At 42.8% G+C, this 57671-nt stretch carries 44 protein-coding genes and 2 tRNA genes (1 of these 46 running past the window's edge); 9 read left to right on the top strand and 37 right to left on the bottom strand.

Features of this window, described 5'->3' with window-relative positions; all coding sequences use genetic code 11:
• Positions 1–6478 carry the 5' portion of an Ig-like domain-containing protein gene (locus CTN07_RS10450; RefSeq protein ID WP_005301102.1) on the bottom strand. 2819 nt of this gene lie to the left of the window's left edge, so 6478 of the gene's 9297 nt are visible here — the first part of the coding sequence; it begins with the start codon at positions 6476–6478; its stop codon lies off the left edge, out of view.
• Between the two features lie 356 nt (positions 6479–6834).
• On the opposite strand from CTN07_RS10450, the gene prfC reads away from it, so the two are divergent.
• On the top strand, positions 6835–8421 hold the full coding sequence (gene prfC / locus CTN07_RS10445) for a peptide chain release factor 3 (protein ID WP_036764385.1): 1587 nt from the start codon (positions 6835–6837) through the stop codon (positions 8419–8421).
• A gap of 106 nt (positions 8422–8527) precedes the next feature.
• On the opposite strand, the gene rimI is transcribed toward prfC, so the two are convergent.
• From rimI to ubiT, 5 genes are all read right to left on the bottom strand, one after another.
• Positions 8528–8974 (bottom strand): ribosomal protein S18-alanine N-acetyltransferase, encoded by a 447-nt coding sequence (rimI, locus tag CTN07_RS10440; protein ID WP_005301109.1) that lies wholly within the window; start codon positions 8972–8974, stop codon positions 8528–8530.
• Complete coding sequence (locus CTN07_RS10435) at positions 8964–9365, bottom strand: DNA polymerase III subunit psi (RefSeq protein ID WP_036764387.1); 402 nt, start codon at positions 9363–9365, stop codon at positions 8964–8966. Before CTN07_RS10435 ends, rimI begins: the two co-directional genes overlap by 11 nt.
• A 124-nt stretch (positions 9366–9489) precedes the next feature.
• Positions 9490–10587 carry a glycerol dehydrogenase gene (locus CTN07_RS10430; RefSeq protein ID WP_005301112.1) on the bottom strand — a complete coding sequence of 366 codons (1098 nt, stop codon included), beginning with the start codon at positions 10585–10587 and terminating at the stop codon, positions 9490–9492.
• Between the two features lie 183 nt (positions 10588–10770).
• Entirely contained in the window at positions 10771–11277 is a 507-nt protein-coding gene (locus CTN07_RS10425) for a GNAT family N-acetyltransferase (protein WP_036764389.1), read from the bottom strand.
• Entirely contained in the window at positions 11267–11788 is a 522-nt protein-coding gene (gene ubiT, locus CTN07_RS10420) for a ubiquinone anaerobic biosynthesis accessory factor UbiT (protein ID WP_036764391.1), read from the bottom strand. Before ubiT ends, CTN07_RS10425 begins: the two co-directional genes overlap by 11 nt.
• A gap of 195 nt (positions 11789–11983) precedes the next feature.
• On the opposite strand from ubiT, the gene CTN07_RS10415 reads away from it, so the two are divergent.
• The 3 genes from CTN07_RS10415 (at position 11984) to CTN07_RS10405 (ending at position 16070) form a co-directional block, all read left to right on the top strand.
• On the top strand, positions 11984–14008 hold the full coding sequence (locus CTN07_RS10415; RefSeq protein WP_005301118.1) for a sensor domain-containing protein: 2025 nt from the start codon (positions 11984–11986) through the stop codon (positions 14006–14008).
• Between the two features lie 162 nt (positions 14009–14170).
• Positions 14171–15178, top strand: a complete 1008-nt coding sequence (gene ubiU, locus CTN07_RS10410; RefSeq protein ID WP_005301121.1) for a ubiquinone anaerobic biosynthesis protein UbiU — start codon at positions 14171–14173, stop codon at positions 15176–15178.
• A gap of 13 nt (positions 15179–15191) precedes the next feature.
• Positions 15192–16070: a U32 family peptidase gene (locus tag CTN07_RS10405; RefSeq protein ID WP_005301124.1), complete on the top strand. Its 879-nt coding sequence runs from the start codon at positions 15192–15194 to the stop codon at positions 16068–16070.
• A 110-nt stretch (positions 16071–16180) separates the two neighbouring features.
• Here the strand turns inward: CTN07_RS10405 and nlpI are convergent, their stop codons facing one another.
• The 15 genes from nlpI to rlmE form a co-directional block, all read right to left on the bottom strand.
• Positions 16181–17092 carry a lipoprotein NlpI gene (gene nlpI, locus CTN07_RS10400; RefSeq protein ID WP_036764394.1) on the bottom strand — a complete coding sequence of 304 codons (912 nt, stop codon included), beginning with the start codon at positions 17090–17092 and terminating at the stop codon, positions 16181–16183.
• A gap of 119 nt (positions 17093–17211) precedes the next feature.
• Positions 17212–19332, bottom strand: a complete 2121-nt coding sequence (pnp, locus tag CTN07_RS10395) for a polyribonucleotide nucleotidyltransferase (protein WP_005301130.1) — start codon at positions 19330–19332, stop codon at positions 17212–17214.
• A 350-nt stretch (positions 19333–19682) separates the two neighbouring features.
• The gene (rpsO, locus tag CTN07_RS10390) at positions 19683–19952 is read right to left on the bottom strand and encodes a 30S ribosomal protein S15 (protein WP_005301136.1); all 270 of its coding nucleotides are present in this window, start codon (positions 19950–19952) and stop codon (positions 19683–19685) included.
• A gap of 125 nt (positions 19953–20077) precedes the next feature.
• Positions 20078–21025: a tRNA pseudouridine(55) synthase TruB gene (gene truB / locus CTN07_RS10385; RefSeq protein ID WP_005301139.1), complete on the bottom strand. Its 948-nt coding sequence runs from the start codon at positions 21023–21025 to the stop codon at positions 20078–20080.
• 2 nt (positions 21026–21027) lie between these two features.
• Positions 21028–21429 (bottom strand): 30S ribosome-binding factor RbfA, encoded by a 402-nt coding sequence (gene rbfA, locus CTN07_RS10380; protein WP_005301142.1) that lies wholly within the window; start codon positions 21427–21429, stop codon positions 21028–21030.
• Between the two features lie 101 nt (positions 21430–21530).
• Positions 21531–24335 (bottom strand): translation initiation factor IF-2, encoded by a 2805-nt coding sequence (gene infB, locus CTN07_RS10375; RefSeq protein ID WP_005301145.1) that lies wholly within the window; start codon positions 24333–24335, stop codon positions 21531–21533.
• A 29-nt stretch (positions 24336–24364) separates the two neighbouring features.
• Positions 24365–25849, bottom strand: coding sequence for a transcription termination factor NusA (nusA, locus tag CTN07_RS10370; RefSeq protein WP_005301147.1), 1485 nt, complete (start codon positions 25847–25849; stop codon positions 24365–24367).
• A 22-nt stretch (positions 25850–25871) separates the two neighbouring features.
• Complete coding sequence (rimP, locus tag CTN07_RS10365) at positions 25872–26327, bottom strand: ribosome maturation factor RimP (RefSeq protein WP_005301149.1); 456 nt, start codon at positions 26325–26327, stop codon at positions 25872–25874.
• Between the two features lie 180 nt (positions 26328–26507).
• A tRNA-Met gene (locus tag CTN07_RS10360) sits at positions 26508–26584 on the bottom strand.
• 60 nt (positions 26585–26644) lie between these two features.
• Positions 26645–26729 (bottom strand) — tRNA-Leu (locus tag CTN07_RS10355).
• A gap of 12 nt (positions 26730–26741) precedes the next feature.
• Entirely contained in the window at positions 26742–27086 is a 345-nt protein-coding gene (gene secG / locus CTN07_RS10350; protein WP_036764396.1) for a preprotein translocase subunit SecG, read from the bottom strand.
• A gap of 323 nt (positions 27087–27409) precedes the next feature.
• Entirely contained in the window at positions 27410–28747 is a 1338-nt protein-coding gene (glmM, locus tag CTN07_RS10345; protein WP_005301152.1) for a phosphoglucosamine mutase, read from the bottom strand.
• 48 nt (positions 28748–28795) lie between these two features.
• Positions 28796–29632 (bottom strand): dihydropteroate synthase, encoded by an 837-nt coding sequence (gene folP, locus CTN07_RS10340; RefSeq protein ID WP_005301155.1) that lies wholly within the window; start codon positions 29630–29632, stop codon positions 28796–28798.
• A 68-nt stretch (positions 29633–29700) separates the two neighbouring features.
• On the bottom strand, positions 29701–31650 hold the full coding sequence (gene ftsH / locus CTN07_RS10335) for an ATP-dependent zinc metalloprotease FtsH (protein WP_005301158.1): 1950 nt from the start codon (positions 31648–31650) through the stop codon (positions 29701–29703).
• A 49-nt stretch (positions 31651–31699) separates the two neighbouring features.
• Complete coding sequence (gene rlmE / locus CTN07_RS10330; RefSeq protein WP_005301162.1) at positions 31700–32329, bottom strand: 23S rRNA (uridine(2552)-2'-O)-methyltransferase RlmE; 630 nt, start codon at positions 32327–32329, stop codon at positions 31700–31702.
• A 213-nt stretch (positions 32330–32542) separates the two neighbouring features.
• On the opposite strand from rlmE, the gene yhbY reads away from it, so the two are divergent.
• Positions 32543–32839 carry a ribosome assembly RNA-binding protein YhbY gene (yhbY, locus tag CTN07_RS10325; RefSeq protein ID WP_005301165.1) on the top strand — a complete coding sequence of 99 codons (297 nt, stop codon included), beginning with the start codon at positions 32543–32545 and terminating at the stop codon, positions 32837–32839.
• 132 nt (positions 32840–32971) lie between these two features.
• On the opposite strand, the gene greA is transcribed toward yhbY, so the two are convergent.
• Positions 32972–33445, bottom strand: coding sequence for a transcription elongation factor GreA (greA, locus tag CTN07_RS10320; protein ID WP_005301167.1), 474 nt, complete (start codon positions 33443–33445; stop codon positions 32972–32974).
• A 640-nt stretch (positions 33446–34085) separates the two neighbouring features.
• Here greA and CTN07_RS10310 point away from each other — a divergent pair.
• Entirely contained in the window at positions 34086–35102 is a 1017-nt protein-coding gene (locus CTN07_RS10310) for a porin (RefSeq protein ID WP_005301170.1), read from the top strand.
• 139 nt (positions 35103–35241) lie between these two features.
• Positions 35242–36606: a serine-type D-Ala-D-Ala carboxypeptidase gene (dacB, locus tag CTN07_RS10305; RefSeq protein WP_232282464.1), complete on the top strand. Its 1365-nt coding sequence runs from the start codon at positions 35242–35244 to the stop codon at positions 36604–36606.
• Positions 36607–36709: 103 nt separating this feature from the next.
• Here the strand turns inward: dacB and CTN07_RS10300 are convergent, their stop codons facing one another.
• From CTN07_RS10300 to murJ, 10 genes are all read right to left on the bottom strand, one after another.
• Positions 36710–37549, bottom strand: coding sequence for a magnesium transporter (locus CTN07_RS10300; protein WP_005301175.1), 840 nt, complete (start codon positions 37547–37549; stop codon positions 36710–36712).
• 566 nt (positions 37550–38115) lie between these two features.
• On the bottom strand, positions 38116–41340 hold the full coding sequence (carB, locus tag CTN07_RS10295) for a carbamoyl-phosphate synthase large subunit (RefSeq protein WP_005301178.1): 3225 nt from the start codon (positions 41338–41340) through the stop codon (positions 38116–38118).
• A gap of 16 nt (positions 41341–41356) precedes the next feature.
• Positions 41357–42496, bottom strand: a complete 1140-nt coding sequence (gene carA / locus CTN07_RS10290; RefSeq protein ID WP_005301180.1) for a glutamine-hydrolyzing carbamoyl-phosphate synthase small subunit — start codon at positions 42494–42496, stop codon at positions 41357–41359.
• A gap of 544 nt (positions 42497–43040) precedes the next feature.
• A complete protein-coding gene (gene dapB / locus CTN07_RS10285) occupies positions 43041–43847 on the bottom strand; it encodes a 4-hydroxy-tetrahydrodipicolinate reductase (protein ID WP_005301183.1) in 807 nt (268 codons plus the stop codon).
• A gap of 75 nt (positions 43848–43922) precedes the next feature.
• Positions 43923–44870, bottom strand: a complete 948-nt coding sequence (ispH, locus tag CTN07_RS10280) for a 4-hydroxy-3-methylbut-2-enyl diphosphate reductase (RefSeq protein ID WP_005301187.1) — start codon at positions 44868–44870, stop codon at positions 43923–43925.
• A gap of 13 nt (positions 44871–44883) precedes the next feature.
• Positions 44884–45318 (bottom strand): FKBP-type peptidyl-prolyl cis-trans isomerase, encoded by a 435-nt coding sequence (fkpB, locus tag CTN07_RS10275; RefSeq protein WP_036764400.1) that lies wholly within the window; start codon positions 45316–45318, stop codon positions 44884–44886.
• Between the two features lie 108 nt (positions 45319–45426).
• Positions 45427–45921, bottom strand: a complete 495-nt coding sequence (gene lspA / locus CTN07_RS10270; protein ID WP_370466073.1) for a signal peptidase II — start codon at positions 45919–45921, stop codon at positions 45427–45429.
• Between the two features lie 5 nt (positions 45922–45926).
• On the bottom strand, positions 45927–48767 hold the full coding sequence (gene ileS / locus CTN07_RS10265; RefSeq protein WP_036764404.1) for an isoleucine--tRNA ligase: 2841 nt from the start codon (positions 48765–48767) through the stop codon (positions 45927–45929).
• Between the two features lie 5 nt (positions 48768–48772).
• On the bottom strand, positions 48773–49735 hold the full coding sequence (ribF, locus tag CTN07_RS10260) for a bifunctional riboflavin kinase/FAD synthetase (RefSeq protein WP_005301192.1): 963 nt from the start codon (positions 49733–49735) through the stop codon (positions 48773–48775).
• Positions 49736–49816: 81 nt separating this feature from the next.
• The gene (gene murJ, locus CTN07_RS10255) at positions 49817–51376 is read right to left on the bottom strand and encodes a murein biosynthesis integral membrane protein MurJ (protein WP_005301195.1); all 1560 of its coding nucleotides are present in this window, start codon (positions 51374–51376) and stop codon (positions 49817–49819) included.
• Between the two features lie 210 nt (positions 51377–51586).
• Here murJ and rpsT point away from each other — a divergent pair, with 210 nt between their 5' ends.
• Positions 51587–51847, top strand: a complete 261-nt coding sequence (gene rpsT / locus CTN07_RS10250; protein ID WP_005301197.1) for a 30S ribosomal protein S20 — start codon at positions 51587–51589, stop codon at positions 51845–51847.
• 90 nt (positions 51848–51937) lie between these two features.
• On the opposite strand, the gene CTN07_RS10245 is transcribed toward rpsT, so the two are convergent.
• From CTN07_RS10245 to nhaA, 4 genes are all read right to left on the bottom strand, one after another.
• Positions 51938–52240, bottom strand: coding sequence for an ArsR/SmtB family transcription factor (locus CTN07_RS10245; protein ID WP_036764406.1), 303 nt, complete (start codon positions 52238–52240; stop codon positions 51938–51940).
• Positions 52241–52337: 97 nt separating this feature from the next.
• Positions 52338–53225 carry a transcriptional activator NhaR gene (gene nhaR, locus CTN07_RS10240; RefSeq protein WP_005301200.1) on the bottom strand — a complete coding sequence of 296 codons (888 nt, stop codon included), beginning with the start codon at positions 53223–53225 and terminating at the stop codon, positions 52338–52340.
• Between the two features lie 100 nt (positions 53226–53325).
• Entirely contained in the window at positions 53326–53571 is a 246-nt protein-coding gene (locus CTN07_RS10235) for a hypothetical protein (RefSeq protein WP_036764408.1), read from the bottom strand.
• A 4-nt stretch (positions 53572–53575) separates the two neighbouring features.
• Positions 53576–54748 carry a Na+/H+ antiporter NhaA gene (gene nhaA, locus CTN07_RS10230; protein WP_005301203.1) on the bottom strand — a complete coding sequence of 391 codons (1173 nt, stop codon included), beginning with the start codon at positions 54746–54748 and terminating at the stop codon, positions 53576–53578.
• A gap of 487 nt (positions 54749–55235) precedes the next feature.
• Between nhaA and CTN07_RS10225 the strand changes: the two genes are divergently transcribed.
• Positions 55236–56381, top strand: a complete 1146-nt coding sequence (locus CTN07_RS10225; RefSeq protein WP_005301205.1) for a Na/Pi symporter — start codon at positions 55236–55238, stop codon at positions 56379–56381.
• A 165-nt stretch (positions 56382–56546) separates the two neighbouring features.
• Here the strand turns inward: CTN07_RS10225 and CTN07_RS10220 are convergent, their stop codons facing one another.
• Positions 56547–57398, bottom strand: a complete 852-nt coding sequence (locus tag CTN07_RS10220; protein WP_005301209.1) for a thymidylate synthase — start codon at positions 57396–57398, stop codon at positions 56547–56549.
• Positions 57399–57671: the final 273 nt, after the last annotated feature.

Genomic DNA, 57671 nt, shown 5'->3' with positions numbered 1-57671 from the left:
CAGTGCCACCATTGCCGTCATCGACCACAACCGTGAAGCTGTCTTCACCATTAAAGTCGGTATTGGGTACATACTCCCATGAACCATCTGGGTTCACAGTTACGCTACCGTTTTCTGGATTGGCGCCCGGCTTGAAGGTGAGATTATCGCCATCAACATCGGTCGCTGTTAGCTGACCGGTTACTGCAGTCTCTTCTTGAGTTTCCGCACTAACATCCTCACCCACGGGTGCATCGTTAACAGGGGTCACATTAACGGTTACCGTAATGGTATCAGTGCCGCCGTTGCCATCATCAACCACGACCGTGAAGCTGTCTTCACCATTAAAATCGGGATTGGGTACATACTCCCATGAACCATCTGGGTTCACGGTAACTTGACCATTGGTAGGATCTGAACCCGGCTTAAAGGTCAAGTTATCACCGTCAACATCAGTCGCCGTTAGCTGACCGGTTACTGCAGTCTCTTCTTGAGTTTCCGCACTAACATCCTCACCCACTGGCGCATCGTTAACAGGGGCCACATTAACGGTTACCGTAATGGTATCAGTGCCGCCGTTACCGTCATCGACCACAACCGTGAAGCTATCTTCACCATTAAAGTCGGGATTTGGCACGTACTCCCATGAGCCATCAGCATTAATAGTTACACTGCCGTTTTCTGGATTGGTGCCCGGCTTAAAGGTTAAGTTATCGCCATCAGCATCAGTCGCCGTTAGCTGACCAGTGACTGCGGTATCTTCTTGAGTTTCAGCAGTGACATTTTCACCCACTGGCGCATCGTTAGCAGGAGTGACATTAACGGTTACCGTAATGGTATCAGTGCCGCCGTTACCGTCATCGACCACAACCGTGAAGCTATCTTCACCATTAAAGTCGGGATTTGGTACGTACTCCCATGAACCATCTGGGTTCACGGTAACTTGACCATTGGTAGGATCTGAACCTTGCTTGAAGGTGAGATTGTCACCATCAACATCGGTCGCTGTTAGCTGACCGGTTACTGCTGTCTCTTCTTGAGTTTCAACACTAATATCCTCCCCCTCTGGCGCATCGTTCACAGGAGTGACATTAACGGTTACCGTAATAGTATCGGTGCCGCCGTTACCGTCATCGACCACGACAGTAAAGCTGTCTTCACCATTAAAATCGGGATTTGGTACGTACTCCCATGAGCCATCTGGGTTCACGGTAACTTGACCATTGGTAGGATCTGAACCCGGCTTAAAGGTCAGGTTATCACCATCAACATCGGTCGCCGTTAGCTGCCCAGTAACTGCGGTATCTTCTTGAGTTTCAGTAGTGACATTCTCACCCACTGGCGCATCATTCACAGGGGTCACATTAACGGTTACCGTAATGGTATCAGTGCCGCCGTTACCATCATCAACCACGACAGTGAAGCTATCTTCACCATTAAAATCGGGATTAGGTACATACTCCCATGAACCATCTGGGTTCACGGTTACACTACCATTGGTAGGATCTGAACCCGGCTTAAAGGTCAGGTTATCACCATCAATATCAGTTGCCGTTAGCTGACCGGTTACTGCAGTCTCTTCTTGAGTTTCCGCACTAACATCCTCACCCACGGGTGCATCATTCACAGGAGTGACATTAACGGTTACCGTAATAGTATCAGTGCCACCATTACCATCATCGACCACAACCGTGAAGCTGTCTTCACCATTAAAATCAGTATTGGGTACGTACTCCCATGAACCGTCAGCATTAACTGTTACTTGGCCATTTTCTGGATTGGTACCCGGCTTAAAGGTTAAGTTATCACCGTCAACATCGGTCGCTGTTAGCTGCCCAGTTACCGCAGTCTCTTCTTGAGTTTCAGTAGTGACATTCTCACCCACTGGCGCATCATTCACAGGGATCACATTAACGGTTACCGTAATGGTATCGGTGCCACCGTTGCCGTCATCGACCACAACCGTGAAGCTGTCTTCACCATTAAAGTTGGGATTTGGCACATACTCCCATGAACCATCTGGGTTCACGGTTACGCTACCATTGGTAGGATCTGAACCCGGCTTAAAGGTCAGGTTATCACCATCAACATCGGTCGCCGTTAGCTGTCCGGTTACTGCAGTCTCCTCTTGAGTTTCCGCACTAACATCTTCACCCACGGGTGCATCGTTAACAGGAGTGACATTAACAGTCACCGTAATAGTATCAGTCCCACCATTACCATCATCAACCACGACAGTGAAGCTATCTTCACCATTAAAATCGGGATTAGGTACATACTCCCATGAACCATCTGGGTTCACGGTTACACTACCATTGGTAGGATCTGAACCCGGCTTAAAGGTCAGGTTATCACCATCAACATCAGTCGCGGTTAGCTGACCAGTTACAGCAGTCTCTTCTTGAGTTTCAGCAGTGACATCTTCACCCACTGGCGCATCGTTAGCAGGAGTGACATTAACCGTTACCGTAATGGTATCAGTGCCGCCGTTGCCATCATCGACCACAACCGTGAAGCTGTCTTCACCATTAAAGTCGGGATTTGGTACGTACTCCCATGAACCATCTGGGTTCACGGTTACGCTACCATTGGTAGGATCTGAACCTTGCTTGAAGGTGAGATTATCACCATCAACATCGGTCGCGGTTAGCTGACCGGTTACTGCAGTCTCTTCTTGAGTTTCAGCACTAACATCCTCACCCACGGGTGCATCGTTAATAGGGGTCACATTAACCGTTACTGTAATAGTATCAGTGCCACCATTGCCATCATCGACCACGACCGTGAAGCTATCTTCACCATTAAAGTCAGTATTAGGTACATACTCCCATGAACCATCTGGGTTCACAGTTACACTACCGTTTTCTGGATTGGTGCCCGGCTTAAAGATGAGATTATCACCGTCAACATCGGTCGCCGTTAGCTGACCGGTTACTGCAGTCTCTTCTTGAGTTTCCGCACTAACATTCTCACCCACGGGTGCATCGTTAACAGGGGTCACATTAACGGTTACCGTAATGGTATCAGTGCCTCCATTGCCATCATCGACCACAACCGTGAAGCTGTCTTCACCATTAAAGTCGGGATTAGGTACATACTCCCACGAGCCGTCAGCATTAATAGTTACACTACCGTTTTCTGGATTGGTGCCTGGCTTAAAGGTCAGGTTATCACCATCAACATCGGTCGCGGTTAGCTGACCGGTTACTGCAGTCTCTTCTTGAGTTTCCGCACTAACATCCTCACCCACTGGCGCATCGTTAACAGGAGTCACATTAACAGTCACCGTAATGGTATCGCTGCCACCATTGCCATCATCGACCACGACCGTGAAGCTGTCTTCACCATTAAAATCAGGATTTGGCACGTACTCCCATGAGCCATCAGAGTTCACGGTTACGCTACCATTGGTAGGATCTGAACCTGGCTTAAAGGTGAGATTATCGCCATCAACATCGGTCGCTGTTAGCTGACCGGTTACTGCAGTCTCTTCTTGAGTTTCAGTAGTGACATTCTCACCCACTGGCGCATCGTTAACAGGAGTGACATTAACGGTTACCGTAATGGTATCGGTGCCACCGTTACCGTCATCGACCACAACCGTGAAGCTATCTTCACCATTAAAGTCGGGATTTGGTACGTACTCCCATGAGCCATCAACATTAATAGTTACACTGCCGTTTTCTGGATTGGTTCCCGGCTTGAAGGTTAAGTTGTCGCCATCAGCATCGGTCGCGGTTAGCTGACCGGTTACTGCAGTCTCTTCTTGAGTTTCAGTGCTAACATCATCACCTATCGGTGCATCATTGGTTGGAGTGACATTAACAGTCACCGTAATGGTATCGCTGCCGCCGTTACCATCATCGACCACGACAGTGAAGCTGTCTTCACCATTAAAGTCGGGATTTGGTACGTACTCCCATGAACCATCTGGGTTCACGGTTACACTACCATTGGTAGGACCTGAACCCGGCTTAAAGGTTAAGTTATCGCCATCAGCATCAGTCGCCGTTAGCTGACCAGTGACTGCGGTATCTTCTTGAGTTTCAGCAGTGACATTTTCACCCACTGGCGCATCGTTAGCAGGAGTGACATTAACGGTTACCGTAATGGTATCAGTGCCGCCGTTACCGTCATCGACCACAACCGTGAAGCTATCTTCACCATTAAAGTCGGGATTTGGTACGTACTCCCATGAACCATCTGGGTTCACGGTAACTTGACCATTGGTAGGATCTGAACCTTGCTTGAAGGTGAGATTGTCACTATCAACATCGGTCGCTGTTAGCTGACCGGTTACTGCAGTCTCTTCTTGAGTTTCAGCAGTAACATCTTCACCCACTGGCGCATCGTTAATAGGGGTCACATTAACCGTTACCGTAATGGTATCAGTGCCGCCATTACCATCATCGACCACAACCGTGAAGCTATCTTCACCATTAAAGTCGGGATTTGGCACGTACTCCCATGAACCATCAGCATTAATAGTTACACTGCCGTTTTCTGGATTGGAGCCTGGCTTAAAGGTTAAGTTATCGCCATCAGCATCAGTCGCCGTTAGCTGGCCGGTTACTGCAGTCTCTTCTTGAGTTTCAGCAGTGACATCTTCACCCACTGGCGCATCGTTAGCAGGAGTGACATTAACCGTTACCGTAATGGTATCAGTGCCGCCGTTACCATCATCGACCACAACCGTGAAGCTATCTTCACCATTAAAGTCGGGATTTGGCACATACTCCCATGAACCATCTGGGTTCACGGTTACGCTACCATTGGTAGGATCTGAACCCGGCTTAAAGGTCAGGTTATCACCGTCAACATCAGTCGCGGTTAGCTGACCAGTGACTGCGGTATCTTCTTGAGTTTCCGCACTAACATCATCACCTATTGGCGCATCGTTAACAGGAGTGACATTAACCGTTACCGTAATGGTATCAGTGCCTCCATTGCCATCATCGACCATAACCGTGAAGCTGTCTTCACCATTAAAATCAGGATTTGGTACATACTCCCACGAGCCGTCAGCATTAATAGTTACACTACCGTTTTCAGGATTGGTGCCCGGCTTAAAGGTGAGATTATCGCCATCAACATCGGTCGCGGTTAGCTGACCAGTGACTGCGGTATCTTCTTGAGTTTCCGCACTAACATTCTCACCAACAGGCACATCGTTAACAGGGGTCACATTAACAGTTACCGTAATGGTATCAGTGCCTCCATTGCCATCATCGACCACGACAGTGAAGCTGTCTTCACCATGAAAATCGGTATTTGGCACGTACTCCCATGAGCCATCTGGGTTCACAGTTACGCTACCGTTTTCTGGATTGGTGCCCGACTTGAAGGTGAGATTATCGCCATCAACATCGGTCGCGGTTAGCTGACCGGTTACCGCTGTCTCTTCTTGAGTTTCCGCACTAACATCATCACCCTCAGGGGCATCGTTAACAGGGGTAACATTGACAGTTACCGTAATGGTATCAGTGCCTCCATTGCCATCATCGACCACAACCGTGAAGCTATCTTCACCATAAAAATCGGTATTAGGTACGTATTCCCATGAACCATCAGCATTAATAGTTACACTGCCGTTTTCTGGATTGGTTCCCGGCTTGAAGGTTAAGTTGTCGCCATCAGCATCAGTCGCGGTTAGCTGACCGGTTACTGCAGTCTCTTCTTGAGTTTCAACACTAACATCCTCACCTATCGGTGCATCGTTAACAGGGGTCACATTAACAGTTACCGTAATAGTATCGGTGCCGCCGTTACCGTCATCAACCACGACCGTGAAGCTGTCTTCACCATTAAAGTCAGGATTTGGCACATACTCCCATGAACCATCTGGGTTCACAGTAACTTGACCATTAGTAGGTTCGGAGCCATCTACAAGCTCAAACGTTAAATCATCACCATCAGCATCTGTCGCGGTTAATTGGCCATTAATTGAGGAATCTTCAGCAACCTCTACATTTAGGTCATCGCCAATAGGTTGACCATTAATATCGACAATAACAGGAGGCTTATTATCAGGAGGGGTTGGAGCACTAGGCTCAGTAGCTATAGGTGTTGATTCAAAGGAAGGAAAGACATCAAACGTATTACTTTGAGAAAGTTCTGTATCATAATGAGTTTGAGCTAAAGATTCTCGACCTTGACGCACAACCTCAACAAAACCAAACCCACCACCATTTACTATATTTCCAGCAGCAGGGGCTTCTGTAACAGTAGAAGGATCTTCACCAGAGAGAATGGCTTGATGAATACTTGCTATTTCACTATGAACGTCTGTTGTTTGTTGTTCTAAAGACTCAGAACTATTCCAGTATTCGCCATCTGGTGATACAAGCGTAATACTATTTGGAGCAGAAACAAAAACTTGAGATCCCGCAGGCAGCTCTTGGCCAGTAACTAAGACTACCCTTTGATCACCAACCGTTGCTTCAACGTGACCTTTAACGTTTTGAACTTTACCTGTCGTTGTTACAACAAACGATTTCATAGCAATACTCATCCTTGAACACTCAATCTGTCACATCATTGAAGCAATCCGATTGCAACTCGATGCATTTAATTGCAAATAATATCTTCTAATTTAATTAAGCGTCAAATTTTTAACGCAGCAAAATCACTTATAATCCAATTAGTTATAAAGCAAGATGAAATATTTGAACTCACTCGCATTAGTAGTAACTTTTACTCTCTAAAAATAGGAATCATGAAATATTCCTACTCTAGATTGAGTCTCACTTCAAAATCAGCGACAATAGACAGTAACTTTACTCTTTACTTTGCTGCGGTTTCGAAGCTTTCATGCAACGGCAGCAATTCGTACTTTTTGCAGAAAAGATCACGCTAATGTCGAACAGTTATCAAAGCGAAGTGGCTAAGCGCCGTACCTTTGCGATCATCTCTCACCCGGATGCGGGTAAAACCACCATTACCGAAAAAGTTCTATTATTCGGAAACGCGATCCAAAAAGCCGGTACGGTTAAAGGTCGTGGCTCTAACCAGCATGCAAAATCAGACTGGATGGAGATGGAAAAAGAACGTGGTATCTCAGTAACAACCTCTGTGATGCAGTTCCCTTACAATGACTGCCTAGTAAACCTACTTGATACTCCGGGACACGAAGACTTCTCAGAAGATACTTACCGTACGCTTACTGCTGTTGACTCCTGTTTAATGGTTATCGATGCCGCAAAAGGTGTTGAGGATCGTACTCGTAAGCTAATGGAAGTTACTCGTCTGCGCGATACGCCAATTGTTACTTTCATGAACAAATTGGACCGTGACATTCGTGATCCAATGGAACTGCTTGATGAAGTAGAAAATGAGCTAAATATCTCTTGTGCTCCAATTACTTGGCCAATTGGCTGTGGTAAAGAGTTCAAAGGTGTTTACCACATCCACCGCAATGAAACGATTCTGTACAGCACAGGTCAAGGCCACACTATCCAAGAACTTCGTACCATCAAAGGTTTAGATAACCCTGAGCTTGATGAACAAGTTGGTAACGATCTTGCAGAACAACTTCGTGAAGAACTTGAGCTTGTCATTGGTGCATGTCCAGAGTTCGATCAAGAGCTATTCCTTGCTGGTGAACTAACGCCGGTTTACTTTGGTACTGCACTGGGTAACTTTGGTGTTGACCATATGCTTGATGGTTTAACTGCATGGGCTCCACAACCACGCCCTCGTCAAGCAAATGAGCGCGAAGTGACCGCAGAAGAAGAAAAATTCTCGGGTTTTGTATTTAAGATTCAGGCAAACATGGATCCTAAACACCGCGACCGTATTGCTTTTGTTCGTATCGTATCGGGTACTTATACCCAAGGTATGAAAATGAACCACGTTCGTACGGGTAAAACAGTCAGTATTTCTGATGCTGTAACCTTTATGGCAGGTGACCGTGCTCGTGCCGAACAAGCTTTTGCCGGTGACATCATTGGTCTTCACAACCACGGTACGATTCAAATCGGTGATACATTCACTCAAGGCGAAGCACTGAAATTCTCAGGTATTCCTAACTTCGCTCCTGAATTGTTCCGCCGTATTCGCCTACGAGATCCACTAAAGCAAAAGCAGTTACTAAAAGGTCTGGTTCAGCTATCTGAAGAAGGTGCGGTACAGGTATTTCGTCCACTACAAAATAACGACCTAATTGTAGGTGCTGTTGGTGTGCTTCAGTTTGATGTAGTTGTGGCGCGTCTAAAAGCCGAATACAACGTAGAAGCTATCTATGAAGGCGTTAACGTGGCAACAGCTCGTTGGGTTGAGTGTGATGATGCGAAGAAATTTGAAGATTTCAAACGTAAGAACCAATCTAACCTAGCACTAGATGGTGGTGATAACTTAACTTATATCGCCCCAACTATGGTTAATCTAAACCTAGCGAAAGAGCGTTTCCCTGAAGTTGATTTCCGTGCAACTCGTGAGCACTAATCATAACTAACGTTCGATAATATTTGATAAACCGCCCGACTCTTGGGCGGTTTTTTATTGTTTCTTTCTACAATATTTCAATGAGTTGTAGCGTGATGTTTGAAAATCACATAAACATATATGTCATGATCAAAGCATCTTCTCGACCATCTTGGCTTGGATAATAGCCAACACGACGATTAATCTCATTAAAGCCGACATCTTCATACAGTTTATAAGCACTGACATTACTTTCACGAACTTCAAGCCAAATCTCTTCTGCTTGCTTAGCTTCTAGTTGTTCAATAAATCCTTCAAGCAAAATACGGCCATAACCCTTGCGTTGTTCGTTTGGATCAATGGCAATATTTAACAGAGTGCCTTCACCTGCGACTAATTGACCAAAACAGTACCCAACTAATTTATCGTCCACCAGCAAAGCGTAGTTTGCGGCAATTTTATTAGGCTCTTTGCGAACAATTGATTCAGCCCATGGAAATGCGTGAGCGGCCTGCTCAATACGCCAAACATCATCCAGATGCTGAGCTTGTAACGGAATAATTTTATGAGTCATAAGAACATATTTGCTGCCATAACGCCTTTTTCGAACTTGGGTCGTTATGCATAAGGTGAAGAGAGACAGAGTTTAATACCTGACAACCATCAGGATGAGCACCAGTACAACCAGCAAACCAACACCAAGTTAAATGGTGTTCACCGATTTGATCTAAAGCATCTAATGGCAACATCAGTGCTTGCTCTGGTGTTAATTTCATACTCTTTAAAATCTTGCCGAACAACCAAGCATCATGCTCACTCAGTTCATCGTTAGATACAAAAAGAAGTTTACACTGCTCAGGTAGCGTGATGGTTGGCACCTCTAAATTAGGAAAGAGCTCGGTATTGCGAATTTGCCATACCGTTAACCCCATCTCTTGCAATACCTGAATATCGCGTTGTTTCATTTTTGACTCTCTATGATGTCACGACAATAACGCTAGATCCTATCAAAGAGTGAAATGACAACCAACAAAAATGCTGATCCAAAGATCAGCATTTTCTTAATATTTCACAAATCAAAGAGTGCGATTAGTCGTGATAACGTTGAGCTAATGCATCAGCGGCCACAATTGCTTGATACACCTTCTGAGGATTTACTTTAACTGGCATGTTGCACATTGTATCGCCAGGTTCACATGCGATCTCAGCAACTTGACGCCAATCAGCTTCAACAAACTCAGTAACCCCAAAATCAGCCAAAGTTAGCGGTAGACCTGCGGTTTTCATTACATAAATGACATTTTCAATTTCTTCGGTATCTGCTTTTTCTAACACAAGCTGAACCAATAAACCGAACGCAACCTTTTCGCCATGTTGAATATGGTGAAGAGCAGGCAGTGCAGACATACCATTGCTGATTGCGTGTGCTGCCGCAAGACCGCCAGATTCTGCACCAACACCACTTAGGTAAATTGTTGCTTCAATCAACTCTTCTAGAGCAGGTGTGACAACATGATTACGTACAGCATCCATCGCCATCTCAACGTTTTCTAAAATAAGGTCATAGCACATCATCGCAAGACCAAGACCAGTACGAGAGACTTTTTTCTGAACTAGGTTTAAGCCATCTGCATAACAACACGCGCGCGCCTCAAAAAAGGTGGCAAGAGCATCACCAATACCTGCGGCAAAGAAACGAGCAGGTGCCGCACTAATAATAGCAGTATCGGCAATCACAGCATCTGGGTTTTGTGGTAGGAACAAATAACGGTTAAAAGAACCATCGGTATTATAAACTACAGATAGCGCAGTACATGGCGCGTCAGTAGAAGCAATGGTTGGGAAAATAATAACGGGTTTATGAGAAAAATGAGCAACGGCTTTAGCAACATCAAGTGTTTTACCACCACCGATACCAACAATCACATTAGCGCCTAACTCACGAGCCATATGATCTAAGCGACCAATTTCTTCATCAGTACATTCGTATTGGAATTTTTCGCTCGCGCCTTTTAATCCCGCGTCTTGTAGTGCTGGAATCGCTTCTTGGTTAACGCGATCTAAAATGAATTCATCACAGATTAAAAAAGCAGAATCACCAAAATCTTTCACATAATCTGGAAGTTGAGAAAGTAGATTTTGACCAATAATGAATTTTTTAGGAGAGGTAACACTACGTGGGATCATTGCCATATTCCTTCATAAAGCATTTGTAATACAAATAAACTACCACGTATTTGCACGCTGTTCCATATCAATTCCACATATCTTACTTCTCATTATTTGTCGCTTAAAGCATATTGCAAGATTTAGCTACTAAAAAAGCCACCCCATTACGGAGTGGCTCATCAAGCATCGGTTTTAATGATATTAAGCGAGCTCTGAAAACTCAACGCTATACTCAACCAAGCCTGTGTGGTTATTTAAGGCATCGTCATCAATCGCATACACTTGAAAAGCATCAGCAGGGACTTCCCACTGACAATGTAATTGATGAGCATTGGCAGGAGTAAAACCCGCTTTACCGTAGTAATTAGGATCGCCCAAGACCACCATAACTGGATAATAAAAATCAGCTAAAACACTTTTTGCTTCTTCAATTAAAGCCAGACCAATACCTTGCTTTTGATACTGGGGGTCAACCGCAAGTGGAGCCAAACCTTGCCAGTTAAGATCCTCTCCTGCCACAGTTACAGGGCTCATAAATAGATGCCCAATAACCTCTCCTTCATCAGTACAAGCAACGAGAGATAAAGTACGGCGGCCATTTTCACGCAGCGCCATAACTAAGTTTGCTTCTGCATCTGTTGGGAAAGCACGCTTTAATAACGCGTCAATCGGCAAAATATCCGCAGGAGCTTCCGATCTAATGAGCATTTACAACCTCTTTGGCATCATCGGCCTGATGCATCCCTTTATAGATAAAGTCAGCCGACTGCTGTAAGACAAATTGAACTGGAGCTGGTAGAGATTCTAAATCAATGCTGTCCATAAGATTTTTTACTTCAAGACCTAGCTCAGTATCCCCTTCAATACGAAGGCGACGCTGGAAGAATAGCGTATCAGGATCTTCTTTACGAGCAGCAATCAAAACTAAATCATTACATTCGCCACTGAAGCTAACATCTTCTTGCTCAACTTGTTCTGAGACTACCAGCTGCTCATTTTGGTAACTGATAAACCACTGCAAGCCCAAATCGCGAACTTCAACTTTTAACCAGCGATCTTCAAGAAACTCAAAATCACCGTCTTCCAAAGCTTCTTTAAAGACCATCCCAAGTGCTTCTAACATCACTTTTTTCTGAATCGAAAATGGGGTTAATTTAGCAGGGATACGAAGCAATGAAGGGCCATATTGCACCATATGTTTTCGAAGTTGAGCAATCACGTTAATTTGTTCCTGTAATAACATCGCAATGAATGATTGATTGTATGGCAGAGTAGTGGTTTTGTTTTATGCCTTGAATCAAAAAACGACACTATAGTCGCTAAAGTTTCTCGATTTTCATCAGACACATAATGTAGTAAAAAGTATAGCGACGATGTGAACTGCTACTTTAATATAGGGAAATCATTAAAAACGATGCCAACAGAACAATTACAATATTGGGTTCCTCTACTTACCGATCACAGTCCATACCTATTTGCTATTATTGATTCTCAGCACAGATATGTCATTGTTAATCAAGGTTATTGTAATCTAAGCGGTCTAGAACGAAATGATCTAGTTGGGCGTAACGATAGTGAAGTGCTCGGAGCCTCATATTACCGCTCTCTCGAACCTTATTATCAGCGCGCATTCCAAGGCGAATTAATTGAAACAGAAGTGCTATTAGAAGATAGTCATCATGAGACCAGTGTTCAATTTACCCTTTGTCCCCTCAAAAATAATAATGATGCTATCTCTTATGTTGCGGTCTATTCGCATGACACATCCGAGAGACAGCTTTTAGTCAATAGTCTAGATGAACAAGAGTCTCTATTTAATAAAATCAATGAATTGGTGGATGATGGTCTCTGTATTATTTCCGATATGATGATTACTAAAGCCAATACCGCATGTGCCCAGCTACTTGGCTTTAGTAAACCTCATGAAATTGTTGGAAAACCGCTAGACCAATTGTTATGTGATGACACCAATACACCTTATCATCTACAGCAAATCATTTGGAAAAAAACACTCTACCCAAGTAAAAACAGTGCGATAGAACAACCTGTTTTAGCCAGCTCAACCCCTATTACTCTTGTGGGATCCCCTGCTTATTTACTGAAACTGGAAAAGCCTAACACTCAACCAGAACAACAAGAGCATATAGAACAACTGATCCATACCGATCCTTTGACTGGGTTATACAATCGACACGGCTTTACTCGTCAGCTAGAGCAACATATTCAGCAGCAAATACCACTGTTGATGCTCTACCTTGATATTGATAACTTCAAAAATATCAATGATTCTCTAGGCCATAATATTGGGGATCGTGTTCTCCAGGAGATTGGTAATCGCCTTAGTCACCTATTACCTAAACACGCTATTATTGGTCACTTAGGGGGAGATGAGTTTTGTGTTCTATTGCCTCAAGCAGATTCAGAGTTTAGTGGTGAGCAACTTTGTCAAAATGTGATCAATCAAATCAACCAACCTTTTGATCTACACCATTTTCGAAAACATTTAGCCTGCTCAATCGGTTTGGTGCAATACCCTGGTGATGGTAACGATGCCCGAATCTTATTACAAAACGCCGATACCGCGATGTATGAAGCCAAACATCGTGGCCGTAACCGTTTTATTAAGTTCGATGACGCCATGAACAAAGAAGCCCGTATGCGACTTTGGCTTGAAATTGAGCTGCAAAAAGCACTACAGAATCAAGGGCTCGAAGTTTGGTATCAACCAAAGGTAAATGCACGAGACTTTGCAATTAACGGTGCAGAAGCATTGGTGCGATGGAAACACCCCGTAGAAGGTTATATTAGCCCGGCCCAGTTTATCCCCGTTGCAGAAGAATCAGGACTTATTGAACAATTAGGTCGTGTCGTTATGCGCGAAGTTTTTTCCACTGTTAAGAAATGGAAAGACCGAGGCCTTATGCCAGGCAGAGTCGCTATTAACTTATCGCCTCAACAATTTGGCAACCCAAGCCTTATCGCCTTTATGAAACAACTTAAGTTTCAAACAGGCATTAATCCTGATGATATTACATTTGAGCTTACAGAAAGTGCAGTTATGAGTGACAGCGAACACACTATTTCGATGCTCAAAGCCATTAAACAACTCGGTTTTGCTCTTTCTATTGATGATTTTGGCACAGGTTACTCTTCACTATCATATTTAGCGCGTTTCCCTCTCGATGAACTTAAAATCGATCGCGCTTTTATTAAAGATATTGATGAAGTACCAAAGCAAGTCACCTTAATTGAAAATATCATCAATTTAGGTAAGGCATTAAACATGAGTTTAGTGGCAGAAGGCGTTGAGACAAGAGAGCAAGCAATCTTACTATCGAACTTAAATTGTGATTATATTCAAGGGTTTCACTTCTATCGACCACAACCTAAACAAGAGCTTGAGGGCGTACTTTTGCAAAATAAACACAGAAGTGAATAAAATTGCGAACAGAGTATAAACTTTGTAAAAAATTGTTCTAAATCAACAAAAACCTGCCTGACATCAAAACTGTTGCAGGAAAAGCCACCTATATTGACCCCATGATTGATTACTATGCACCTTCAATTAGGTGCGTAGAAAAGACTGGATGATAAATATAATATGGAGCTACTTTGCCCCGCTGGTAACCTTCCAGCCTTAAAAACGGCAGTTGATAATGGTGCAGATGCGGTTTATATCGGTTTCAAAGATGATACTAATGCCCGCCATTTTGCAGGTCTAAATTTTACGGGACGAAAATTAGATAAAGCAGTTGAATACATTCGAGATCATAACCGAAAGCTGCATGTTGCCCTAAATACCTTTGCTCACCCAGACGGTTTCTCTCGTTGGACAAAAGCGGTCGATAATGCAGCAGCAATGGGCGTTGATGCGCTGATTGTGGCTGATATTGCTGTCCTTGAATATGCAGCAACACGCTATCCAGATCTTGAACTGCATCTGTCGGTTCAAGCATCAGCAACCAATACCGCAGCCATCGATTTTTATAAGCAGAACTTTAATGTAAAGCGGGTGGTACTGCCTCGCGTACTATCGATTCATCAAGTTAAGCAATTAGCGCGCAATACCGATGTTGAACTCGAAGTGTTCGCATTTGGTAGCTTATGCATTATGTCGGAAGGTCGTTGCTATCTCTCTTCGTACATGACAGGTGAATCGCCTAATACTGTCGGTGCTTGTTCTCCAGCCAAATATGTTCGCTGGCAAGAAACCAACCAAGGTCTTGAATCTCGCTTAAATGAAGTGCTAATTGACCGCTATAGCGCAGGGGAAAACGCAGGTTACCCGACGCTATGTAAAGGCCGCTTTGACGTTAATCTCGATGGCAACGATAAACGCTATCACGCACTAGAAGAACCGACCAGCCTTAACACTTTAGAGATCTTACCTGAGCTCTTTAAAGCCAATATTGCCTCGGTGAAAATCGAAGGTCGTCAACGTAGTCCTGCTTATGTAGAGCAAGTGACTCGTACTTGGCGTGCAGCCATTGATCGCTATTTAGCAAATCCTGAAGGTTACAGCGTTGATCCGGCTTGGAATCAGTGTCTAGGTAATGTCTCAGAAGGCCGCCAAACTACGCTTGGTGCATATCACCGTAAATGGCAATAATTAAGGAAGCACAATGAAATATGCATTAGGCCCTATTCTTTATTTTTGGCCAAAAACAGACGTAGAAGCTTTCTATCAGCAAGCACAAAGTGCCAATGTTGATATTATTTATCTTGGTGAAACCGTTTGTTCTAAACGTCGTGAAATGAAAGCGGCAGACTGGTTTGAGATTGCTAAATCGTTAGCCGATAACGGTAAACAAGTGGTGCTCTCTACTATGGCTTTGCTTGAAGCGCCAAGTGAAGTCAATGTAATGAAAAAATACATTGATAACGGCGATTTTATTATTGAGGCTAACGATGTCTCTGCGATTCAATTGGCTCATGAGCATCGAGTCCCGTTTGTTGTCGGTCCTGCGGTTAACTGCTACAACGCCCAAACACTTAACCTGTTCCTTAAAAAAGGGATGACACGTTGGTGTATGCCCGTTGAGCTATCTCGTGATTGGTTACAAAACACTTTAGCTGAATGTGAGCAATTGGGGATTCGCGGACAATTTGAAACCGAAGTCTTTAGCTATGGCTATTTACCACTAGCCTATTCTGCCCGTTGCTTCACCGCGCGCGCCGAAGACCGTGCAAAAGACGATTGTGAAACCTGCTGTATCAAGTACCCAACTGGCATTACAGTAAAGAGCCAAGAGTCACAGAAAGTCTTCACATTAAACGGCATTCAAACACAATCAGGTTACTGCTATAACTTAATTAATGATCTGCAAGGGATGCAAGAATTAGTCGATGTGGTACGTCTTAGCCCATTAGGCGTCGATACCTTAGGTTTGGTTGATGAGTTCCGTCAAAATGAACAAGGACAAAATCGCCATACTCTTGCCGATGGTCACCAATGTAACGGCTACTGGCACAATTTAGCAGGCTTAAATATTCAGTCGTAACACTCGTCTGTATTTACCGTCTATTGATACAATAAAACCGCACAAGTGATTAGCTTAGTGCGGTTTTTATCTAGATAGCAGTTGCTGTATGAATAGTTTTAGCTTTTATGCTATTCGTTATTACTTTCAATACCATTGCCATTGGTCGTTTGTAGCGCTTGAGCTTGTTGCTGCTCTTCATCAGCCATTAACGCCAACTCCAGTAATGCATAGCGGTGCTCAACATATTCATAGACATTTCCTGCTAAGGCTAACTTAAACAAATTAGCAGCGGCATCTTCATCCCCTTGCAACTGATACTGCTTCGCCAAATAAAAATAGCCTTCAGTTAAATGCTCAGCTAACTGTTGATTATCTTGGCTTTGTTCAGCGATATCTGCGATAAACTGTCCTTCACTGATTTTACCAATCAGCAGTTGAGCAATATTCCAGCCCCAATCTTTTTTATTACTGACATTATATTGATATTGCAACTGACGTGCAGCTTGTTGCGGCTGAGTTTTTACATCTACAAGATAGAGCCAAATAGCGCGATATGGATCATTTTTATCTTGTAAATAATGTTGATACAACTCTTGATGAGCTAACTCTAATCGCTCACCATAATAAAGAGCGATACCTAAATTACGCTGTGCATAAGGGTGTGAGGGTTCTAAATCTAATGTGGAATCAAATGCTTCATAAGCGGCATCAAACAAACCCACTTGAGTAAGATAAACCCCAAGAATATTGTACAAATCCGCTTGTTTAGGATTAATTGAAAGTGACTGAGCAAAGTCCATTCGAGCCAGATCTTTAATACCTAAACTGTCATAAACTAATCCACGTTGAAGATACAGTTGAGCAACTTGTTTATCCGTTAACTCTTTTTGGCCAAGTAGTTGCTCTATACGGGCAAGTTGGATCTGCTGTTGCATTGTCGCTTGGAAGGGCACAGCCATCGGTGGAATATTCCAATGAACTTGCGAGGTGCCAGCGCAACCAGACAGAGCAAGGACCACACTTACCACGGCAAATTTCATCTTCTTTAGCAAAGTCCCACTCCCTCGTTCAACAATAGGCATACTCAAGTATCATACCCTGATATCAAAAAAGGGGCTACTAGAGCCCCTTTTAATTTTATTTAACTAAATCGGTAAGATTAGTCTTTTGGCTGCTCGTCTTGAGCTGGTTGCTCTGCAGGTTGCACAGCTTCTTTCATGCTTAGACGGATACGGCCTTGACGGTCAATTTCAAGAACCTTAACTGGAACTTCCTGACCTTCTTTTAGGTAATCAGATACTTTCTCTACGCGCTCTTGAGAGATTTGAGAGATGTGAACTAGACCTTCTTTAGTACCAATTACAGATACAAACGCACCGAAATCAACGATACGAGTTACTTTACCTGTGTAGATACGGCCAACTTCAACATCTGCTGTGATCTCTTCAATACGACGAATTGCTTCTTTCGCTTGTAGACCATCTGTTGCAGCAATCTTCACAGTACCGTCATCTTCGATTTCGATAGTTGTGCCAGTCTCTTCAGTTAGAGCACGGATTACAGCACCACCTTTACCAATCACATCTTTGATCTTCTCTGGGTTGATCTTCATAGTGTGAATGCGAGGTGCAAACTCAGAGATATCATCACGAGGAGCGTTAATTGCGTTGTCCATTACGCTAAGGATGTGCATACGCGCACCTTTTGCTTGGTTCAATGCAATTTGCATGATCTCTTTAGTGATACCTTCAATTTTGATATCCATCTGAAGTGCAGTGATACCGTCATCAGTACCAGCTACTTTAAAGTCCATATCACCTAGGTGGTCTTCATCACCAAGGATATCTGAAAGAACAACAAAATCATCGCCTTCTTTCACAAGACCCATTGCAATACCAGCAACAGATGACTTAATTGGCACACCAGCGTCCATAAGCGCTAGAGAAGTACCACATACAGAAGCCATTGAAGAAGAACCGTTAGATTCTGTGATTTCTGATACTACACGTACAGTGTATGGGAACTCATCGATTGATGGCATTACAGCGGCAATACCACGCTTCGCTAGACGACCGTGACCAATTTCACGACGCTTAGGAGATCCTACAAAACCAGTTTCACCCACACAGTATGGAGGGAAGTTGTAGTGTAGTAGGAAGTAATCTTTCTTCTCACCAGTTAGCTCATCGATGATCTGAGCATCACGTTGAGTACCAAGCGTTGCTGTAACAAGCGCCTGAGTTTCACCACGAGTAAATAGTGATGAACCATGAGTACGAGGAAGAACACCTGTGCGTACATCAAGTGCACGAACCATATCAACTTCACGGCCATCAATACGTGGGTTACCCGCGATGATGCTGCGACGTACAACCGTCTTCTCTAGATCGTGGAAGATAGTGTGAACTTCTTTAGTGTTCACTTCTAGGTCTTCAGAAAGTAGCACTTCGTTTACTTCATCAGCAATCTCATGAATGCGATCGTAACGAGCCATCTTTTCAGTGATTTGGTAAGCTTCAACTAGCTTAGCTTCTGCTAGTTCTGCAATCTTATTCTTAAGTACTGTGTTCTCTTCAGGAGCAATCCAATCCCAAGCTGGAGTTGCAACTTCTGCTGCGAACTCGTTGATAGCATTGATCACTGTTTGCTGTTGGTCATGACCAAATACAACAGCTTGTAGCATTTGCTCTTCAGATAGACGGTCAGCTTCTGACTCAACCATCAATACTGCGTCTTTAGTACCAGCAACAACAAGATCTAGACGGCTTTCTTCTAGTTCTACATTGCTTGGGTTTAGAACGAACTGATCGTTAATAAAACCAACACGTGCTGCACCGATAGGACCATTAAATGGAATACCAGAAATAGCAAGAGCCGCAGAAGTACCGATCATTGTGATGATGTCTGGGCTAACATTTGGGTTTACAGAAACAACTGTTGCAATTACTTGAACTTCGTTCTTGAATGCATCAGGGAAAAGTGGACGGATTGGACGGTCAATCAGACGAGCTGTTAGTGTTTCGCCTTCAGATGGACGACCTTCACGCTTGAAGAAACCACCAGGGATTTTACCTGCAGCGTATGTACGCTCTTGGTAGTTAACAGTTAGCGGGAAGAAGTCTTGACCTTCTACTGCTTCTTTTTTACCAACCACAGAAACAAATACAGAAGTATCGTCCATGCTTGCCATTACAGCAGCAGTCGCTTGGCGCGCCATAACACCAGTTTCAAGGGTAACAGTGTGGTTACCGTACTGGAACGTTTTTACAATAGGATTCACTTGAATTTCCTTACAAATAATTTCCGCCTTTTGTGCCAGTTAAGTATATCTAACTGACCTCAAAAATGCGTTATTTTTGAACCCTTCTTTAGCGTTATTTTATGTGCCGCGACTAATAAAAAGACTCAGTAAAGATATTTTGAGCACTTTTATTAGCCGCGACCTCATGGTCGACGAAATTGACTCACAAAATAGAGCATAAAGAAGATTTATCCGCGTCTATCATACGCTCACTGTACACTGCTGCAAGTTTCTCTCATCGAGAATGGGATCACTCAACAAATACAGCAAAGATTTATGGACGCCAAATAAAAAGAAAGGAGCCAAAAGGCTCCTTTCTAAAAGCTATCTTAGCGACGTAGGCCTAGACGCTTGATTAGGTCTTGGTAACGATCTAGGTTCTTACCTTTTAGGTAATCTAGAAGTTTACGACGACGAGAAACCATGCGTAGAAGACCGCGACGGCTGTGGTGGTCGTGTTTGTGGTTAGCAAAGTGACCTTGAAGGTGGTTGATTTGTGCTGTTAGCAGTGCAACCTGAACTTCAGGAGAACCAGTGTCGTTTTGACCTTGCGCGTATTCAGCAACGATTGCTGCTTTAGTTTCTGCATTCAGAGACATAACTCATTCCTAATACAAAATAGTTTTTTAATTTGTGTCAGCCAATCTCTGATTCAGCCGACACCCGAGCCGCGGATTATACGTGGCGTTATCAGGGACTACAAGAAATATTTCAAGATTCGAGATTACGCTTCTGCTTGCTGTTCGGCAATAACACGCTTTGGTGCTAGCATCCCTTTTTCAATGGTACCCACACCAATAAAATCGCGTTTCTCACCAACGGTAATACGAACTAGCGTACCTTCTTCAGGGATACGAGCAGCTCGAACCGGATTACCATGTAAAGCATAAACAGCTTGAGCAGGTAAGATATTCACTTCAGGAAGATCTTGTACGGCAGTATCTGTTGGTAATAGCAAGGTATCAAGCACAGTATGAGGATCAATACCCTTTTCTTTTGTTTGATCAGCTAACAGAGCAAGCTGCTCAATAGTTACCATACGATCAACCGGATAATGCGAAACACCAATACGGCGTAGCATGATCACATGAGCACCACAACCTAGCATTTCACCCAGATCATCAACGATTGTACGGATGTATGTACCTTTTGATACATGAAGTTCCATTTCAACTTCATTGCTATCAAAACGCAGTAAATCTACAGAGTAAACCGTAATTTTGCGAGATTCACGAGGGACCTCAACACCTTCACGAGCATACTCATAAAGTTTACGGCCTTTGTATTTTAATGCTGAATACATTGATGGGATCTGATCTGTTGTACCGCGGAATTTTGCAATACAACGTTCAAGTTGGCCTCGATCTACTTTTACATCACGAGTCTCTACCACTTGTCCATCAGAATCAGAGGTATCAGTACGCTCACCCAATTTCGCAATAACACGATAGCGCTTATCAGAATCTAATAGAAACTGAGAAAACTTGGTCGCTTCACCAAAACAGATAGGCAACATGCCCGTCGCCAAAGGATCGAGTGCTCCAGTATGTCCGGCTTTTTGCGCAAAGAAGATACGTTTTACTTTTTGTAATGTATCGTTTGAACTGATCCCAGTTGGTTTATCAACTAAAATCACACCATCAATTGGACGGCCCTTACGACGACGTGCCATGCTTATTCCTCGTCTTGTTTTTGATCATCATCTGCCACATGACGAACTTCATCGTCACGAACCACTTTACTAACTAGGTTAGAGATACGCATACCTTCAGTTAGTGATTGATCAAAAATAAATGTCAGTTCAGGAGTCACACGCAAGCGAATCTGTTTACCCAATAGTGAACGGATATATGGCGCTTTTTCACGAAGAATCGCTAAGCTCTCTTCTTCACTTTGATCACCAATTGCGAAAAAAGTGACATAAACTTTTGCGTAACCCATATCACGTGATACTTCAACGCTTGAGATTGTCGTCATTGCTAGACGAGGCTCTTTTAGTTCACGTTGCAAAATCACTGCTAGCTCTTTTTGTAGCTGCTGAGCAACGCGCTGTGTACGGCTAAATTCTTTTGCCATAATTTGCTCTCTCTAAGATATCTGCTCTTGAAAGAATGGGGAGCCAAAGCTCCCCATAACATAATAATCGTTAAATTCTTAACTACTTTGAACTTTAAAAATTAGTCAAGAGTACGTTGAATTTCTACGATTTCATAAACTTCGATCTGGTCACCAACGCGAACGTCATTGTAGTTCTTAACGCCGATACCACACTCGTAGCCGTTCTTAACTTCGTTAACGTCATCTTTAAAGCGACGTAGCGACTCAAGTTCACCTTCGTAGATAACCACGTTATCACGTAGAACGCGAATAGGGTTGCTACGCTTGATAGTACCTTCAGTAACCATACAACCTGCGATTGCGCCAAGTTTAGGTGACTTAAATACATCACGAACTTCAGCAAGACCAATGATCTCTTGCTTGAATTCAGGAGAAAGCATACCGCCCATTGCCGCTTTAACTTCGTCAATTAGCTGGTAAATGATTGAGTAGTAACGAAGGTCTAGGTTTTCAGCTTCGATTGTCTTACGAGCAGATGCATCAGCACGAACGTTGAAGCCAAGGATGATAGCATTAGACGCTGCTGCAAGTACTGCATCAGTTTCTGTAATACCACCAACACCAGAACCTACGATGTTCACTTTAACTTCGTCAGTTGATAGCTTACGTAGTGAGTCTGCAATTGCTTCTACAGAGCCCTGTACGTCAGCTTTTAGAACTACGTTAAGTTCAGCAACTTCACCAGCAGCCATGTTAGAGAACATGTTCTCTAGTTTCGCTTTCTGTTGACGAGCTAGTTTAACATCACGGAACTTACCTTGACGGTATAGTGCAACTTCACGAGCTTTACGCTCATCACGTACAACTGTTGCTTCGTCACCAGATGCTGGAACGCCAGATAGACCTAGGATTTCAACAGGAATAGATGGACCTGCTGATTCAATTTCTTGACCTAGCTCATCACGCATTGCACGAACACGACCATACTCAAGACCACAAAGAACGATATCGCCTTTATGTAGAGTACCTTCTTGAACAAGTACGGTTGCAACAGGACCACGACCTTTATCTAGACGTGATTCAACAACAACACCTTTTGCCATGCCATCTTCAATTGCTGTTAGTTCAAGAACTTCAGCTTGAAGAAGGATTGCTTCAAGAAGACCATCGATGTTAGTACCTTGCTTAGCAGAGATATGAACAAAGATATTCTCGCCGCCCCACTCTTCAGGAATAACGTCATATTGAGCAAGCTCATTCTTAACGTTATCTGGGTTAGCACCTTCTTTATCGATCTTGTTCACAGCAATAATCAAAGGAACACCTGCCGCTTTCGCATGCTGGATTGCTTCGATTGTCTGTGGCATAACGCCATCGTCGGCAGCAACAACAAGAACAACGATATCTGTCGCTTGAGCACCACGAGCACGCATTGCAGTAAACGCTGCGTGTCCAGGAGTATCAAGGAAAGTGATCATGCCATTGTCAGTTTGAACGTGGTATGCACCGATATGCTGTGTGATACCGCCCGCTTCGCCAGCGGCAACGTGAGCTTTACGAATGTAGTCAAGAGTCGATGTTTTACCATGGTCAACGTGACCCATGATAGTAACAACAGGAGCACGAGATACTTTAGCAAGATCATCTGCATTACGATCAGATAGTACTGCTTCTTCTAGCTCATTTTCTTTACGAAGAATAACCTTGTGGCCCATTTCCTCTGCAACAAGTGCTGCAGTTTCTTGGTCAATCACTTGGTTGATAGTCGCCATTGCGCCCATCTTCATCATCACTTTGATAACTTCAACGCCTTTTACAGACATCTTGTTAGCAAGTTCAGATACAACGATTGTTTCGCCGATAACAACATCTTGTTTTGCAACAACAGCTGTTTTATCAAAACCATGCTGCATTGAAGTTGGTTTAGCCATTTGACCTTTACCACGACCACCACGTTGGTTACGGCCGCCGCGACGGTTGTTACCACCGTTACGATCTTCTTGCTGTTGCTGTTGTTTCGCAGAAGGTTTTTTCTTCTTACGACGGTTACCTTCTTCACGACGGTCTTGCTCATCTTCTGCAGCACGTGCGTAAGTTGAAGTTGTCGTGTGGTAATCAGATTTTTCCATTTCTAGGCCAGAAGTATTCTTTTCAGCCCAGTTTTTCTCATTTTGTTCTGCCATCTTGCGTGCCTCTTCTAGCTGACGCTGACTCTCTTCTTCGGCTTTACGCTTGGCTTCCTCTTCCCGGCGACGTTGTAGCGCCTCAGCTTCTTTCTTAGCCTGTTCATCAGCGACGGCGCGCTTAGCCTTTTCTTCGGCTTTACGCTTTTCCTCTTCGGTACGTTTAGCTTGTTCCCCAGCTTCACGCTTAGCTTGTTCTTCAGCAAGGCGTTGAGCATCATCCGCGTCACGCTTTGCTTTTTCCTCAGCTTCGCGTTTGGCTTGTTCTTCTGCTAAACGCTTCTCTTCAGCCGCACGGTTCGCCTGTTCTTGGGCTTCACGTTTGGCCGCCTCCTCTGCATCACGCTGAGCAATGGCTTCTGCTTCACGTTGAGCGGCTTCGTTTACAGCATTTTTTGCAGCTTCTTCTGCTGCACGCTGCTCTTCTTCAAGCGCTGAACGTTTAACATAGGTGCGCTTTTTGCGCACCTCTACTTGAACACTTTTGTTCTTACCACCAGAGCCAGAAACACTTAATGTACTTCTTGTCTTGCGTTGGAGAGTAAGGCGAGTTGGAGCTCCATCAGCACTAACATTTCCACCATGCTCTTTTTGCAGGTGACTCAGTAGTGTCTGTTTTTCGGTCTGGCTTACATTATCATCAGCTTTTTTTGCAATACCTGCATCAGAAAGCTGTTGAAGTAAACGGTCAATCGGCGTACCAATTTCATCCGCTAATGTTTTAACTGTAACCTCTGACATAGCGCTCCTCCTTGCTATTTTTTTGGTTCTTACGCTTCGTCGCCGAACCAGCAAATGTTACGTGCAGCCATGATTAGCTCACCCGCTTTTGCTTCGTCCACGCCTTCGATATCGATCAAATCATCAGTTCCCTGATCTGCTAGATCTTCTAGCGTAAGAATACCTTTAGCAGCTAGCTTGAACGCTAGCTCACGCTCTAAACCTTCAAGAGCAAGAAGATCTTCAGCAGGTTCTGCGTCCAATGATTCTTCTTTTGCAAGAGCAATCGTTGTCAAAGCTTCTTTAGCGCGGTTACGTAGTTCGTCGATGGTCTCTTCATTAAGACCTTCAACTTCTAGAAGTTCATTTACAGGAACGTAAGCGATTTCTTCTAGAGTTGTGAAACCTTCAGTTACTAATACTGATGCAAAATCTTCATCAATATCAAGGTATTTAGTAAATGTATCAATAGATTCTTGAGCTTCTTCTTGATGTTTCTTCTGAAGATCTTCTACTGTCATTACATTCAGTTCCCAGCCAGTTAGCTGAGAAGCTAGACGTACGTTTTGACCATTACGGCCAATTGCTTGTGCTAGGTTAGCTTTCTCTACTGCAATATCCATAGTATGAGAATCTTCATCAACGATGATAGAGCTAACTTCAGCTGGTGCCATTGCATTGATTACGTACTGAGCTGGGTTTTCGTCCCAAAGTACGATATCAATACGCTCACCACCAAGTTCACCAGAAACAGCTTGAACACGAGCACCACGCATACCAACACAAGCACCAACTGGGTCGATACGTTTGTCGTTAGTTTTAACAGCAATTTTAGCGCGTGAACCAGGATCGCGAGCTGCGCCCATTAGTTCAATTAGCTCTTCACCAATTTCTGGCACTTCAATGCGGAATAGTTCAGACAACATTGCAGGCTTAGAACGAGTCATGAATAGCTGGAAGCCACGAGCTTCAGGTGCTACTTTGTACAGAAGACCACGAACACGGTCACCTGGACGGAAGTTTTCGCGTGGTAGCTGATCGTCACGACCAATTACCGCTTCTGCATTGTTACCAAGGTCAACAATCACAGCATCACGGTTTACTTTCTTAACAACACCAGTGATTAAATCACCTTCGTTATCAACAAACTGAGCCACAATTTGTGCGCGCTCTGCTTCACGAACTTTTTGAACGATAACTTGCTTAGCGGTTTGAGTCGTAATACGGTCAAACGTTACTGATTGGATTTCATCTTCAACGAAATCGCCAAGTTCAACTGTTTCATCTTCAAACTGAGCAGCTTCTAGAGTGATCTCTAGTGTTGGTTGAGTCACTTCATCTACCGCTTTCCAGCGACGGAATGTTTCAAACTCACCAGTTTTACGATCGATAGTAACACGTACATCGATTTCTGCTTCGTATTTCTTCTTAGTTGCTGTTGCTAGTGCGATCTCTAAAGCTTCAAAGATACGCTCACGAGGAACAGCTTTTTCATTGGATACCGCTTCAACGACAGCCAAGATTTCTTTGTTCATTTCTAATGCCTCAAGTTAGCGTTTAGAATTTAGGAACTAGGTTAGCTTTTGAAATGTTGCTTAATGCAAAACATTCTTCATTGCCATCCACGTTTAGAGTGACTAGTTCACCATCAACAGCAACGATATCACCTTTCCATTTACGGCGATTACCCATCGCCATTTTTAGTACTAGGCTAACTTCGTGGCCAATAAATTGCTCATAGTGCGCTGCCTTAAATAGTGGCCTTTCCAATCCAGGGGAAGAGACTTCTAAGTTGTATGCCACAGTAATTGGATCTTCAACATCCATTACTGCACTCACTTGGCGGCTTACTTCTGCGCAATCTTCTACATTGATACCATTTTCTTTATCAATGAAGATTCGAAGTGTGGAGTGCTCTCCAGCACGAATGAACTCTAAACCAACCAGCTCATAGCCAAGTGCTGCTACTGATGGTTCAAGCATTTCAGTCAGTTGGGTTTCTAAAGCTGTCAAAACAACCCCCCGGAAACAAAAAAAGGGCACTAAAGCCCAGTTAACACCTGAATGGTCATATTTCAGATAATAAAAAACCCCGAATTACGGGGCTTAATATCACTGGACCCTGTTTATCACAACAGAAGTATAGCTTCTGTTATGACAAAAGCATGCTAGAGACTAACATGCTTTTAAAAGTGGTTGCGGGGGCCGGATTTGAACCAACGACCTTCGGGTTATGAGCCCGACGAGCTACCAAGCTGCTCCACCCCGCGTCCGTAATTCTAGTCGATTATACTGACTAGAGGTCACTTTCGCAAGTAACACTGAATCAATGGTGCCGAGAAGGGGACTTGAACCCCTACACCTTACGGCACTAGCACCTCATGCTAGCGTGTCTACCAATTTCACCATCTCGGCTAAATTCTTAACTTACTTAGTATTTTCACTGCTAGTTGTAGCAGGAGCACTTTCAGTTGTTTTTTCTTGCACTTGTTGCGTTGTTGCTGGAGCGCTTAAATTCTCCCAACTATTTTTCTCTTCAGTATGTTTTGAACTCATATTGCCAAGAACAAGACTGATAATAAAGAAAATCGTTGCGCACAGTGCAGTCATTCGAGTTAGAAAGTTTCCAGAGCCGCTAGAGCCAAACAGTGTACCTGATGCTCCAGCCCCGAATGAGGCTCCCATATCTGCGCCTTTACCTTGCTGAACCAAAACTAGGCCAATTACACCAAGCGCGGCGACAAGATAAATCACAAGTAGAATTTCGTACATATTTCCACCTATGGTTAAATTGTTATGCCAGCTTCGCAACAGCGGTACCAGCGCCTCCTCTCTTAAGGAGCGCAGAAGATACTAACCAATGCGAGCAAAACTGACAAGCAATATTTTATTAAAAAACCCTAATTACCATCCACTTGGACAAGTTTTAAGCAGAGCTTAATGCGTAATTTAAAGTTTAATCCCGTTTCTCATTTTTATACCTAACCCCCTTCTTAAAATAGAAGAAGACGCTTGGGTATACGATGCCAATCTATAGTAACAACAGAATGATAATCTAAAATGGCCGTGACACTCGATCACGGCCAAATATTAGTTTAGCAGTTATCTTTTACTGCTTGTGCAATATCTAGTGCGTACTGTGCCACAGCATCGCCATCTTCGCCTTCAACCATAACGCGAATCAAGGGTTCTGTACCAGATTTGCGAAGAAGGACACGTCCTGTTTCACCAAGCTTTTCTTCAACCGCTTTAGTTGCTGCGATAACGGCTTCAGATTCCAGTGGATTACCGTCTCCTTTAAAACGCACATTTTCCAGAACTTGAGGGAACATTTTCATGCCTTCACTCAGTTCTTTTAGCGTCATTTTGCTCGAAACCATTGCAGCCATAATTTGCAAGCCAGCAACAATACCATCACCGGTTGTCACTTTATCTAAAAGAATAACGTGACCTGAATTTTCCGCACCAATCAACCAATTGTGCTTAAGTAGCTCTTCCATTACATAGCGGTCACCTACTTTGGCTCGCACAAATGGAATTCCTAGGTTTTTCAGTGCTACCTCCATGCCCATATTGGTCATAAGAGTACCAACAACACCACCTTTTAGTTCACCACGACGTAGCGCATCACGAGCAATAATATATGCAATTTGGTCGCCATCAACTTTATTGCCAGCCTCATCGACCATGATCACACGATCACCGTCACCATCAAGAGCAATACCAAAGTCCGCTTTTTCTTCCAACACTTTAGCTTGAAGAGCAGCAATATCAGTAGCACCTACTTTATCATTGATATTTGTACCATTTGGCTCACAACCAATCGTAATGACATCAGCCCCTAACTCTCGGAATACATTTGGCGCAATATGATATGTCGCACCATGAGCACAATCCACAACAATCTTATAGCCAGACAAGTTATGTTGAGACGGGAAAGTACCTTTACAAAATTCGATATAACGGCCAGCTGCATCGTTAATACGGTACGCTTTACCCAATAGTGCCGATTCCACACAAGTAAGTGGCTTATCAAGTTCGGCTTCAATTGCTAATTCAACCTCATCAGGTAGCTTAGTACCTTCCGATGAGAAAAATTTAATACCGTTATCATAGTATGGGTTATGAGATGCTGAAATTACGATGCCCGCTTCAGCACGGAAGGTACGAGTAAGATATGCAATAGCAGGTGTTGGCATTGGGCCGGTAAATGCCGCTTGAAGACCTGCAGCAGCAAGACCTGCTTCAAGAGCAGATTCAAGCATATAGCCAGAAATACGAGTATCTTTACCAATTAGAACTTTTTTTGTTCCCTGTTGAGACAGAACGCGGCCAGCAGCCCAACCTAGCTTCAAAACAAATTCGGGGGTAATCGGACCTTCACCAACCAATCCGCGCACACCATCTGTACCAAAGTATTTACGTTCTTGCATGTTTCACTCCTAGAAATTTTATTATGTAATGCCTTGTTCTTCTTGGCATTAATTGCCTGAAGATACGGTTTCATGGCAAATTCTAACTGCTTCAACCGTCTCTTTTACGTCATGCACACGGATAATTTGCGCTCCTTTCATGGCTGCAATCGTGGCACAAGCAAGACTACCGGCAAGGCAATCTTCAGGTCTCTTATTTTCAAATAATTTATAGATCATCGATTTACGTGACATTCCAGCGAGAATTGGAAGCCCAAAACGATGAAACTTTTCTAAATTTTCCAACAACTGATAATTGTGTTTAATGGTTTTACCAAAGCCAAAACCAGGGTCGAGAATCAATTTTTGCTTAGATATTCCAACCACTTCACAAGCATTGATTCGCTCTAACAAAAACTGTTCTATATCAACCAACAAATCATCATATTGCGGCGCAGTCTGCATTGTACGTGGTTGTCCTTGCATATGCATCAAGCAAATTGGTACTTCGCTTTTAGCAGCAGCTTCTAATGCGCCAGGTTCCCGCAATGCGCGTATATCATTAATAAGATCAGCGCCCGCTTTTACCGCTTCTGTCATAACCTGAGCTTTGCTGGTATCAATTGAAATCCAACAATCAAATCGATTAGAAATCGCTTCAACAACAGGAATAACCCGAGCTAATTCTTCATCAATACTAACATCAGCAGCACCAGGCCTTGTTGACTCACCACCTATATCGATAAATGTTGCTCCAGCATCAATCATTTCTTCTGCATGAAATAGCGCGGTATCTAAATGATTAAAACGTCCACCATCGGAAAACGAATCCGGAGTAACATTTAAGATCCCCATTACATGTGGAGATGTTAGTTCTAGGATTTTACTTCGGCTTTGTAAGATCATTATCAAATCTCATATTTTGGTTATAAAAAAACCCCGACCTAAGCCGGGGTTTTATTTACAGCTACTAATTATGCTTGAGGCTTAGTATCAGTATCGCTTTCTGATGCGTCATTAACATCATCATTATTAACAGGAGCTTCAGGTGCAACTGTTGTTTCTTCTGATACTGATTCTTGCTTCATCGTATCACTTTCATCCGCCCAACCTTTTGGTGCACGAATTTCTGTTTTACGTTCCATCAAGTCATTAATTTGGTCGGCATCGATAGTCTCATATTTCATCAATGCATCTTTCATTGCATGCATGATATCCATATTGTCGACTAGAATCTGACGAGCTCGAGCATAATTACGATCAATCAGCTTACGAACTTCATTATCGATTAACTTCGCAGTGTCATCTGACATATGCTTACTCTTAGTCACAGAGCGACCTAAGAATACTTCGCCTTCATCTTCTGCATAAAGAAGAGGACCAAGTTTGTCAGAGAAGCCCCACTGAGTCACCATCTTACGCGCAATATCAGTTGCACGTTCGATATCGTTTGATGCACCAGTAGATACTTTTTCTACACCGTAGATAAGTTCTTCTGCAAGACGGCCACCGTAAAGACTTGAGATCATTGACTCTAAGTATTCACGAGAGTGACTCACACGGTCTTGCTCAGGTAAGTACATTGTCACACCTAAAGCACGACCACGTGGAATAATGGATACCTTGTACACAGGATCGTGATCCGGTACTAAGCGACCAATAATAGCGTGACCAGCCTCATGGTAAGCCGTAGACTCTTTTTGAGCTTCAGACATCACCATAGACTTACGCTCTGCGCCCATCATGATTTTGTCTTTAGCTAGCTCAAATTCAACCATTGATACAGTGCGCTTATTACCGCGTGCTGCAAATAGTGCCGCTTCGTTAACTAAGTTAGCTAAATCTGCACCAGAGAAGCCTGGAGTACCACGAGCAATTAGTGATGGATTAACATCATTATCTAGCGGTACTTTACGCATGTGAACTTTCAAAATTTGTTCACGGCCACGAACATCTGGTAGACCAACTACAACTTGACGGTCAAAACGACCTGGACGAAGAAGTGCTGGGTCAAGAACGTCTGGACGGTTTGTTGCAGCGATAACGATAATACCTTCGTTACCTTCAAAACCATCCATTTCAACTAGCATCTGGTTTAGTGTTTGTTCACGCTCATCGTGACCACCACCAACACCAGCACCACGCTGACGACCAACTGCATCGATTTCATCAATAAAGATGATACAAGGCGCTGCTTTTTTAGCTTGTTCAAACATATCACGAACACGGGACGCACCCACACCCACGAACATTTCAACAAAGTCAGAACCGGAGATTGTGAAAAATGGAACTTTAGCTTCACCCGCGATTGCTTTCGCTAATAGCGTTTTACCTGTACCAGGAGGACCAACCATAAGAACACCGGTTGGGATCTTACCACCTAGCTTTTGGAAGCGGCTTGGATCACGAAGGTAATCAACAAGCTCTTTCACATCTTCTTTTGCTTCATCACAACCAGCCACATCAGCAAAAGTTGTTTTGATTTGGTCTTCACTCATCATACGAGCTTTAGACTTACCGAACGACATGGCACCTTTGCCACCACCGCCCTGCATTTGGCGCATAAAGAAGATCCAAACACCAATCAACAACAGCATTGGGAACCACGAAATGAAGATAGAAGCAAGTAAGCTAGGCTCTTCAGGTGGGGTACCGTAAACTTTTACGTTTGCGTTGATTAGATCGTCAAGAAGTTTAGGGTCATTAACAACAGGCAGATAAGTTACATATCGCGCATTATCGCGTTTGTATACGGTGATCTCACGATCATTGAATCGTACTTCCTTTATCTGATCCTGACCGATTTCACGGACAAATGTCGTATAGTCGATTTGATGGCTAGTCTTATCACCTGGTCCAAAACTCTGGAATACAGACATTAGAACAACAGCGATAACCAACCATAAGATCAAGTTTTTTGCCATGTCACTCAAGGTGTTAACCTCGCGATAACTAAAAGATGAATGTAGAGTACTACAGTTTATATCCTGTAGCCACAATATAAACTTCACGTGAGCGATCACGTGATGAGTCTGGTTTACGAATTTTGACCACTTTAAACATGCTTCGAATGTCAGCTAAATATTGGTCAAAGCCTTCCCCTTGGAATACTTTTACCGCAAAGCTACCGTTCGGTGCAAGCACTTGTCGACACATATCTAATGCTAATTCAACAAGATACATAGCTCTTGGTTGGTCAGATGCAAGATTACCACTCATATTAGGTGCCATATCTGATAGTACGACATCCACCATATCTGGTTGAATACGTTCAAGCAGTGCATCTAATACCGCTTCTTCACGAAAATCCCCTTGTAAGAAGCTTACGCCTGGAAGAGGATCCATTGGCAGAATATCACATGCGATGACTTGTCCGTCATCACCTACAACTCCTGCCGCATATTGTGACCAACCACCAGGTGCAGCACCTAAGTCGACCACAGTCATGCCCGGTTTTAATAATTTATCTTTTTGTTGAATTTCTTCAATCTTAAAAAGTGCTCGTGATCGGTAACCTTTTTTTTGCGCCTCAAGAACGTATTTGTCATCAAAATGCTCTTTTAGCCAACGGCCCGAACTGCCCGAATGTTTTTTCTTACTCATGCCTTACCTAATAAGTCATCGTATCTGCTAAGTATACGTCTTACCTTGGGTTTATCGCATCAAAATCTGCAATAAGAAACCTGAAAATGTGCTATGCAACAAAAACAACCTGCAATTTTCTTATCAACAGGCACTAAACAAATTAGTCTTCTAGCTTAGATGGCGGTAGAATGTCCCATTTTCAACCCTAGTAACTAAAAAAATAGAGTCATCATGAATCTAAGCACCAAACAGAAGCAATATCTAAAAGGTCTTGCTCACAATCTAAAACCAGTTGTTCTTATGGGTGCAAACGGCCTAACTGAAGCCGTTTTAGCTGAAATTGAAATTGCCCTAGATCACCATGAACTGATCAAAGTTAAGGTTGCTTCAGAAGAGCGTGAGACCAAGCTACTGATCGTTGATGCAATCATTCGCGAAACTAAAGCAGAAAAAGTTCAAGTGATCGGTAAGACGCTAGTTCTGTATCGCCAAAGTGAAGATCGTAAAATCGAACTTCCACGCAAGTAATATGCGAACTGACAAACAGTTTATATCGTTAAAAAGGCCGCAATAGCGGCCTTTTTCTTGCCCATACCTATATCTAAGGTGAGAGCGAATCGAAATACAAACTTTTCTTAGTGATATAACACTAAGTGATGATTAAATGTACTGTACTTCAACAATCTCAAATTCTTTGGTACCACCTGGAGTTGCGATTTGTACTTCATCACCTTCCATTTTACCAATTAGACCGCGAGCAATTGGTGAATTTACTGAAATCAGATTTTGTTTAAAATCAGCTTCATCATCACCAACGATGCGGTAAGTGGTTTCTTCATCGGTATCAAGATTTAACAGCGTTACTGTTGTACCAAAGATAACTTTGCCACTGTTTGGCATCTTAGTCACATCAATAACTTGTGCAACAGATAGCTTGTATTCAATATCGCGGATCTGAGCTTCACAAATACCTTGCTCTTCACGTGCGGCATGATATTCAGCATTTTCTTTTAGGTCGCCCAATTCACGAGCTTCTGCAATGGCTTGAGAAATCAAAGGACGACGCTTCATTAGAACTTCTAGTTCTTGACGTAGCTTCTGCTCGCCACGTACCGTCATTGGAACCTTATCCATAAATATAAACCTCAACAACCTGTTAGCGCACGCCAAATTCAGGTAATAAAAAAGTTAGCCTGATCAAAGACCAAACTAACATCCAAGAGATATTCAAGCACACAGCTTGAATCTGAAATATAGCGCTATTCTAAACAAAGATCCGTCTCAGGTCATCAGACAAACGTAAATGTTGCAAAAATCTCTATCGCCCTTTCTTCTTAAAACGACACCTTATCGAAGCGGTTTCAATAAAATTCAACCCATAAAACCTCAGAGAGAGTCAAAAGATATCAACAAGTACAAAACGAAAACGAGACCAAGATATAATCTGATATTTTCATTCCGCTATAAAAAACACACTTCACAATGTGCGTTAACTCACAAAACGCTTCACAGAAAACTCAAAATTAAATCTAAAAACAAAGCCTTTTTTCTAAATATTCGTAAAAGATTTAAGTTTAACGGAACTATTCAAAAGACTCATAACATACTGTTATACATATAAATTAAAACAAAAAACAACAAAATTCACATACCACATGGGTATTTTTCAGTTTTTTTTACTAACACTTTGTGCCACGGACACGTAAAAAGTAGCACAGAACTTAGCGCCACCTCAGAGCGCAAGTTATAAAAAAATACCAAAAAGGATTCGGCAATGAACAAGAACATTCTTGCTTTAGCAGTAGCAGCAGCAGCATTTTCTGGCGCAGTATCAGCAGCACAAGTTTACTCTGACGACGCATCAACTCTTAATATCGGTGGTCGTATTGAAGCTCGTGGTAATGGCGTTGTAGGTCACGACAACTTTAACGATGATTCTCGTGTTCGTGTGAACATCGCAGGTCAAACCCAAATTAATGATGATCTATACGGCCTTGGTTTCTTTGAGCGTGAATTCAAATCAGACAAGAGCGATGACGAAAACCGTTACATCTACGCTGGTATCGGTAGCAAAACTTACGGTCAACTAGTTTACGGTAAAACAGACGGTTCTCTAGGTATGATCACTGACTTTACCGATATCATGGAATACTTCGGTAATGAAGCAGGTGGCAAAATCAATGCTGCTGACCGTCCAGAAGACAGCCTTGCATACTTAGGTCAATTTGGTGGTCTAACTGTACGTGCTAACTACGTATTTGATGCTGACGGTACTGATTTCTCTGCGCCAGTAGATAGCTCAGATAACTCTGGCTTCTCTGTAGGTTCTGTTTACAACTTAAACAACGGCCTAGCATTTGGTCTTGGCTATGGTGAGCAGAAACAACAAGAGAAAAACCTAACAGCTAAGCAAGGTTTCGCATCAGTATCTTACACATCTGGCGATTTCTACGTAGCAGGTCTATACCAAAACGCTCGTAATATCGGTTACCAATACGGTTACGATGATGCTAAACACTCTAATGAGTACCAAGGTTACGAACTTGCAACAGCTTATACTATCAACAAGCTAGTTCTACGTTCTACTTATAACTACATGGAAAACATGGACTCAAATGACAAGATGGCTAATGCTCTAGCATTTGATGGTTCATACTTCTTCACTCCAAATTTCCGTACTTACGCAGGTTACAAAGTTAACCTACTTGATAAGAACGATGTTAAGAAGATGGGTGAAGTTAAGCAAGCAGCTGATGACCAATTCGTTCTAGGTGCTCGTTACGATTTCTAATCTAATTAGTTAATCGAGACTAAAGGCGATCTTTTTAGGTCGCCTTTTTGCTATTTGTAATGAACACGATATGATTAAAACCACAATAAATTAATCATTATCTATTATTATGTTCAAACAACTGCTTTGCGTATCTCTCTTGGCAACTAGCCTACCTACTCTTGCCGCCTTTAATCCGCAAGCGGCAATCGCGAAATTACCTCAAGGACATGATTTAGCCCTACTCATTAAAGATCCAGCAACGGGTAAAATCATTTATCAACAACGAACTGATAATCTACAAGCCCCAGCCAGCACCCAAAAAACCATTACAGCCCTAGCGGCAAAATTGTATCTTGGTGATAATTTTCGTTTCTATACCGATGTGGAAACTAAAGGCAAAGATATTATTTTTAACTTTAGTGGTGATCCTACATTTTCTCGCACCGATCTCCGAGAACTATTAAGCCAAATAAAAGCCAAAGGCTATAAGAGCATTCAAGGTAATATTTATCTTAATGGCGGTCATTTCACTGGATATGAGCGCGGTATCGGCTGGCCGTGGGATATTTTAGGTTCTTGCTACAGCGCCCCATCGAGCAGTATTACTCTTGAGCACAACTGTGTACAAGGCGCACTCTATACCAATAAAGGAATTGGCAATAAAGCGCGGATAAATGTACCTAGCCACCAGCCTATTCAAGTGACAAGTACAGCAACTATTGTTACACCGAGCCAGAAAAAAGCACAATTTTGTCAGTTAGATTTAATTTCAAATCCTAATAATAGCTATCAAGTAAGTGGTTGTTCACTCGCTTATAAAGAACCAATGCCACTTAAATTTGCAGTCCAAAATACCACTAAATACACCATGGCAGTAATGCGCCAAGAATTAAAACGAGCAGGTATTAGCTTTAAAGGACAAATTTATCGAAATGACACGATTAAAGGTCAACGTATTGCCCGTAATAGTTCAAAACCTATGAGCGAGCTGCTAGATATTATGCTAAAACGCTCTGATAACTTATTTGCTGACAATATCGCTAAGACCATTGGCGCTAAATATTATCAACAGCCAGGCAGTTACAATAATGGTGTAGCTGCAATCAAAGAAATTCTAAAAACCAAAGCCAATATTGATTTAAGTGACACGATCATGGTTGATGGTTCGGGTTTATCTCGTAATAACCGCCTAAGTGCAAATGACTTAATGCAAGTGATCACTTACATCTATAAGCACAAGAATCTTAAATTATTCGACGATTTCCCTGTTGCAGGCGAAAGCGGTACTTTGCGTTATCGTAAAAGTATGAGAGCAGGTGAACTGAAAGGAAAAGTGATTGCAAAAAGTGGTTCCCTCTTTGCGACTTATAACCTTGCTGGAATGATAAAAACAAAAAGTGGTAAGCCATTACTGTTTATTCAATTGGTTACAGATTATCATCCAATCAATAAAACCAAAGGTCTACCACCTATCAGTCAGTTTGAACAGAAGCTATACCAGTCACTTTATCAACAATACTAAGTACTAATAGCAATAACTGTAACCAACTGACGCCATAATAAAAAAACGGCTAAGAACCTCTCTTAGCCGTTTTTTAATATCTAATTCTAACCTAACCCGATAGTTAGCCGCCTAGCCCCAGCATCTTATTGACTGTAGTGAAGTAGATAATCATACCTGAAATATCCACCATAGAAGCCAATACAGGGCTAACAAGTACTGCAGGGTCTAAGTTACAAGCGCGAGCAATAATCGGTAATACCCCACCGACACTGGTAGAAAGTGTTACTTGAATTGCCAATGCCACACCGATTGCACCTGCGACATCAAATAAAGTTAATCCAGCAGGAAGTACTTGATGACCGCTAAAGAACATCACACGAGCAACAATAACTAACGCCAATGCAACGGCAATACGAAACTCTTTCCACAAGACAGCAACCCAGTCCCGGCATTTTATCTCATCCATGGCAAGAGCACGGACAACCAGTGTCGCAGCTTGAGAGCCGGTATTACCACCAGCGGCTGCAATCACAGGCATGTAAATAGCCAGTAATACCAATTGACTCAATGTATCTTCGTAGTGTGAGATAATTAAGCCCGATACAATACCTAAAAGGGCAAGACCGACAATCCAGCCAATACGCTCTCTAACATGGCTAAAGACACTGTTTTGCAAATAGTTACCAGTAGGCTCTGCTTCAGAACAGATCAAACCTAAACCATTGGCAAGTTGACGCATGCGTAGCTCTTCATTCATCTCATCCAGACGATCTAATAAAAGCTGTACATGTCGTAACGGACACTCATGTAACATAGCAAGTGCCTCAGAAATTGGCATTTTCACCAATAACTCGGCCTGCTCTTGTAGTGAATATTTTAAAAATGCATTTCGTACTGCAACTGCATCTTTATGATCTAACTGTTGTGCTGCTGAAAATGCTGCATAGTTCATTACCGCCATGGCAAATCTCCCGATTAGCTGTTTCCTATGCGCGAACATAGGTACGAGGGTAACGACCACCAAATAAAGCAATTACGTCATCATATCCATTGATATAGGCTTATCATTCACCTTGATACAAATACAGCGAATGAGCCATTCAATGACGTTATTGTTTTAACGAATGTGATAGGAAAAATCGAAGGAATATGTCACTAAACCTAACTATTAAGGTTTAGAAAAGAAAGAGAATACTGGAAGACATAATTCCAAGCCTGTGATTGGCTCGGAAATGGAGATACACCGATACCAAAAACTAAAGCTGATTTTCCACCTTCATACTCGGGGGATGGTCGGTATCGTTCATTTAACTCTCCAAAGAATATATCGCTTACTGCGACGTGCGCCATTGTACGCAATCTAAACAAAGGTGCAAGACCTTCGATCGATCAATATTAGATCTTTTGTAACCAAATTACGTCAGTCGATCACTTTATAATAACCATTAAGCCTAACTATTTGTATTAAAACAAAAAAGCCCATCTCGGTATTAATAATCAAGATGGGCTCTAGATAATTAGCGACGATTAAGCGTTATTAATACGCGCGTGCAACTCTTGTACAGAAGTCACAGTATTACGGTCATCTGCGGTGTGGGCCATACATGCTGCAAAAGCCGCATTCAATGTTGTGGTGTAGTTCACTTTCTCAGCGAGCGCTCCACGACGAAGAACTTTAGAGTCTTCAATCGCTTGGCGACCTTCTGCCGTATTAATAATGTAGGTGTACTCATTGTTCTTAATACGGTCAAGAATATGAGGACGGCCTTCATGTACCTTATTAACCAAACGAGGATTAATACCAGCTTCACCTAAGATAACTGCGGTGCCATGAGTTGCATCCAACTGATAACCTAACTTAATCAGTTTTGATGCCAAATCAACCACACGCTGCTTATCACCTTCACGAACCGATAGTAAGGCACGTCCACCTTCTGGATACTCTTTACCACAACCAAGTTCTGCTTTTGCAAATGCCTCAGCAAACGTATTACCAATACCCATTACCTCACCAGTAGAGCGCATTTCAGGGCCAAGTAGTGGATCCACGCCTGGGAACTTATTAAATGGCAATACCACTTCTTTCACCGAGTAATAAGGAGGAATAATCTCTTTAGTAAAGCCTTGGCTCTCTAGAGATTGACCTGCCATCACTCGTGCAGCAATTTTGGCTAAAGGTGCACCCGTTGCCTTTGATACAAATGGAACTGTACGAGCTGCTCGTGGGTTTACTTCAATTAAGTATACTTGGTTGTTCTTAACGGCAAACTGCGTATTCATCAAACCACGCACACCTAATTCAAAAGCCAGCTTCTCAACCTGATCTCGCATTACGTCTTGAATTTCTTGGCTTAGCGTATAAGCAGGCAGAGAACATGCAGAGTCACCAGAGTGAACGCCAGCTTGTTCGATATGCTCCATAATGCCGCCAATCACCACACGTTCGCCGTCACAAATCGCATCTACATCCACTTCTGTTGCATCATCTAAGAAGCGATCCAGTAGTACTGGTGATTCATTAGAAACACTCACAGCCTCATTAAAGTAACGACGCAGATCCGTTTCATCGTAAACAATTTCCATCGCACGACCACCAAGAACATAAGATGGACGAACCACAAGTGGGTAGCCAATTTCACGAGATTTTTCAATCGCTTGCTCAATGGTTGTTACGGTTGCATTTTCTGGCTGCAATAAACCTAAACGTTCAACAGCTTGCTGGAAACGCTCACGGTCTTCAGCGCGGTCAATCGCATCTGGGCTAGTACCAATAATTGGCACACCTGCGGCTTCTAGAGCACGAGCCAATTTCAGCGGAGTTTGTCCACCATATTGAACAATCACGCCTTTTGGTTTTTCAACACGAGCAATCGCTAGTACATCTTCAAGTGTTACCGGTTCGAAGTATAGGCGATCTGAGGTGTCATAGTCGGTAGAAACTGTCTCTGGGTTACAGTTCACCATAATGGTTTCATAACCGTCTTCACGTAGCGCAAGAGATGCATGAACACAGCAGTAGTCAAATTCGATACCTTGACCGATACGGTTTGGACCACCGCCAAGAACCATAATCTTTTCACGATCAGTTGGGTTAGCTTCACACTCTTCATCATAAGATGAGTACATATAAGCCGTATCTGATGAAAACTCGGCAGCGCAGGTATCTACACGCTTATAAACCGGATGGATATTATATTGGTCACGTAGTTTGCGAATTTCGCTTTCTGCCACACCCAGTAGTTTCGCCAAGCGAGCATCCGCAAAACCTTTACGCTTTAGTTTACGCAACGCATCGGCATTAAGACCGGCAAAACCAGCTGCTTTTACTTGTTCTTCAAGACGGACAATTTCTTCAATTTGAACAAGGAACCAACGGTCAATATTGGTTAGGTTAAAGACACCGTCAACCGACATACCAGCACGGAACGCATCAGCGATATACCAAATACGCTCTGCACCCGCATCTTTTAACTCATGGCGAATCTTAGTGAGTGCATCAGGCGCATCAAGGTCAACCATTTCATCAAAACCAGCGGCACCAACTTCCAAACCACGCAGAGCTTTTTGCAGAGATTCTTGTTGGTTGCGACCGATAGCCATTACTTCACCAACCGACTTCATTTGCGTGGTTAAACGGTCATTCGCACCCGCAAATTTTTCAAAGTTAAAGCGAGGGATCTTCGTTACAACATAGTCGATGGTTGGTTCAAATGATGCTGGTGTTGCCCCACCTGTAATATCATTCATTAACTCATCTAGGGTGTAACCAATAGCCAGCTTTGCCGCCACTTTAGCAATAGGGAAACCCGTTGCTTTAGAAGCTAGAGCCGATGAACGAGATACACGCGGGTTCATTTCGATGATGACCATACGACCATCTTTTGGATTAATACCAAACTGAACGTTAGAACCACCAGTCTCAACACCAATTTCACGCAGAACAGCTAAAGAAGCGTTACGCATTAACTGGTATTCTTTATCCGTTAGAGTTTGTGCAGGCGCAACAGTAATTGAGTCACCGGTGTGGATACCCATTGGGTCAAAGTTTTCGATGGCACAAACAATGATACAGTTGTCGTTCTTATCACGAACCACTTCCATCTCATATTCTTTCCAACCGATCAGAGATTCATCAATCAATAACTCATTAGTTGGCGACAGATCTAAACCACGGCGACAAATCTCTTCAAATTCTTCTTTGTTATAAGCAATACCGCCACCCGTACCACCCATAGTAAAAGATGGACGGATAATACAAGGGAAGCCAACCATATCTAGAACACGGTAAGCTTCTTCCATCGTTTTTGCTGTATCTGCGCGAGGACACTCAAGTCCAATCGATTTCATTGCCGCATCGAAACGTGAACGATCTTCTGCTTTATCAATCGCATCTGCCGTTGCGCCAATCATTTCGACGCCAAACTCAGCCAAGACACCGTGGCGCTCCAAATCAAGGGCACAGTTTAGTGCGGTCTGCCCCCCCATGGTTGGTAGTACTGCATCTGGGCGTTCTTTTTCAATGATCTTACGTACCACTTCCCAATGAATTGGCTCGATATATGTTGCATCGGCCATATTAGGATCGGTCATAATGGTCGCAGGATTCGAGTTAACAAGAATAACGCGATATCCCTCTTCACGTAGTGCTTTACATGCTTGAGCACCAGAATAGTCAAACTCACACGCCTGGCCGATAACAATTGGGCCCGCGCCTAAAATTAGAACACTTTTAATGTCAGTACGTTTTGGCATTTTTATAACTCCCGGCTTAGGCTGTGTGCTTCTTAATTAATTCGATAAAATGATCAAATAGAGGTGCTGCATCATGAGGACCTGGGCTTGCTTCTGGGTGCCCTTGGAAACTAAATGCAGGCTTATCGGTACGATGGATACCTTGTAGAGAGCCATCAAACAGGGATTTATGGGTTGCTCGAAGAGTTTCAGGTAATGTTGCTTCATCAACTGCAAAACCGTGGTTCTGGCTAGTAATCATTACAACATCTCGGTCCAGATCTTTTACTGGATGGTTTGCACCATGGTGGCCAAACTTCATTTTTACTGTTTTAGCACCGCTGGCTAATGCAAGGATCTGGTGACCCAGACAGATACCAAATACAGGCAGATTTTTATCTAAAAAGACTTTTGTTGCCGCAATGGCGTAATCACAAGGAGCTGGGTCACCCGGACCATTGGATAAGAAAACACCATCAGGATTTAGAGCTAAAACCTCTTCTGCTGAAGTTTGAGCAGGAACCACAGTTAAGCGACAACCTCGGTCAACCAGCATACGTAAGATATTACGCTTAGCACCAAAGTCATAAGCAACCACATGATATGGTAATTCACAGTCATCAAGATCTTGTGGCAGACCATTTTCTAGCGTCCAAGAACCTTGCTTCCAGCTATAGGTTTCTGGCGTTGTCACTTCTTTTGCTAAGTCCATACCACTTAAGCCTGGGAATCCTTGAGCTTGAGCCTGTGCGAACGCCTCATCTAAGCTATTGCCTGCAACGATACAACCATTCTGTGCCCCTTTTTCTCGCAAAATACGAGTAAGCTTTCGCGTATCGATTTCAGCGATGCCGACAATATTTTGGGATTTAAGGTAATCAGAAAGGGAAAGTTGATTTCGGAAATTAGAAGCAATGAGGGGAAGGTCGCGAATTACCAAGCCTTGCGCATGGATTGATGTGGATTCTTCGTCTTCGGAATTAGTTCCGGTATTGCCAATATGAGGATAAGTAAGGGTAACGATCTGTTGAGAATAAGAAGGGTCAGTGAGAATTTCCTGATACCCCGTCATCGAGGTATTAAAAACAACTTCTCCAACAGCCGAACCATCTGCCCCAATGGACATGCCGTGGAACACTGTTCCATCTTCCAGGACTAACAGCGCTGATTTGCTCAAGACAACCTCCAAGTAAATAAAAATGCACTAAAAACAGATAAACTTGCAATTACCCATTCCATACAAAGTCAAAAGCCAAGTCAAGCTGATTTTTGACAAATTGCGCGCATTCTAGAGATCGATTATCAATCTGTCAACAAACCCCAATAAATAAATTTTAGAAACACCGCAAACACACAACAAACATAGTCAAAGCATGAAAAACATAACTTAAGTTGGCAATAAATAGAATTCACTGTCAATTTATCAAAATTTAATCGTTTGCCTTATTTACAAAAATACAACATTAAACAAAACCAAGACGCAAACGATAAAATATATTAAGTTTTGATGACTTTTTAACTATTACAGTGAAGAAACAAAACCAAAGCCAAATTAAAACAACCAAACAAGTTAGAATACCTATCAAGCAATCTAGTTTACTTTATCTGATTTTATTTTGTCTTTTTATGCATGATAGATTCATAAATCATTATGTATGGATATAAAAAAAGAGCGGTCAGCTTATGACTAACCGCTCTTTTTATCACCAATGCGATGCTTATTATTTATTCAGACCTAATACATCTTGCATGGTATAAAAGCCTGTTTTTTGCTCAACCAACCAAATAGCAGCACGTACTGCACCATTAGCAAAGGTCATACGATCGCTTGCTTTGTGCGTAATCTCAATACGTTCACCAATATCAGCAAACAGTGCCGTATGCTCACCAACAATGTCTCCTGCACGAATCGTCGCAAAACCGATTTCTGACTGCTTACGTTCACCTGTAATACCTTCACGGGCATAAACGGCAACATCACTAAGCTTTTTATCCATCGCCCCTGCAATCGCTTCACCCATACCAATTGCAGTACCCGATGGAGCATCGACTTTATGGCGATGGTGAGCTTCAATAATTTCAATATCGCAGTAATCACCCATCACTTTCGCTGCTTGTTCTAACAGCTTAAACATAAGGTTAACCCCAACACTGTAATTAGGAGCCATCACCACCGGAATGCTTTGAGCTGCTTGATCAATGCTTGCACGCTCTTGCTCTGTAAATCCTGTAGTACCAATAACAATCGCTTTTTGATGTGCTTTACAAAGCTCAAGATTTGCCAAAGTTGCACTTGGGGCAGTAAAGTCGATTAAGACATCAAATTGATCCATCTGTGCAGCAAGATCATCAATCACTTGAATATTAAGTAAGCCAACACCCGCTAACTCACCTGCATCGACGCCGACTAAAGTAGAACCAGTACGCTCAACGGCAACACCTAATGTCGCACTGTCTACCAAAGTAGTCGCTTTAATTAGTTGGCGTCCCATTCGGCCACCAGCACCTGCAATCGCAATGCGCACCATAATCGTCTCCTTTATCGTCATATCCATCACATGACAAATGATAAAAAGCCCCAGACAATACTGAGGCTTTTTCGGTTAAATATTTTTAACTTGTAGCTCACGAGGTACTTCAAAGAACATATTTTCTTCGCGCCCAGTCAACTCTTCAACTTCGGCATCACCCAACGCTTTAATACGAGCAATAATTTGATTCACTAACTCTTCAGGAGCCGAAGCGCCCGCAGTCACTCCGACTGTTTGCACATCACTCAACCAATTAGGATCAATATCATCAGCACAATCGGTCAAATACCCAGGAGTCCCCAGTTTCTCGGCCAATTCTCGTAAACGGTTTGAGTTAGATGAGTTTTTTGAGCCAACAACAATCATAACATCGACATTTTTTGCCATTTCACGTACGGCATCTTGACGATTTTGCGTTGCATAGCAAATATCATCTTTACGCGGTCCTTGAATAGCAGGAAAAACCTGCCGTAGGGTATTGATCACATCCGATGTTTCATCTACCGATAACGTTGTTTGGCTAACAAAATGTAAATTGCTTGGATCTTTTACCTTGTCCCGTAAAGCCTGCACATCATCTGGGTTTTCTACCAAGTACATGCCGCCTTCATCACTTGAGTATTGACCCATTGTGCCTTCAACTTCAGGGTGCCCAGCATGACCTATCAATACCACTTCCATATGCTTACGGCTTGCTCGTGCTACTTCCATATGGACTTTGGTAACGAGTGGACATGTAGCATCAAATACGGTCAATTGACGCGCTTTGGCTTCATTGCGAACAGCTTGTGATACACCATGAGCCGAAAAGATCACAATATTGTCATCAGGAACTTCTGATAACTCTTCAACAAAAATAGCCCCACGCTGTTTTAGTCCTTCGACCACAAAACGGTTATGGACCACTTCATGACGAACATAAATAGGTGGTTGATACATTTCTAGTGCGCGTTCAACAATACTGATGGCGCGATCAACGCCAGCACAAAAACCACGAGGATTTGCGAGTAAGATTTTCATTTTGACTTGCTCTTTATCTTTCAATCGCCATAACCTCCACCGCAAAGGTAATGGTTTGGCCCGACAGTGGATGATTAAAATCAATCGTCACCATCTCATCTTCAACTGCGATAACCACACCTGGAATCTCCTGCCCATCAGAGCCAGAGAATGCAATGATAGTACCTACCTCTGCGGGGGCTTCTGCCGAAAACTTATTGATATTAATTTGATGGATATTATTAGGATTTGGCAGCCCAAAAGCATCTTCTGGGGCTAAGATAAATTTCTCTTTATCACCAACGTGTAACCCTAATAAGCACTGTTCAAAGTTTGGCGTTAAGCTGCCATCCCCTAAACGAAACTTCGCCGGTTTGCCCAATGCATAAGTTGATTCAGCTAATGAACCATCTTCTAATTCAATGGTAAAGTGGATCAAGACTTCACTGTTCCCTGTTATTTCCGGCATGATATTCCCTATCTCTGTCTTTTATTATTGCCATTAAACAATAAAGCGCCATCCGTATCAACGGACAGCGCTTAAGGTTTTTATCAGAGTATTTGTTATTGCTTCTGATTACGATGATTTTTTATCGTTAACGAAGCCATCAATAATGATCAGTGCGGCACCTAAACAGATAGCCGAGTCTGCAATATTAAAGGCTGGCCAGTGATAGTTACCCCAATAAAAATCGAGGAAATCAACCACAAAACCATGGTACATACGGTCAAATAGGTTACCGAGTGCCCCACCAATAATTAAGGCATAAGCACTATTGGCTATCTTATTTGAAGCCGGAGTTCGTCTCATCCAAAACAATAATAGACCGCATACTCCTAATGCAATCGCCGTAAACAACCAGCGTTGCCAACCGCCCGCATCACTTAAAAAACTAAATGCCGCACCATAGTTGTGCACATAAAGCAGATTAAAGAAAGGCAGTACTTCAATACGATTTGGCCAACCGTAGTCCATAGCATTCATCACAACCAGCTTACTGCCGATATCAATAATGAACACTAGAATCGCCAGCCATAGCCAGCGAATTCCAGATTGTTTAAGCGAAGGCATCGTCATTAGGCAAACTTACGCTCTTCGCCTTCACCGTCGATGTTGCTCACACAGCGACCACAAACTTCTTCGTGACCCGCGATAGTGCCAACATCAGCAACATGGTGCCAACAACGCTCACACTTCTCAGCTTCTGAAGCTTTAACTGACACATACAGACCGTCGATATCAGTCTCTTGTGCGTCAGCTGGTTTACTATCTGCAACCACAACTTGTGCTTTAGATGTTAGTAATACGAAACGTAGTTCATCTTCTAGCTTGTTTAGCTTAGCGGCTAAATCAGCATTTGCAGCCAGTGTTACTTCTGCTTGTAGAGAACCACCAATAACTTTTTCGTTACGAGCCGCTTCTAGTAGCTTATTCACTGAACCACGAACTTTCTGGATTTCAGCCCAGAACTCGTTATTTAGCTCTTCGCCTTCAGCAAGACCAAATAGACCTTCGAACCACTCACCAGTAAAGACAAACTTGTCGCGTTGACCTGGCATTTCATTCCAAATCTCATCTGCTGTGAATGACATGATAGGAGCCATCCAGCGCACAAGAGCTTCAAGAATGTAGTATAGAGCCGTTTGGCAGCTACGCTGAGCATGGCCACCTTGTTTCGCTGTGTATTGACGGTCTTTGATTACGTCTAGGTAGAATGAGCCCATCTCTACAGAACAGAACTGCATTAAACGCTGAGTTACTGCGTGTAGGTTGTACTCTTCATAAGCTTTAACGATCTCTTCTTGAGCCGCCATTGCACGACCTACCGCCCAGCGATCAAGTGCAACCATATCTTCAGGTGCAACGCAATCAGTCTCTGGGTTAAAGCCATGTAGGTTTGCTAGGAAGAAACGCGCTGTGTTACGGATACGACGGTAAGCATCAGCAGAACGTTTTAGGATTTCATCAGAAACTGCAACTTCACCAGTATAGTCAGTTGATGCAACCCACAAACGTAGGATATCAGCACCCAGCTTATTAGTTACATCTTTTGGCGCAACTACGTTACCGATAGATTTAGACATCTTACGGCCTTGACCATCAACAACGAAGCCGTGAGTTAGCACTTGTTTGTACGGTGCTTTATCTTTCATTGCCACAGAAGAGATCAATGAAGACTGGAACCAACCACGGTGCTGATCCGAACCTTCTAGGTAAAGATCTGGTGAATGACCATTAAATTCAGGGCGGTTATCAACCACAGCAAAGTGAGTCACGCCTGAGTCAAACCATACATCAAGAGTATCAAGTACTTTTTCGTAATTCGCTGCATCTTCTGCGCTCATTACGTCAGTTAACTCAAGATCCCACCAAGCTTGAATACCTTTTTGTTCAACCAGCTGGGCTACTTTTTCAATTAGCTCAGATGTTTGTGGGTGTAGTTCTTGTGTTTCTTTATGGATAAACAGTGCAATTGGCACACCCCAAGTACGCTGACGAGAGATACACCATTCAGGACGGCCTTCCACCATACCTTCAATACGGCTTTGACCCCACTCAGGCATCCACTGAACACCTTTGATCTCTTCCAATGCTTTCGCACGAAGACCAGCTTTGTCCATAGAAATGAACCACTGTGGTGTTGCACGGAAGATAATTGGAGTCTTATGACGCCAGCAATGTGGGTAGCTGTGAGTGATTTTTGAGAAGTTCAATAGTGAACCATGCTCACGTAGCACTTCAACAACAGCTTCGTTTGCTTTTAATACGTGTTGACCGGCAAAGATCTCAGTATCAGGTAGGTAAACACCATTGCTGCCAACTGGGTTTGCAATTTCAAGATTGTACTTTTGACCAACCACGAAGTCTTCTTGACCATGGCCAGGTGCAGTATGTACACAACCTGTACCCGATTCAGTTGTAACGTGCTCACCAAGAATAACTGGCACATCAAAGCTATAGAATGGGTGATTAAAGCGAAGCAGTTCTAACTCTTCACCTTTACAGAAGCCAAGGATTTCAGATTCTTCAAAACCAACGCGAGCCATCACTTCTTTCACAAGCTCTGCAGCCATGATTAGACGTTGTGGCGCTGGGTGTGCTTCAGTTGCAGGAGTCTGTACTAGTGCGTACTCAAGATCTGCACTGATCGCTACTGCGCGGTTAGCTGGCATAGTCCAAGGAGTTGTTGTCCAGATAACGATAGACACATCGCCTTGACCTTTATCTGCATCACAGCCGAACTTTGCAAGCACTGCAGCTTCATCTACCGCTTTAAATTTAACATCGATAGATAGAGATACTTTATCTTGGTATTCCACTTCTGCTTCAGCCAGTGCAGAACCACAGTCGGTACACCAGTGAACAGGTTTGAAACCTTTTAGTAGGTGATCGTTATCTGCAATCTTACCTAGCGCACGAATAATATTGGCTTCTGTATTGAAGTCCATTGTGCGGTATGGTTTGTCCCACTCACCCAATACACCAAGACGGATGAAGCTCTCTTTTTGACCTTCAACCTGACCTGCAGCGTACTCACGACATTTTTCGCGGAATTCGGCTGCAGTCACTTTTTGACCTGGTTTACCAACTTTCTTTTCTACCATTAATTCAATTGGTAGACCGTGGCAGTCCCAACCTGGTACGTATGGCGCATCAAAGCCAGAAAGAGTCTTTGACTTAATAATAATGTCTTTAAGAATCTTGTTTAGGGCGTGACCAATGTGAATATCACCATTGGCATATGGAGGGCCATCGTGCAGTACGAAAGACTTTTTACCTTTCTTAGCTTTACGAATTTCACCGTAAAGATCTTCATCGTACCAACGCTTTAGCATTGCAGGCTCACGCTGAGCTAGGTTGCCTCGCATCGGAAACCCTGTTTCAGGCAGGTTCAGGGTATCTTTATAGTCGCTCATTGATTCTAGATTCCGTTACTTGGGCGAAGTTGGACATTATTAGCCTCAGCCAGCCATAATCGAGCTGACTGAGCATCGTGTTCGATTTGTGCTTTTAACGCATCAAATGATTCGAATTTCTGCTCATCACGTAATTTATGACGAAGCACGACTTCAATCTGACGCCCATATAAGTCAGAGTGAAAATCGAATAAATGTACCTCAAGCTGTTGACGTACACCTTTAACAGTTGGTCGATGACCGATATTAGCCACACCTGGAATTGGCTTTTCACCTACGCCATACACCTCCACGGCGTACACCCCAGAAACAGGAGACACACGTCGCTTTAGTGGCACATTCGCAGTAGGAAAACCAATGGTTCGACCCAGTTTTCGACCATGAGAGACACGCCCATTAATGCTATATGGACGGCCTAACATTGTTTCAGCATCCACCAGATTATCACTGGCTAGAGCTTGACGTATTGCTGTACTGCTAACTCGCTGCTTAGAAACACAGAAACTTTGGGTACTGACTACCTCAAAGCCATACTGCTTACCGGCCGCAACCAGCATATCAAAATTACCAACGCGATCTTTGCCGAAGCGGAAATCATCGCCGACAACCAGAAACTTAACACCCAATTGTTCAACCAACAAGCGGCGAACAAACTCTTCTGCCGTTAAATTAGCAAAATGTGCATTAAAATTGACGCACAGCAAACGCTCGACACCGACATTTTTTAGCTGTAAGTACTTGTCACGAAAACGCGTTAGCCGAGCAGGAGCTCGCGAGGGTGCAAACATTTCTAGCGGCTGCGGTTCAAAGCACATCACCGTTGCAGGCAATGACATTTCATGAGCTTTCACTATCAGCTGTTTAAGTACCGCCTGATGGCCCAAATGGACACCATCAAAGTTACCAATCGTCAGCACACAACCGTGATGCCGCGGGCGGATATTGTAAATACCTCGGATTAATTCCATGCGCAATTTTATTTGTCTTCGGATAAAAACTTAGTCAACAGACTAAAAACCGACGAATTATATACTAATTACTCGTCGCTATCAGCTATCTGTACGTAGATGATGAAATCTTACTCCTAAAATAAGAGCAATGAGAACATAAACTACGCCACCTAAACCAATTAGGCTAGCCAACCAGAGTGCTCGATGTGCAGTTGACCAATCAACCCACTGTGCCATTGGCGGCATGATATACAGCAAAGTACCCACCATAATACCACCTGCAACAACCAAACGAGCTACGAACCAGAGGGTTTTACGTGATACTCGGTAAACATTACCTTTATGCAAGCCTCGGTACAACAAAGAAGCGTTAACCAGTGCAGACAGTGCCGTTGCAATCGCCAAACCAACATAACCAAAAAATGGTGCAAACATGGCGTTAAAGACCATATTACTCACCATGGCGATAATACCAATTTTGACGGGGGTTTTGGTGTCTTGACGGGCGTAATATCCAGGCGCGAGAACCTTAATCAACATAAAGTTTAATAGACCAGCTGACATCGCCCAAAGTGACATTGCGGTTTGGTTCACATCGTACACGTTGAACTCACCACGCATGAACAGCACCATCAACATAGGTTTTGCTAGCACAATCATACCAAGCATGGCTGGAATACCAAGGAGAAGCACCATTCGTACCCCCCAATCCATGGTTTCAGCAAATTGATTACCCGATTGCTCAACATGTTTACGTGATAACGCAGGTAGGATAACGGTGGCAATAGCGATACCGAACATCCCTAAAGGAAACTCAAGCAGACGATCTGAGTAGTAAAGCCAACTAATAGAGCCTGTCATTAAGAAACTGGCAATGAAGGTATCAAGCAGTAGGTTGATTTGACTAACAGAGACGCCAAACAAAGCCGGTAACATCAGTTTACGGATTTTTACCACCCCAGGATCGTTCCATCCCCATTGAGGACGAACTAAAAAACCTTCGCGATAGAGAAATGGCAATTGAAAAGCAAATTGGATCATGCCACCTAAAAAGACACCCACCGCTAAACCAATTTCAGGTTGTGCCAGTTTTGGCGAAAGAAAAGCCGCACAAGAGATAATGGCTACATTAAGAAATACTGGGGTGAATGACGATATCGCAAATTTACCTAAGGTATTTAAAATAGCACCTGATAAAGCAACAAAGGTGATAAACCATAAGTACGGGAAGGTAATTTTAAGCAGTAGACTCGCTAACTCAAACTTTTCTGCTGCTGGGCCGCCATGAAGCCAATCTAAAAACCATCCAAAACCAAACAGAGCGGTGACCACACCAGAGCCCAACACCCCAACAATTGTCACTAACGTTACTATCGCCCCTAAGGTGCCCGATGCTTTTGCAATCAACTGACGCGTTTTATCCATATCGCCGCTTGCATGATATTCCGTTAATACAGGAACAAATGCTTGAGAAAATGCACCTTCAGCAAACAGGCGGCGTAAAAAGTTGGGGATCTTATTGGCAAAGAAAAAAACATCTGCCGCAGCCCCTGCTCCCATAAGGTTAGCAACCACAACATCTCGGACCAAACCAAGGACGCGAGAGACGAGTGTCATGGCGCTAACTATCATGCCAGAGCGTAAAAGACGCTTACTCACAAAAAAACCTCATAAAAAAATGCCAGAGAATGGTGACTTCTCGGTTCAATTACTGGTAAAATCTGCCGCCATATTAACCGTGTTAATCCGCGAGTGCCAACAAGTTTGGTTCGGCGGTTATTTGCACAAATTTTATTGACATTAATAGGTTTTACAGGCATAGTCCTCGGCCTTAAATTGTCACCGTACCAAGATTTGGGAGTTACACCCTTGGCAAATATCAAGTCTGCTAAGAAACGTGCACTAACTTCAGAAAAACGTCGCAAGCACAATGCTAGCCGTCGTTCTATGATGCGCACTTTCTTCAAAAAAGTTGTTGCTGCTATCGAAGCTGGTAACAAAGAAGCTGCTACTCAAGCTTTCGTTGAAATGCAACCTGTTATGGACCGTATGGCTACTAAAGGCCTAATCCATAAGAACAAAGCTGCACGTCACAAAGCTCGTCTAGCTGCTAAGATCAAAGCTCTTTAATTGTTAGATTAAAGAACGAGATCAAAAAAACCGGCTTTTGCCGGTTTTTTTATATCTGAAATTTACCGCTGAATCTGTAATATAGCTCGCCTATTGCTCCTGCCCACAATACATGGAATGAAGCAAAGTGATCATCTGTTTGACTTCAGGGCTACTTAAAAAGTAATAAACTGTTTGAGCTTCTTTACGGGTATCAACTAAACCATCACGTCGTAGCCATGCCAAATGCTGTGATAATGCAGATTGACTTAACCCTAACTTCTCACTCATGATGCCGACAGACATCTCACCATCAAGCAAATAACAGAGAATAAATAAGCGACGTTCATTCGCCATCGCTTTAAGCAAAGTGACCGCTTGTGCTGCATTTTGCTCCATCTGCTGTAGATCCATATTAACTCCGCTCTACATTAGTCATATCTAATATAGTCAAAATTTAAGCTAATTCCTAGCAAAAACTTAATCTCAGCTAACTGTAAAGTGGCCCCAATTAGCGGAATAGATAACCAAAATCGGTTTCACAGATAGTTTTTACTGCTGGGTGCATAATCATACGTTCGGCAAAAATCACGTAGTACTCTTCTTTTATCTCACGCACCCGTTTCAATTCACAAAATTTATTTGACTCTTCAAGTTCTTCTGCATAAATCGAAGGCGCAACAAACATAGAACGATGGTAAGCACCAAAAGCTTTCATTAAGGCAGCATCATCAAACTCACCAAGAATATTTGGCGTTAAGCCTTGCTGCTCAAACCACTGATGTAATTTGCGTCCCATCGCAGTACGAGGGCCTGGAACCAGTAACTTATAGTCTTCAATACAGGCAGGAAAATCAACTGGATGCTCAGGCGTTTGACAAAAAAAGCTCATGCTAGATTCCCCCAGTTTTTTACTGTAAAGGCCAGGGCTTTGCGTCGAATCAACAGGACAATCTGATAAGATCATGTCCAGTTTGTGCTGAGAGAGGCGCTCTAAAAGCATTTCATGAGTGGATTCATAACAGCGTAGATGAATTTTTTCATCTTCTGGCATACCAACCAATAGAATTTTACTCACCAACCGCTTAGATAATGCATCGGCGACCCCAACTTCTAATAACTGATTTTCTCGTTGGGTGTAATTGACGATATCAAGCATTTCATAGCTTAAATCAAACATACGATCTGCGTATTTAAAAACCAATTGTCCAAGCTCCGTTGGCTCAATGTTACGTCCAACACGTTTGGTTAGTTTGCCTTTTAAACGCTCTTCTAATGCGCGGATTTGGCCTGTTACAGTCTGAGGGGCAAGGAATAGTGCATCTGCAGCTTTGGTCACTGATCCTTGTTTGCATACCATCCAGAAGTAATAAAGATGATTGTAGTTGAGATGCGACATGATTTTTGCCTGATAAAAGAAAACCCTAGGCACATTAGCTTACGCATAGCGCCTAGGGTATTCAATCAAATATCGAGCAAAGATAGAATTTAGTAACGTATTATTTTTTATTACTTTCTATTGTTTTGCGGTATCGCTCGCCAACACGCTGTTCAAGCGCACGAGTACGAAAGGTTCTTTCTGACTCAGTCATCGCTACTGAATTAACCGTTTCCTTCCCTTGGTTGAGCCCAGCAAGATAAGCTTGGCATACTTCCGTTTGGCTATTGTTAGCACAGTTAGTGTAATCACCCACAGCAAATGCCGCTGGGGATATCATGACAAGAGCAAAAAGAATCCCTTTCATATTATTATGCCTCCGCTTTTGACAGTGTTTTTGGCAAAGCTCGATTTAATAAACCATAACCTATTAGAGCTGCAAATGTTGAGCCAAGTAGGATACCTAGGCGAGAGTAAGTAGAGAAATCACCAGATTCACCAACAAACGCCAATGATGAAATAAAGATGGACATTGTGAAGCCGATACCACATAGCACCGATACTGCAAAAATCTCTTTCATACCAATATCATCAGGTAGTTTTGCTAAACCCGTCTTAACGGCAATATAACTTGCGGTAAAGATACCCAGAGGTTTACCAATAAATAGACCAGCGGCAATACCTAGTGGCAACATAGACGTTAGGCTAGCAAATGAAACGCCTTCTAATGAAATACCAGCATTTGCAAAAGCAAACAGCGGTAGAATTAGGAATGCAACGTATGGATGCAATGCATGTTCTAGATGCTTAAGCGGCGAATAGTTATCAGAATGGTCACCATCTTTACCACTTAATGGAATCGCAAAACCAAGTACTACACCCGCTAAGGTTGCATGAACGCCCGATTGCAACACGCTGAACCACAAAATGGCACCAACAACTAAATATGGCGTTAACTTGGTAACATTCTTCGCATTCATGATAAACAGCGCAGCCGTAGATGCAAAAGCAACGGCAAGAGCTAAGGTTGATAAATCAGAGCTATAGAATAGAGCGATAATAACAATAACGCCCAGGTCGTCGATAATTGCCAGTGCAAGTAAAAATACTTTCAGGCTAACTGGAACACGATTCCCCAATAGCGCCATCACACCTAATGCAAATGCAATATCTGTTGCCGCAGGAATAGCCCAACCTTTAAGCGCCACAGGATCAGAAAAATTAAAGGCAACATATACTAATGCCGGAGCAATCATGCCACCTACCGCTGCAATCGCCGGGAAAATGGCTTTTTCTTTTGTATTTAGCGCACCTTCAATCAACTCACGTTTCACTTCCAAACCGATAAGCAAGAAGAAGATGGCCATTAAACCGTCATTAATCCAATGCTCAACAGATAAACCAGCGACGTAAGAGTGTAGAACACCACTGTATACAGAGCCCAGAGGTGAGTTAGCAATAAACATCGCGACAGCTGCTGCGATAATCAGCACAATACCACCAGCGGATTCTAACTTAAGAAACTTACGAATAGCGTCGGTCATCGACCGTTACTCCTTAACAACAAGCAAAAAAGACTAACAATTTGTAAATTCAGTTTACTCATCACAGTAAAGAACTGAAAAATCGTTTGTTTAGAAGCTAAACATCGGTAAAACCGAATAATTAGAGCTATAAACAAGTTTTATTCGTTCTTTTCTGTGATCTCAACCAAGACAAAATTGTCATATATTCCCTATCAAATAAGCTTAGCAAACGAAAAATGAGCAAATAAATAAATTTTTTTTGCCCTTGGTTGCTTTTTATTACAAACCTTAAAATTTCAAAAATACATATTTATTTACAGTTAGTTATGAAAAATAAGAACGCGAAATCTATCGACATATTTTAGCGGTTGCGTTCACAAAATAAGCAGTAATTTACTTTATGACAGTCACTGTAATATTTCTGAAATATAACCACTCTACTATCGCCCTCAGATTTCAACATACTGAAACCAAAACGACATATTCCTGTCATGGAGAAATGATTATGACTACCCAAGCCACTACTGCTGCGAAATCAAACAGCTCTATGCGTTGGGTCCGCTGGGCAAATCTAGCGTTCATGCTTTATGTTTTACTTGTTGCTGTATCTATGGTCAGCAGCGGCTTTAAATGGTCTGTTGGCGAACAAGCTAAAACACTATTTGAATTTGCATCCCATCCAGTTGCGGGTCTGATGATCGGCCTGGTTGCTACAGCTCTTATTCAGTCTTCAAGTACTGTTACTTCAATTATTGTTGGTTTAGTGGCGGGTGGTTTACCTGTTGAAACTGCTATTCCAATGGTAATGGGCGCAAACATCGGTACAACCGTCACCAATACGCTAGTTAGCCTTGGTCACATGCGTTGTAAAGAAGAGTTCCGTCGTGCGTTTGCAAGTGCAACGGTTCATGACTTCTTCAATCTACTTGCTGTAGCGATTTTCCTACCGCTTGAGATGATGTTTGGTCTGCTTGATAAGATTTCATCTTGGTTAGTTTCACCGTTCCTAGGTACGGGTAACATGAGCATGAAGGGCTTTGACTTCATGAAACCGCTAACTCAACCAGCGATTGATCTTGTTAAAACACCACTAGAAACCTTTGGTAATAACATCGGTGGTGCGCTACTTATCGTTATCGGTATTAGCCTAATTTTCTTATCTATCACTGCGATGGGTAAACTAATGCGCAGCCTAATGGTTGGTCGTGCAAAAGAAATGCTACAACATGCAATCGGTCGTGGTCCTCTTCACGGTATTGCATCAGGTACTGTTGTGACTATTCTTGTTCAGTCTTCATCGACTACAACAAGCTTAATGGTTCCACTTGTAGGTACTGGTGTGCTGAAAGTTCGCGATGTATACCCATTTACTCTAGGCGCTAACATCGGCACATGTATTACAGCTTTACTAGCAGCAACAGCAGTATCTGGTCCAAATGCAGTATTTGCTCTTCAGATTGCTCTAGTACACCTAGCATTCAACGTAATGGCGACAGTGGTTATCTTTGGTATCCCATTCTTACGTGAGATTCCATTAAAATGTGCTGAGTTCCTAAGCGAACTAGCAACAAAAAATAAAGCAGCAGTTGCCGGTTACCTAGGCCTAGTATTTATCGCTATCCCAGGTTCAATCCTAGCCTTCACGGCATAAGGCAACACTATACCTCTTAACAAAAAGCGCCTCACAGAATCTCTGTGAGGCGCTTTTTTTATCTCAACCCATTCAATCCAATCATCATTTAGACATAAAAAAGAGAGTGCCGAAACACTCCCTTTATTGTCTTAACGTTCGCTTAAGTAACGTGATTAAACTGAATTAAACCGAGAATGGATACTTAATTGGCTCATGATGCTCATAGCCAATCACTTCAAAATCATCCATTGTTACCCAAGTTTCCAAATCTTCTAACGATTTGATATTTGGGTTAATCTTAAGTTGTGGTGACGGAAACGGCTCACGCTTAAGTTGTACATCTCGCATTAGCTCAAGCTGATCTTCATAAATATGAGCATTAATGATCTTATGATAAGCCTGCCCCGGTTTCTTACCTGTAATTTGAGCCATCAAAGCAAGCAAAGTAAACACTTGAATTTGATTGAAATTTAATCCTAATGGCACATCACAAGACCGCTGATAACTGGTTAAATACAGGGTATCACCAAGTAATGAGAACGTATGAGTGTGCATACATGGACGCAAACATCCCATGTCAAACTCACCTGGGTTATAAAAAGTGAGAATTTCACCTCGGTCATCAATACCACGAGATAAATCATCAACAATTTTGCGTAGTTGATCTAACGTCGAACCATCTGGTTTGCGCCAACTACGCCCCTGAACGCCATAAACGCGCCCCATGTCATCATCACCTTTTCGATGAGGATTGTTGAGCCATGCTTGGTTATCATTGGCATTCATATCCCAGGTTTTTGTACCCAAAGCACGAAAATCTGCGGCATTATCATAACCACGAATATAGCCTAATAGCTCGGCAATAGCGGCTTTCCAAAAACTCTTACGAGTAGTGATCAAAGGAAACTGGTTGTTTGCCACATCATAAGTTAAATCAGCACTGATTACGGTTAGGCAACGCTTACCCGTACGCTCATTTTCAACCCATACACCGTCATCAACAATGCGCTGGCATAAATTTAAATACTGCTTCATCGTACTACTCGTCTGTCTCAATATATCTCAAGGGAGATCCATCCCCCTCTACCTAGCCGCAAATTCTACCAGATTTAACTCTAATTTTTCGTGATAGGCCAAAATAAAAAGACCCCCAATAATTGGTAATGCCGATCAGTTAAGCTCAAAATGATCGGTTGAATGATCCTATAGATGTGTAAAAATCCAAGTGTATTTAATGCACTTGGATTTTTTTATGGACGTTTCTCAAGCTCTAAACGTAATTAATAATTGGAAGTCAGACAACATTGA

The sequence above is a fragment of the Photobacterium damselae genome, from assembly GCF_003026815.1.
Lineage (GTDB): Bacteria > Pseudomonadota > Gammaproteobacteria > Enterobacterales > Vibrionaceae > Photobacterium > Photobacterium damselae.
This window is presented reverse-complemented; position numbering and strand designations above follow the sequence as displayed.

What these genes read in the sequence shown, in the direction of transcription:
- prfC (WP_036764385.1), top strand. Translation starts at nt 6,835, where the DNA reads ATGTCGAACAGTTATCAAAGCGAAGTGGCTAAGCGCCGTACCTTTGCG.
- rimI (WP_005301109.1), bottom strand. Translation starts at nt 8,974, where the DNA reads ATGACTCATAAAATTATTCCGTTACAAGCTCAGCATCTGGATGATGTT.
- CTN07_RS10435 (WP_036764387.1), bottom strand. Translation starts at nt 9,365, where the DNA reads ATGAAACAACGCGATATTCAGGTATTGCAAGAGATGGGGTTAACGGTA.
- CTN07_RS10430 (WP_005301112.1), bottom strand. Translation starts at nt 10,587, where the DNA reads ATGATCCCACGTAGTGTTACCTCTCCTAAAAAATTCATTATTGGTCAA.
- CTN07_RS10425 (WP_036764389.1), bottom strand. Translation starts at nt 11,277, where the DNA reads ATGCTCATTAGATCGGAAGCTCCTGCGGATATTTTGCCGATTGACGCG.
- CTN07_RS10415 (WP_005301118.1), top strand. Translation starts at nt 11,984, where the DNA reads ATGCCAACAGAACAATTACAATATTGGGTTCCTCTACTTACCGATCAC.
- ubiU (WP_005301121.1), top strand. Translation starts at nt 14,171, where the DNA reads ATGGAGCTACTTTGCCCCGCTGGTAACCTTCCAGCCTTAAAAACGGCA.
- CTN07_RS10405 (WP_005301124.1), top strand. Translation starts at nt 15,192, where the DNA reads ATGAAATATGCATTAGGCCCTATTCTTTATTTTTGGCCAAAAACAGAC.
- nlpI (WP_036764394.1), bottom strand. Translation starts at nt 17,092, where the DNA reads ATGAAATTTGCCGTGGTAAGTGTGGTCCTTGCTCTGTCTGGTTGCGCT.
- rpsO (WP_005301136.1), bottom strand. Translation starts at nt 19,952, where the DNA reads ATGTCTCTGAATGCAGAAACTAAAGCAGCAATCGTTGCTGAATACGCG.
- truB (WP_005301139.1), bottom strand. Translation starts at nt 21,025, where the DNA reads ATGGCACGTCGTCGTAAGGGCCGTCCAATTGATGGTGTGATTTTAGTT.
- rbfA (WP_005301142.1), bottom strand. Translation starts at nt 21,429, where the DNA reads ATGGCAAAAGAATTTAGCCGTACACAGCGCGTTGCTCAGCAGCTACAA.
- infB (WP_005301145.1), bottom strand. Translation starts at nt 24,335, where the DNA reads ATGTCAGAGGTTACAGTTAAAACATTAGCGGATGAAATTGGTACGCCG.
- nusA (WP_005301147.1), bottom strand. Translation starts at nt 25,849, where the DNA reads ATGAACAAAGAAATCTTGGCTGTCGTTGAAGCGGTATCCAATGAAAAA.
- secG (WP_036764396.1), bottom strand. Translation starts at nt 27,086, where the DNA reads ATGTACGAAATTCTACTTGTGATTTATCTTGTCGCCGCGCTTGGTGTA.
- glmM (WP_005301152.1), bottom strand. Translation starts at nt 28,747, where the DNA reads ATGCAAGAACGTAAATACTTTGGTACAGATGGTGTGCGCGGATTGGTT.
- folP (WP_005301155.1), bottom strand. Translation starts at nt 29,632, where the DNA reads ATGATCTTACAAAGCCGAAGTAAAATCCTAGAACTAACATCTCCACAT.
- ftsH (WP_005301158.1), bottom strand. Translation starts at nt 31,650, where the DNA reads ATGGCAAAAAACTTGATCTTATGGTTGGTTATCGCTGTTGTTCTAATG.
- rlmE (WP_005301162.1), bottom strand. Translation starts at nt 32,329, where the DNA reads ATGAGTAAGAAAAAACATTCGGGCAGTTCGGGCCGTTGGCTAAAAGAG.
- yhbY (WP_005301165.1), top strand. Translation starts at nt 32,543, where the DNA reads ATGAATCTAAGCACCAAACAGAAGCAATATCTAAAAGGTCTTGCTCAC.
- greA (WP_005301167.1), bottom strand. Translation starts at nt 33,445, where the DNA reads ATGGATAAGGTTCCAATGACGGTACGTGGCGAGCAGAAGCTACGTCAA.
- CTN07_RS10310 (WP_005301170.1), top strand. Translation starts at nt 34,086, where the DNA reads ATGAACAAGAACATTCTTGCTTTAGCAGTAGCAGCAGCAGCATTTTCT.
- CTN07_RS10300 (WP_005301175.1), bottom strand. Translation starts at nt 37,549, where the DNA reads ATGGCGGTAATGAACTATGCAGCATTTTCAGCAGCACAACAGTTAGAT.
- carB (WP_005301178.1), bottom strand. Translation starts at nt 41,340, where the DNA reads ATGCCAAAACGTACTGACATTAAAAGTGTTCTAATTTTAGGCGCGGGC.
- dapB (WP_005301183.1), bottom strand. Translation starts at nt 43,847, where the DNA reads ATGGTGCGCATTGCGATTGCAGGTGCTGGTGGCCGAATGGGACGCCAA.
- ispH (WP_005301187.1), bottom strand. Translation starts at nt 44,870, where the DNA reads ATGAAAATCTTACTCGCAAATCCTCGTGGTTTTTGTGCTGGCGTTGAT.
- fkpB (WP_036764400.1), bottom strand. Translation starts at nt 45,318, where the DNA reads ATGCCGGAAATAACAGGGAACAGTGAAGTCTTGATCCACTTTACCATT.
- lspA (WP_370466073.1), bottom strand. Translation starts at nt 45,921, where the DNA reads ATGCCTTCGCTTAAACAATCTGGAATTCGCTGGCTATGGCTGGCGATT.
- ileS (WP_036764404.1), bottom strand. Translation starts at nt 48,767, where the DNA reads ATGAGCGACTATAAAGATACCCTGAACCTGCCTGAAACAGGGTTTCCG.
- ribF (WP_005301192.1), bottom strand. Translation starts at nt 49,735, where the DNA reads ATGGAATTAATCCGAGGTATTTACAATATCCGCCCGCGGCATCACGGT.
- CTN07_RS10245 (WP_036764406.1), bottom strand. Translation starts at nt 52,240, where the DNA reads ATGGATCTACAGCAGATGGAGCAAAATGCAGCACAAGCGGTCACTTTG.
- nhaR (WP_005301200.1), bottom strand. Translation starts at nt 53,225, where the DNA reads ATGTCGCATCTCAACTACAATCATCTTTATTACTTCTGGATGGTATGC.
- CTN07_RS10235 (WP_036764408.1), bottom strand. Translation starts at nt 53,571, where the DNA reads ATGAAAGGGATTCTTTTTGCTCTTGTCATGATATCCCCAGCGGCATTT.
- nhaA (WP_005301203.1), bottom strand. Translation starts at nt 54,748, where the DNA reads ATGACCGACGCTATTCGTAAGTTTCTTAAGTTAGAATCCGCTGGTGGT.
- CTN07_RS10225 (WP_005301205.1), top strand. Translation starts at nt 55,236, where the DNA reads ATGACTACCCAAGCCACTACTGCTGCGAAATCAAACAGCTCTATGCGT.
- CTN07_RS10220 (WP_005301209.1), bottom strand. Translation starts at nt 57,398, where the DNA reads ATGAAGCAGTATTTAAATTTATGCCAGCGCATTGTTGATGACGGTGTA.